The 47,509-nt window shown below is 65.4% G+C and carries 35 protein-coding genes; 8 read left to right on the plus strand and 27 right to left on the minus strand.

Annotated elements, in window-relative coordinates; translation table 11 throughout:
• The coding region (locus ACO1P8_RS05615) for a hypothetical protein (RefSeq protein WP_486294928.1) at positions 1 to 767 on the plus strand (767 nt) is incomplete at its 5' end.
• Positions 768 to 874: 107 nt separating this feature from the next.
• Here ACO1P8_RS05615 and ACO1P8_RS05620 read toward each other — a convergent pair.
• The 3 genes from ACO1P8_RS05620 to ACO1P8_RS05630 form a co-directional block, all read right to left on the minus strand.
• The gene (locus ACO1P8_RS05620) at positions 875 to 2,293 is read right to left on the minus strand and encodes a dihydrolipoyl dehydrogenase (RefSeq protein ID WP_486294929.1); all 1,419 of its coding nucleotides are present in this window, start codon (positions 2,291 to 2,293) and stop codon (positions 875 to 877) included.
• Positions 2,294 to 2,356: 63 nt separating this feature from the next.
• On the minus strand, positions 2,357 to 3,085 hold the full coding sequence (locus ACO1P8_RS05625) for a glutathione peroxidase (protein ID WP_486294930.1): 729 nt from the start codon (positions 3,083 to 3,085) through the stop codon (positions 2,357 to 2,359).
• Positions 3,086 to 3,213: 128 nt separating this feature from the next.
• A complete protein-coding gene (locus ACO1P8_RS05630; RefSeq protein ID WP_486294931.1) occupies positions 3,214 to 3,417 on the minus strand; it encodes a heavy-metal-associated domain-containing protein in 204 nt (67 codons plus the stop codon).
• Positions 3,418 to 3,600: 183 nt separating this feature from the next.
• Between ACO1P8_RS05630 and ACO1P8_RS05635 the strand changes: the two genes are divergently transcribed.
• Together ACO1P8_RS05635 and cueR are read left to right on the plus strand one after the other, a co-directional pair.
• Complete coding sequence (locus ACO1P8_RS05635; RefSeq protein WP_486294932.1) at positions 3,601 to 6,000, plus strand: heavy metal translocating P-type ATPase; 2,400 nt, start codon at positions 3,601 to 3,603, stop codon at positions 5,998 to 6,000.
• Entirely contained in the window at positions 5,997 to 6,386 is a 390-nt protein-coding gene (cueR, locus tag ACO1P8_RS05640) for a Cu(I)-responsive transcriptional regulator (RefSeq protein WP_486294933.1), read from the plus strand. The genes ACO1P8_RS05635 and cueR overlap by 4 nt, the downstream gene beginning before the upstream one ends.
• 12 nt (positions 6,387 to 6,398) lie before the next feature.
• Here the strand turns inward: cueR and ACO1P8_RS05645 are convergent, their stop codons facing one another.
• Positions 6,399 to 6,983: a nitroreductase family protein gene (locus ACO1P8_RS05645; RefSeq protein ID WP_486294934.1), complete on the minus strand. Its 585-nt coding sequence runs from the start codon at positions 6,981 to 6,983 to the stop codon at positions 6,399 to 6,401.
• 67 nt (positions 6,984 to 7,050) lie between these two features.
• Positions 7,051 to 7,485 carry a Cd(II)/Pb(II)-responsive transcriptional regulator gene (gene cadR / locus ACO1P8_RS05650; RefSeq protein WP_486294935.1) on the minus strand — a complete coding sequence of 145 codons (435 nt, stop codon included), beginning with the start codon at positions 7,483 to 7,485 and terminating at the stop codon, positions 7,051 to 7,053.
• A gap of 60 nt (positions 7,486 to 7,545) precedes the next feature.
• On the opposite strand from cadR, the gene ACO1P8_RS05655 reads away from it, so the two are divergent.
• A complete protein-coding gene (locus ACO1P8_RS05655; RefSeq protein WP_486294936.1) occupies positions 7,546 to 10,083 on the plus strand; it encodes a heavy metal translocating P-type ATPase in 2,538 nt (845 codons plus the stop codon).
• 226 nt (positions 10,084 to 10,309) lie between these two features.
• Positions 10,310 to 12,400: a hypothetical protein gene (locus tag ACO1P8_RS05660; protein WP_486294937.1), complete on the plus strand. Its 2,091-nt coding sequence runs from the start codon at positions 10,310 to 10,312 to the stop codon at positions 12,398 to 12,400.
• Here the strand turns inward: ACO1P8_RS05660 and ACO1P8_RS05665 are convergent.
• The 10 genes from ACO1P8_RS05665 to ACO1P8_RS05710 all read right to left on the minus strand — a co-directional run bounded on the left by ACO1P8_RS05665 (position 12,387) and on the right by ACO1P8_RS05710 (position 25,142).
• Entirely contained in the window at positions 12,387 to 13,811 is a 1,425-nt protein-coding gene (locus ACO1P8_RS05665; protein WP_486294938.1) for an MmgE/PrpD family protein, read from the minus strand. The genes ACO1P8_RS05660 and ACO1P8_RS05665 overlap by 14 nt on opposite strands.
• A gap of 77 nt (positions 13,812 to 13,888) precedes the next feature.
• Positions 13,889 to 14,872, minus strand: coding sequence for a Bug family tripartite tricarboxylate transporter substrate binding protein (locus ACO1P8_RS05670; RefSeq protein WP_486294939.1), 984 nt, complete (start codon positions 14,870 to 14,872; stop codon positions 13,889 to 13,891).
• Positions 14,873 to 14,981: 109 nt separating this feature from the next.
• Positions 14,982 to 16,331: an MmgE/PrpD family protein gene (locus tag ACO1P8_RS05675; protein ID WP_486294940.1), complete on the minus strand. Its 1,350-nt coding sequence runs from the start codon at positions 16,329 to 16,331 to the stop codon at positions 14,982 to 14,984.
• Between the two features lie 70 nt (positions 16,332 to 16,401).
• Positions 16,402 to 17,811: an MmgE/PrpD family protein gene (locus tag ACO1P8_RS05680; protein WP_486294941.1), complete on the minus strand. Its 1,410-nt coding sequence runs from the start codon at positions 17,809 to 17,811 to the stop codon at positions 16,402 to 16,404.
• 18 nt (positions 17,812 to 17,829) lie between these two features.
• Positions 17,830 to 18,795, minus strand: a complete 966-nt coding sequence (locus ACO1P8_RS05685; protein WP_486294942.1) for a Bug family tripartite tricarboxylate transporter substrate binding protein — start codon at positions 18,793 to 18,795, stop codon at positions 17,830 to 17,832.
• Between the two features lie 50 nt (positions 18,796 to 18,845).
• Positions 18,846 to 19,670, minus strand: a complete 825-nt coding sequence (locus ACO1P8_RS05690) for an N-acyl homoserine lactonase family protein (RefSeq protein WP_486294943.1) — start codon at positions 19,668 to 19,670, stop codon at positions 18,846 to 18,848.
• The gene (locus ACO1P8_RS05695; RefSeq protein ID WP_486294944.1) at positions 19,667 to 21,139 is read right to left on the minus strand and encodes an MmgE/PrpD family protein; all 1,473 of its coding nucleotides are present in this window, start codon (positions 21,137 to 21,139) and stop codon (positions 19,667 to 19,669) included. Before ACO1P8_RS05695 ends, ACO1P8_RS05690 begins: the two co-directional genes overlap by 4 nt.
• A gap of 10 nt (positions 21,140 to 21,149) precedes the next feature.
• Positions 21,150 to 22,178: a Bug family tripartite tricarboxylate transporter substrate binding protein gene (locus ACO1P8_RS05700; RefSeq protein ID WP_486294945.1), complete on the minus strand. Its 1,029-nt coding sequence runs from the start codon at positions 22,176 to 22,178 to the stop codon at positions 21,150 to 21,152.
• 53 nt (positions 22,179 to 22,231) lie between these two features.
• The gene (locus ACO1P8_RS05705; protein ID WP_486294946.1) at positions 22,232 to 24,247 is read right to left on the minus strand and encodes an oxidoreductase; all 2,016 of its coding nucleotides are present in this window, start codon (positions 24,245 to 24,247) and stop codon (positions 22,232 to 22,234) included.
• A gap of 34 nt (positions 24,248 to 24,281) precedes the next feature.
• Positions 24,282 to 25,142: an N-acyl homoserine lactonase family protein gene (locus ACO1P8_RS05710; RefSeq protein WP_486294947.1), complete on the minus strand. Its 861-nt coding sequence runs from the start codon at positions 25,140 to 25,142 to the stop codon at positions 24,282 to 24,284.
• Between the two features lie 162 nt (positions 25,143 to 25,304).
• Here ACO1P8_RS05710 and ACO1P8_RS05715 point away from each other — a divergent pair, with 162 nt between their 5' ends.
• Both ACO1P8_RS05715 and ACO1P8_RS05720 read left to right on the plus strand, forming a co-directional pair.
• A complete protein-coding gene (locus ACO1P8_RS05715; protein WP_486294948.1) occupies positions 25,305 to 26,246 on the plus strand; it encodes a LysR family transcriptional regulator in 942 nt (313 codons plus the stop codon).
• 41 nt (positions 26,247 to 26,287) lie between these two features.
• On the plus strand, positions 26,288 to 27,322 hold the full coding sequence (locus tag ACO1P8_RS05720) for a LacI family DNA-binding transcriptional regulator (protein WP_486294949.1): 1,035 nt from the start codon (positions 26,288 to 26,290) through the stop codon (positions 27,320 to 27,322).
• A gap of 2 nt (positions 27,323 to 27,324) precedes the next feature.
• On the opposite strand, the gene ACO1P8_RS05725 is transcribed toward ACO1P8_RS05720, so the two are convergent.
• From ACO1P8_RS05725 to ACO1P8_RS05750, 6 genes are all read right to left on the minus strand, one after another.
• Positions 27,325 to 28,224, minus strand: a complete 900-nt coding sequence (locus ACO1P8_RS05725) for an ABC transporter permease (RefSeq protein ID WP_486294950.1) — start codon at positions 28,222 to 28,224, stop codon at positions 27,325 to 27,327.
• Positions 28,214 to 29,161, minus strand: coding sequence for an ABC transporter permease (locus ACO1P8_RS05730; RefSeq protein ID WP_486294951.1), 948 nt, complete (start codon positions 29,159 to 29,161; stop codon positions 28,214 to 28,216). The genes ACO1P8_RS05725 and ACO1P8_RS05730 overlap by 11 nt, the downstream gene beginning before the upstream one ends.
• Positions 29,162 to 29,221: 60 nt before the next feature.
• Positions 29,222 to 30,775: an ABC transporter substrate-binding protein gene (locus tag ACO1P8_RS05735; protein WP_094841658.1), complete on the minus strand. Its 1,554-nt coding sequence runs from the start codon at positions 30,773 to 30,775 to the stop codon at positions 29,222 to 29,224.
• A gap of 134 nt (positions 30,776 to 30,909) precedes the next feature.
• Positions 30,910 to 31,680: a class II aldolase/adducin family protein gene (locus tag ACO1P8_RS05740; protein ID WP_486294952.1), complete on the minus strand. Its 771-nt coding sequence runs from the start codon at positions 31,678 to 31,680 to the stop codon at positions 30,910 to 30,912.
• A gap of 114 nt (positions 31,681 to 31,794) precedes the next feature.
• A complete protein-coding gene (locus ACO1P8_RS05745; RefSeq protein WP_486294953.1) occupies positions 31,795 to 32,592 on the minus strand; it encodes an alpha/beta fold hydrolase in 798 nt (265 codons plus the stop codon).
• Positions 32,593 to 32,764: 172 nt separating this feature from the next.
• Positions 32,765 to 33,628, minus strand: coding sequence for a LysR family transcriptional regulator (locus ACO1P8_RS05750; protein ID WP_486294954.1), 864 nt, complete (start codon positions 33,626 to 33,628; stop codon positions 32,765 to 32,767).
• Positions 33,629 to 33,757: 129 nt separating this feature from the next.
• Here ACO1P8_RS05750 and bla point away from each other — a divergent pair, with 129 nt between their 5' ends.
• Positions 33,758 to 34,678, plus strand: coding sequence for a class A beta-lactamase (gene bla, locus ACO1P8_RS05755; RefSeq protein WP_486294955.1), 921 nt, complete (start codon positions 33,758 to 33,760; stop codon positions 34,676 to 34,678).
• A 17-nt stretch (positions 34,679 to 34,695) separates the two neighbouring features.
• Here bla and ACO1P8_RS05760 read toward each other — a convergent pair whose 3' ends face one another.
• The 6 genes from ACO1P8_RS05760 to ACO1P8_RS05785 form a co-directional block, all read right to left on the minus strand.
• Positions 34,696 to 36,789 (minus strand): sialidase family protein, encoded by a 2,094-nt coding sequence (locus tag ACO1P8_RS05760; RefSeq protein WP_486294956.1) that lies wholly within the window; start codon positions 36,787 to 36,789, stop codon positions 34,696 to 34,698.
• A gap of 334 nt (positions 36,790 to 37,123) precedes the next feature.
• Positions 37,124 to 37,738, minus strand: coding sequence for a sialidase family protein (locus tag ACO1P8_RS05765; protein WP_486294957.1), 615 nt, complete (start codon positions 37,736 to 37,738; stop codon positions 37,124 to 37,126).
• A complete protein-coding gene (locus tag ACO1P8_RS05770; protein ID WP_486294958.1) occupies positions 37,717 to 39,201 on the minus strand; it encodes a beta propeller repeat protein in 1,485 nt (494 codons plus the stop codon). Before ACO1P8_RS05770 ends, ACO1P8_RS05765 begins: the two co-directional genes overlap by 22 nt.
• Before the next feature lie 170 nt (positions 39,202 to 39,371).
• Positions 39,372 to 41,345, minus strand: a complete 1,974-nt coding sequence (locus ACO1P8_RS05775; protein WP_486294959.1) for a bifunctional diguanylate cyclase/phosphodiesterase — start codon at positions 41,343 to 41,345, stop codon at positions 39,372 to 39,374.
• Positions 41,346 to 41,364: 19 nt separating this feature from the next.
• Positions 41,365 to 42,048 (minus strand): transglutaminase-like cysteine peptidase, encoded by a 684-nt coding sequence (locus tag ACO1P8_RS05780; protein WP_486294960.1) that lies wholly within the window; start codon positions 42,046 to 42,048, stop codon positions 41,365 to 41,367.
• A 72-nt stretch (positions 42,049 to 42,120) separates the two neighbouring features.
• Positions 42,121 to 47,509 (minus strand): VCBS domain-containing protein (locus ACO1P8_RS05785; RefSeq protein ID WP_486294961.1); only part of this gene is annotated, 5,389 nt, incomplete at its 5' end.

Below are 47,509 nucleotides of genomic sequence, written 5' to 3' on the forward strand. Positions count from 1 at the left end.
CATTGCTGGACATGCCACCGCCCGCCCGCCCCACCCTACGGGCGGTCGCGCTGGGGATCTGGCGCCGTATCTTTCCCGGCACTTCCCTGGAACGCGCGAAACGCCAGGTCGTCCAAGCCATCAAACGGCAAGCCGCCTCTGCCAGGCTGCTGACCAGATCGGAATGGCAAGCGGTCGAGAATGCCATGCGGGAACTCGCTCGCCTGCAGCGACCGCCCGCCCGGTATGCCGATGTCGTCCAAGCCTGCGTCGGCACGCTGACGCCGGGCGAATGCATCGCCCTGCACCACGTGGTCGAAAGCTATCCCTTCCTGAAGGTGGACGATCCCGAAGGCCGTCGCATCATGCCGGCCCCGCAAAAACAGCACCTCATGGCCCTGGATGCGGCACTGACCATGGAATCGGCGACGCGCCACGCCGTGCCCGTGGTGGCCCGTGCGGTAGAAGCGCTGCGAGGCGATCCCCGCTCGCCGCATTTCATGGACGCGCTTGAAGCCTTGTCGGACTGCCTGGACAAGCGCGCCGGCGACCTGCCGGAGGCCCGGGCCCTGTGCGAATCGGCGCTGCGACGTCTGGCCCTGCCATCCCGCGATGTCCACGCGGCGCTGGAACGGCTCGCAACACTGGCGGCGCAGAGGCGCTTGAAGGACGATATCAAGGCGGCGCAGATCAACCACCGCAAGGCCTCGAACCCGCGGATAGAAACGATCAGTCTGATGCCGGCACTACGTGCCCTGGGCGCGGCGCTCGAACACCGCGCCGCCTGACACCCTGCCACGGTGCCGCCTTTACCCGCGCGTGGCCGCTGAAAGACAAACGGCCTGCCGTGTTACCGGCAGGCCGCAAGCCCACGGGAGCGCTGCGAGCGGCATACCTATGCGGCGTTCGCCAGCGCCGGCTCTTGCGCCCGGACCTGGGCTTCGGCGTCGCGCAGCGCGGTGCGCAAGCCCTCTTCAACCACCGGGTGGTAGAACGGCATCTCGAGCATGCGGGCCACGGTCAGCTCCTGCTGCAGCGCCCAGGCCAGCAAATGGGCCAGGTGTTCGACGCTGGGACCCACCATCTCGGCACCCAGGAACCGCCCGGTGCCGCGTTCCGCGTACACGTGCAGCCGCCCCTTGTTCTTCAGCATGACGCGCGAACGCCCCTGGTTGCCGAAGTCCACCTCGCCGGTGACATAGTTCCCTTCGGGCAAGCGGTTGTAATGCGTGCCGACCACCGCGATCTGTGGATCCGAAAACACCACCGCCATGGGTGCGCGGCGCAAGCCCGCCCGGACCTCAGGAAAACTCGCGGCATTTTGTCCTGCGATACGTCCTTCGTCCGCTGCCTCGTGCAGCAGGGGCAGATCGCTGTTCGCATCGCCGGCGATGAAGATGGGCGACTTGCCCGCCTGCATCGTGTAGCGGTCGTATTCCGGGACACCCGCCGCATTCAACTTCAGGCTGGTGTTCTGCAGGGACAAATTGCCCACGTTGGGCCGGCGCCCGGTGGCGACGAGGACATAGTCGAAATGCTCGACACGCTCCGTATTGTCCAGCGCGACGTAGCGCACACGCGCCCGGTCGCCATCCCGCGCCGTTTCCAGTACGCGCGCATCGGGGTCCAGGTAGAACTCTTCCTGGAAAGCCTTCTTCGCGCTTTGCCGCACGACGGGATCGGTGATACCGCCCAGGCTGCCACTGACGCCGAAAACCCGGACACGCACACCCAGCCGCGCCAACGCCTGTCCCAGTTCCAGCCCGATGACACCGGGCCCGAAAACCGCGACGCTGCCCGGCAGGTCATCCCAATAGAAAACATCGTCGTTGACCACCAGCCTGTCGCCCAGCGCGTGGAAAGACGCGGGAACGGCCGGCGTCGAGCCGGTCGCGATCACCACGCTGCGCGCATGTACCTCGGTATGGTCATCGACGCGCAGCACCGTGTCCGTAACGAACCGCGCATAGCCCCGCAGCTTGTCCTCGGCAGGAATGTTTTCCACGCCTTCGAGGACAAAGCCCACGAAGCGGTCGCGTTCCCGCTTGACGCGGTCCATGACCTCGCGTCCATCGACACGCACCTTGCCGTCCACGTGCACGCCGAAGGGCGCGCCATGCGCGGCGGCATGTGCCGCCTCGGCGGCCGCGATCAACAGCTTGGAGGGCATGCAGCCGATCCGCGCGCAGGTGGTGCCGTATTGCCCGCCCTCTATGATCACGGCGCGCTTGCCCGCGGCCACCGCCGCGCGATAGGCGCCCAGGCCCGCAGTGCCGGCGCCGATAACGGCCACATCGGTGTGCAAGGTTTTCATGCGTAATCCTTATGATGCTCGGATGATGTTATTGCGAGTTCATGTCCGTCCGCAGCCGGAGGCTCAGGCGAAATGCGCCTTGAGTTCTTCCAGGCCGCCGATCAGCGCGCCATTGATGAAGACCTGCGGCGCGGTGGCCTTGCCCGACACGGCACCGATCACCCGGCCACGCACTTTGTTTTCGAGCGGGATGTCGATCGTCGCGTAACCCTTGCTATCCAACAGCGCCTTCGCTTCGATGCAGAACGGGCAGCCGGGCTTGGAAAACACCACGACCTGATCCGGCTTGCGGGCCTCCGGGGCAAGATAGTTCAGCATGGTGTCGGCGTCGGAAACTTCGAAAGGATCGCCGTCCTTTTCCGGTTCGATGAACATTTTCTCGACCACCCCGTCGCGCACCAGCATGGAATAGCGCCAGCTACGCTTGCCGAAGCCCAGGTTGCGCTTGTCGACCAGCATCCCCATGCCTTCGGTGAAGTCGCCATTACCGTCCGGCAGCAGTGTGATGTTCGACGATTCCTGGTCCTTCGCCCATTCGTTCATGACGAAGGTGTCGTTGACCGAAACGCACACGATGCTGTCGACACCGCTGGCGAAAAAGGCGGGCGCCAGTTCGTTGTAGCGCGGCAGGTGCGTGGACGAGCAGGTCGGCGTAAAGGCGCCGGGCAGCGAGAAGACGACGACAGTCTTGTTCTTGAAGACATCGTCGCTCGACACCTGCTTCCACGCATTGTCTTCGCGGACGGGGAAAGTGACGTTGGGAACACGTTGGCCTTCGCGGGCTTGCAGCATCGGTAAATCTCCGGATTCGGGTTGGGGCAAGGACGCCATGGATGAATAATAAATATCCTCTATCGAAACATCAAATATAATAATTCATATAAATCGATAGCTTGCTTCAATGACGCCCCGCCAGAGGGCTAGAACGGCGTGGGCGTGTAGCCCGCGCCGCGTATCGCGCGTTCCACAGTCGGTTTGTCTTCCGTGCCGGTTACCGTTACGCGGTGGTCGGACAGTTCCACCTTAACCGCTGCGCCAGGCAGGGCTTCGGTTACCGCCCGGGTAATTGCCTTGACACAGTGATCGCAGGACATGTCGGGGACTTGATATTGCAGGACCATCATGACTCCTTCAAGCAGATAGCGGCGACCTGCCGCCTTCACGCGGGGCCGAGACGCCCCAACGACGTTAACAGGCTACACCTTCCCATGATGGCAAGGTCAACCCCGCGCTGGCGCTGCCCGTGGCTTGACCTTACCATTATGGGAAGGATCAGACTGGGCAGCATTCTTTATCTGGAAACCGACATGAAACCCTCTCCCGAACCCGGCGCCGGCCTGGATCTGTCCATAGAAGGCATGACCTGCGCGTCCTGCGTCAAGCGTGTCGAAAATGCCTTGTCCGCGGTACCCGGCGTGCGCGCGGCCAGTGTCAACCTGGCCACGGAACGCGCGCACGTCGCTTTCCAATCCGCCGGCGACGTCACGACCGATGCCCTGGTCGCCGCGGTGGCCAAGGCGGGCTACGGCGCCAGGGCCCTGGTCCGCGACGAGGACGAAACGGCACGCCAGGCCCAGGCCCGCGAAGCGGAAGCCCGCCGGCTGGGCCGCCGGTTTGTCCTCGCCCTTCTGCTTACCCTGCCCGTCTTTCTCCTGGAGATGGGCGGGCATATCTTTCCCGGCCTGCATCACAGCCTGGATATGTACGTCGGTACGGCACGACTGTGGCTGCTGCAATGGGGCCTGACCACGCTGGTACTGGCCGGTCCCGGCCGCGATTTTTCCCTCAAGGGCGGCGCCGCCCTGGCGCGCGGCGGCCCCGACATGAACTCGCTGGTCGCGGTGGGCGCCGGCAGCGCCTGGCTGTATTCGACGGTTGCCACTTTCGCGCCCCAATGGCTGCCCGAGGATGCGCGCCACGTGTATTTCGAGGCTGCCGCGGTCATCGTCACGCTGATCCTTCTGGGACGCTTGCTGGAAGCCCGCGCCAAGGGTCGGACCGGGGCGGCAATCGCGCGGCTGGCATCGCTGCAACCGCGCCAGGCCAGGGTCCTGCGCGGACAGGACACGGTGGATGTACCCATAGAATCGGTGCGCGCAGGCGACGTGGTGCGGATACGCCCCGGCGAAAAAATCCCGGTCGACGGCAAGGTGCTGGACGGCACATCCTTCATCGATGAGTCCATGATCACCGGCGAACCCATACCCGTGGAAAAGCGCGCCGGCGACGCGGTCACCGGCGGCACCCTCAACACGCAGGGCACGCTGACCGTCCAGGTGACGCACACCGGCGCCGACACGGCGCTGGCGCGCATCGCCCGCATGGTGCAGGACGCCCAGGGCGCCAAGCTGCCCATCCAGAGCCTGGTGGACCGCATCACCTACCGTTTCGTGCCCGCCATCATGGCGGTGGCCGCCGTGACGTTCTTCGCCTGGCTGGCGTTCGGCCCGCATCCTGCCCTGCCGCAAGCGCTGGTGCATGCGGTCGCCGTGCTGATCGTCGCCTGCCCCTGCGCCATGGGACTGGCGACGCCCATGTCCATCATGGTGGGAACTGGCCGGGCCGCCGAGATGGGGGTGCTGTTCCGCCAGGGCGACGCGTTGCAAAGCCTGCGCGACGTCAAGACCGTCGCCTTCGACAAGACGGGCACGCTGACGCTGGGCAAGCCCGCAATGACCGATATCGCAGTGGCACCGGGATTCCGCCGCGAGGACGTGCTGGCGTGGACGGCATCGGTACAGGCCGCTTCGGAACACCCGATCGCCTCGGCAATCGTCGCCGCGGCCCGGACCGCCGGGCTGGCGACGTCGCCTGTCGGCGACTTCCTCGCCATCGCCGGCGCGGGCGTGCGCGGCGATGTGCGGGGACACCGCCTGCTTGTGGGCGGCGAACGGCTGATGCGTGAACACGGCATCGACGCCGGCACCCTGGCCGGCGCGGCGGACGATTGGGCGCGGGCCGGAAAAACCGCCATCTACGTGGCCGTCGACGGCACCGCCGCGGCCGTCATGGCCGTGGAAGACCCCATCCGCGAGACGTCGGCGGCGGCGATCGCCGCCCTGCGCGAGGCCGGCGTACGCACCGTGATGATTACCGGCGACAACCGCCACACTGCCCGGGCGGTCGCCACCGTGCTGGGAATCGACGACGTGCGCGCCGAAGTCCTGCCGGAAGGCAAGGTGGAAGCAGTGCGCGCGCTGCGCGAGCAAGCCGGCGGGCATGGCGGCGCGGCGGCGAAGTCCGGCGCAAAGGCGGACCGCCCCCTGCTGGCTTTCGTCGGCGACGGCATCAACGACGCTCCCGCGCTGGCGGCCGCCGATGTCGGGATTGCCATCGGGACGGGTACCGACGTCGCCATCGACGCCGCGTCCGTGGTGCTGATGGCGGGAGACCCGTCGGGCGTGCCGCGGGCCATGGCGATCAGCCGGGCGACGCTGGCCAACATCCGCCAGAATCTGTTCTGGGCCTTTATCTACAACGTTGCGCTGATCCCACTCGCCGCGGGGCTGCTGGCACTGTTCCATGGACCCTCGCTGTCGCCGGTTTTCGCGGCGGCGTCGATGGCCCTGTCCAGCCTTTTCGTCGTCGGCAATGCGCTGCGCCTGCGGGCCTTCGACGCCCGCGGCCAGGGAGCGCTCCCACGCGCTTCAGGCACACGCGCAGGCGATCGCGGCGCGGAGCTTCCATCCGGAGCGAGAACATCATGAATATCGGGCAAGCGGCGACGGCGTCCGGCATCACTGCCAAAATGATCCGCTACTACGAGAGCATCGGGCTGACACGCGCGCCGGAACGCACCGAAGCCGGCTATCGCATTTATGGCGACCGTGACGTGCATACGCTGCGGTTCATCAGGCGCGCACGCGACCTGGGATTTTCCGTCGAGCAGATGCGCGACCTGCTGGCCTTATGGCGCGACCGCAGCCGGGCCAGCGGCGATGTGAAACGGATCGCCATGGAACACGTGGCGGCGCTCGAGCGCAAGGCGTGCGAGCTGCAGCAGATGGCCGACACGTTGCATCACCTGGCGGACCATTGCCATGGCGATAGCCGCCCGGATTGTCCCATCATGGACGAACTGGCTGCCGGCTGAACCGGCCGGCGCTCAGGCCGGCAGCCCTGTCCAATCGGACACGAACTGGCGAAAATCCGGGCGATTGGCCGGCGGTACGGCGCAGGCCGGCGTGCCGATCGCCAGGAATCCCAGGAAGCGGTAGTCCAGGGAATCGAAGCCCAGGGCTTCCTGCACCGGCTCCAGGTAGGTTCCCAGGCCGGTGCTCCAGAATGCACCGTATCCCAGCATATGCGCGGCATTCAGGATGTTCATCACCGACGCGCCGGTGGCCAGCAGTTGCTCCTGCTCCGGGATCTTGACGTTGTCGTGGTCGACCTTCTGGGCCAGCGCGATTATCAAGGGCACGCCGGCCAGCCATTCGCGCACGGACTTTTCCTTTTCGGGCGTCATGCGCTTGTCGCCGCTGCGCTTGACGGCGTCCAGCGCCATATCCGCCAGCCTGCCGATGGCCTCGCCACGGATCAGCTTGAAGCGCCAGGGGCGCAAGGCGCCGTGGTCCGGCGCCGACATGGCGGCTTGCAGCATCTGGTCCAGCTCTTCGGGGCGCGGCGCCGGCGCGCGCAGGAACTTCATCGAACGTCGGGTATGCAGGGCGTGTATGGGTGCGGAAGTCATAGGGTGTCGATAGGGATTACGGTACGGAGGCAGCCCGGTCCGCGCGCGGCGCGGCGGGCGATAGAGATCAACCCAGATGGGTATGGCGTTCGGGGCGCTCCTCGACCTGCATTTCCGCGAGGCCGTGGAGGATTCCACAGTCCTCCGCGTGGGGCTGCGCCGACAGGCAGCGCTGGCGCAGCACCGACAATTGCCGCTTCAACTGCGTCAGCTCGGCGATACGTTCGTCGACGTGCCGGATGTGGTCTTCGAAAATTTCATTGATGGGGCCGCAGTCCGCCGCCTGGCTGTCGGCCAGCCTGAGGATCGCGCGGATCTCCTCCTGGGTCATATCCAGTGCGCGGCAGTTGCGGATCAGGCGCAGACGCTCGACATGCAGCGGACCATAGCTGCGGTAGTTATTCGCACCCCGTTCCGGAGCGGGCAGCAGGCCTTCCTTCTCGTAGTAGCGGACCGTCTCCACGGTGGTGCCGGCCGTCTTGGCCAGTTCTCCGATCTTCATGGAGCGCCTCCTGTTCGTTGACTTGACCCTATAGTAACCCCAGGGTGTCCAATTACCGTTATGGACAAGAAAACGATTCCCATCCTGGTGCGGACCTCCCAGCCGGCGGACGATTGCTGCCATGGGCATGAGCATGGACATGCCCACGGCCACCCGCACGACCATGGCCAAGACCATGGCCACGATCATGGCCACGATCATGGTCACGATCTGGCCCACGGCGACGCCGGGTCGTCCTGCCAGGACGATGCGGTGCATCGCCACACTGCGGGGTGCTGCCACGGCGATCACCCCGCCGATGGCTCGGCGCCGCCGGCGATGGAAATCCAGGCCGGCATGACGCTGACCCGGATACGCATCGGGCAAATGGACTGCCCGACCGAAGAGGCCTTGCTGCGCAAGAAACTCGGCGGGATGGCGGGCGTAGCCGATATGCACTTCGACCTGATGCGCCGAATCCTTTCCGTGGCGCATGAACCGGCCGCACGGGAGCAGGTGCTGGCCGGCATCCGCGCGGTCGGCATGACCCCCGAAGTACTGGCCGACCAGGCCCCCGCGGCGCCGCCGCCCGCCGAGCGGCCACGCTGGAAGCTGCTGGCCGCGGCCGGTGTCCTCGCGGCGCTGGCCGAGGCGGCGCATTTCACGGGCATGCCGGGCGTCGTCAGCGCCGTCCTGGCCGTAGCGTCCGTGCTGGCCTGCGGGCTCAACACGTATCGCAAGGGCTGGATCGCCGTGCGCAACGGCAATTTGAACATCAATGCCCTGATGAGCATCGCGGTCACCGGCGCGGCCGTCATCGGGCAATGGCCCGAGGCCGCCATGGTGATGTTCCTGTTCAATGTTGCCGAACAGATCGAAGCCCGTTCGCTGGATCGCGCGCGGCACGCGGTGCGCGGCCTGCTCGATCTGGCGCCCCCCACCGCCACCCGGCGGGAAAACGGCGCCTGGCGCGAGGTGCCGGCGGCCGAACTGGCGGTCGGCGATATCGTGCGCGTGCGGCCCGGCGAGCGTATCGGCGCCGATGGCGTCGTCGTGGCCGGACGGTCGGCCGTCGACCAGTCGGCCATCACCGGCGAAAGCCTGCCCGCGGACAAGACGGCCGGCGATCCCGTCTACGCGGCGACCGTCAACGCGGAAGGTTCGTTCGAATACCGCGTCACCGCGGCGGCGCAGGACACCACGCTGGCCCGCATCATCCACTCGGTCGAACAGGCGGCCGCCTCGCGCGCGCCCATGCAGCGCTTCATCGATCGCTTTTCCCGCATCTACACGCCCGCCGTGGTGGTGCTCGCCGTCCTGGCCGCCTGCGTGCCTCCGCTGCTGTGGGCGCAGCCCTGGGCCGAAGCGGTGTATCGCGCCCTGGCGCTGCTGATCATCGCCTGCCCTTGCGCGCTGGTGATCTCGACCCCGGTCAGCGTCGTCAGCGGCCTGACCGCTGCGTCGCGCCGCGGCATCCTGATCAAGGGCGGCGTTTACCTGGAGAACGGCCGTAAATTGCGCTGGCTGGCCTTCGACAAAACCGGCACGCTGACGCACGGCAAGCCGGCATTGACCGATCTGGTCGCGATCCCGCCCGCCGGCGTCCCCCTTGCCGGCGGCGCGCCGCGGTCCGCCCCGGACAAGGCATTGCCCGCCATCGCAGGCGAATCGCCTGCATCGCCCGAGACCGCGCGTCTGGCCGCCAGCCTGGCCGCCCGCTCGGATCATCCGGTTTCGCGGGCCATCGCGCGCGGTCATGGCGACGGACCGCTGCACGAGGTCGAGGATTTCGCCGCCCTGCCCGGCCGCGGCATACGCGGCCGCATCGGTGGCACCCGCTATCACCTTGGCAATCGCCGATTGATGAACGAACAGGGTTGGGAAACGCCGGTCTTGACGCAGGCGCTGGATGCCCTGGAAGCGCAGGGCAAGACCGCCGTCGCGCTGTGCAGCGACGATGGCGCGATCGCCGTAGCCGCGGTGGCCGATACCGTGCGTCCCGAAAGCCGCGCGGCCATCGGCATGCTGCATCGCCTGGGCGTGCGTACGCTGATGCTGAGCGGCGACAACACGGCCGCGGTGCGCGCCGTGGCCGGCCAGTTGAACATCGCCGACGCGCGTGGCGATCAGCTGCCCGAGGACAAGCTGGCCGCACTGGAATCGCGCATGCGCGACGGTCTGGTCGGCATGGCGGGCGACGGCATCAACGATGCGCCGGCGCTGGCGCGCGCGGACATCGGTTTCGCCATGGGCGCGGCCGGTACCGGCACAGCGATCGAGACCGCGGACGTGGCCCTGATGGACGACGACCCGCGCAAGGTCGCCGAATTCGTCGCCCTGTCCCGTGCCACGCATCGGGTACTGGTGCAGAACATTGTGCTCGCCCTGGGTATCAAGGCGGTGTTTCTGGTGCTGGCCCTGAGCGGCCTGGCGACCTTGTGGATGGCCGTCTTCGCCGATGTGGGAACCAGCCTGCTGGTGGTGGCCAACGGCCTGCGCCTGTTAAAGGCAGGAAAAGCGCCGCCGGCCGTGCGGGACGCGATGAGCGGCACCGCAGGCCATGCCTCGTCGCGGACGAATGAGAGCGAGTCGTTACTAACGCGCTCTCCATCGCAATAACCCACGCCGCGCCCGGGAACAGTAGCGCGGCACTTTCCCGGACACGATGACACTCTTCTCGCCTATGGGCGCGGCCATGTACCGCGGGCCCCAAGACACAGCGTTCTTTCCCATCCCCACCCCCGCGCGGCCGCCCGTTTACACCGATGCCGCTCTAGCGTTTGCCACACACGGGGCTAAGCAACCTGGCGCCGTCCGCGACGAGGCGCGTCACCGGCGCGGCGCCATGCCGGAGACCCTCGCGGCGGCGGCCGGCGCCGCGATAGAGCCGCCCCGTCCCGCCGGCGATCCCGCGACAGCTCCCCTGCCATCGGACCACTGCCTGGAGCCCGCGCTGCCGGCCAGGCCCGGCCGGGACTCCCTGCTGGGTGCCCGCATCGCCGGGGCACGCGCCATCCTGCAGGACGAGGCGGGAGACGACGACGATGTGCTGCTGGTCGCGGCCAACGATGTCCACCAGAAAGCGGTGGCGAACCCCGGGAACGCCGACGCGCAGGCGGCCTCGCTATTGCTGTGGCGCGCCGAGGCCGACGCCTGGGCCGCGGCCAACGGCGCCCCATCGTCGCTGGACGAAGAGACCCGGTTGCAGGCCTACCTGGATATGTGGTCGATGGCCTTGGACCCGCCGGAGCCGCCTGTCTTTCACACACGGCGCGATGTCGCACGGACTTATGTACTGGAGCGCGCCCGCACCGGCCAGTCCATCGCCATCGCGACGCAGCCGGCACAGGGGCCCGTCCCGCTCGACAGGCTGATCGATCGTTTCCTGGAAACCCCGGAGGTTCGCACCCGCTATTACCGGCAGTTCGCGGACTATGTGGATACCCACCTGGATCATTTCAGCAAGCTGGGCGCCATCGGCGACGCGCTCGCCGCGGGCATCCCAAGGCTGCGGCTGGAAGAGCGGCCCGCCCGCATGTGGCATATTGCAAGCCTGACCGCGTATCCGGCGGGCGCGCATCTACTGCCTTCCGGCTGGGTACTTACCGCGCTGGGCCGGTCCTTGGGGGAATCCTACATTGCGGAAATGCCGGACGGCGAATTCCTGCATATCGATGCCGCGGGCAGGACGGCAAAGCTGCCGCCCGACATGGTGGACCGCGCCGGACGGCTGAACGTGACGGCATTGCTGCAAAGCCTGGGCCTGCGAGCGCCGCAGCCTGCAGGCCGCGGGGAATCGTCCGGGAAGGAATATACCGTCTCCTATAGGTCGTGCGACCCGGTCCTCCTGCGCGGCCATATCGTGGCCCAGCGGCGCAAGGCCGTCCTCGCCGCGATCGCGCAATGGAAGGCGGACAACTATCTTCCTTCCCGCACCGAAAGCGTGCTGCGCGTGCTGATTCCCTTCTATGGGCTGCATCACAACCTGAAGTGGGATCCGGGCTACCGGTTGCAGGCCGGCGACGTCGCCTGGGACGCTGCCGCGCTGGCGATCACGGTGGCGGGCATCGCCCTGACAGCCGGCGGCGGCAGCGCCGGCGTCGTCGCGGCCCAGGCTTCGATGCGCACCGTGGCCTCCCAGGGCGTCAAGGCCATGATCAAGGTGGGCATGCAGTCCATCATGCGGCAGTTCCACGTCAGGGTGCTGATGCTGGGTGGCGCGCGCGAACTGGCCGATTTCGTCCTGCCCGTGTTCTCTGCGGCGCGGCTGCTGAAAAGCGCGGCGCGCGTCACGCCGCTGGCGGCGCAGGCCTTGAAAACCGCCACGCAGAACGCCGGCATCGCACTGCGCGCGGCCGACGCCAGGCTATTGATGAACGGCATCTACGAGGTGTTGGCGCGCACCGCCCCGGCGCGGCGGAACTTCACCGCGAACACGATCCGCCATACCCTGGAAGCGGCGTCCCGGCGGCCGGTCCCCATGCGCATCTATCGCAGCGAAAGCGGCGGATTGCAGCGCGGCGCGCTGCAATCCGCGATCGGCCCGGACGCGTCGATAGACGATATCCTGGTCGCGATCATCCGCCACACGGCCTGCAGCGGCAGTGAAACGGACCCGGTCATGTCCTTGACCGTCAACCGCGTCGTCCCGGCGCAATCCGCGCCAGACAGCCCCGACCCCTGCATCTACACGATCGATACGTCCACCGCGCCCCGCCAATTCCGCAACATCGAGGACATTCTGCTGAACGAGGGCCCGCGCCTCGTCCAGGCGGGCAAGATACACGGCGCCATGCTCGAGCGCGCCGTCATGCGCGCGCTGGAGCGGCAGGAAGAAAGGATTTTCTATATCGGCACCCGCATCCCGGATACCATGGTCGTCGGCCGCGAGCATCCGGCGCCAGACGAGACGCGGGACACGGCTACAGGTGGATGACGGGTTCGGCCGCGGCCAGGGCACGGCCCAGCGGCGCGGCCCCCTCCCCCTCGAAAAGCCCGTTCGCCAGTTCGAGTATCCACCCGGCCGACTCGCTGCCCACCGACGTCCGCGCCAGCGAAAGATACTTGCGCTCGATCTCCGCATGCGGCATCGGATTCTCCGGCATGCCCAGGGAATAATCCACGCGGCGCGTGTAACTGCGGCCACCGCGCACGACCACGGTAACGCGCCCGCCGTAGACTTCCGGATACGCGCGATCGATCTCCGGATCGATCTCGATATCGACGCGCCGCGACAACGCGACGACGCGCGGCTCGACGATGCGTTCGGGCGTGAACTGCTCCAGGTATGCCTGGCCATCCATCAGCGCCACGGCGATGTTGTAGCGCAGGCTCATCTGCGCGTTCAGCACCGAATCGGCGAGATAGTCGAAACCCGTCTGGGTATTCACGACCGAGGCAATTCCGGCCACGACCCGTTCGATGTCGTCGCTGGCGATGCGATGCTCCCGGACCAGCGCCAGCGCCGCGTCCACGCAGGCGTGGTTGCTGCCGCAGCAGGCATGCGGCTTGAAGCAGGTCGCATCGGTATGCCACGTCGCCCCCAGTTCCCGCACGATCATGCCGGGTCGCGGATCGTCCGACATGCCGAACAGGAAGCTGCCGTCCCCGGCCTCGAGGATGAAACGCGGCCCGGCGAACCCACGCGCGGCCAGCAGCGCCGCCGTCACCCCGGCTTCGGCGGAATGTCCCGGATGCATGCGCTTGCTCATGCCGCCGTCGGCCGTGAAGGCCCATAGGCCGGCCGACTGCGTGCCCGCCAGCCCCAGCGCGCTCGCCGTGGTGGCCGCATCCAGCCCCAGGATGACACTGGCCGCCGCGGCAGCGGCGAAAGTTCCCGTCGTTCCGGTAAGATGCCAGCCGCGCATGCGAGCGCGACTGGGGTTGGCGGCCTGGCTGACGCGGTTCATGGTCTCGTAGCCGGCCGCCATCGCCGTCATCAGGACGGCGCCGTCCACCTGCTCGCGCTCGCCCAGCGCCAGCACCACGGGCAGCACGACGGCACCCGGATGGATCTTCGCGCGACTGTGATCGTCGAAATCGAACCCGTGGATGGCGGTACCGGCCGCCAGCACGCTATTTCCCACGCCGACGCGCGCCTGCCCTCCCCATAGCGCGGCTTCGGCGGGCCCCTGGCGGTCCCGCGCATACTCGCGCATGATGCGGCCCCAGGGCGTGGCCAGACCGTACAGGCCGCAGCCCAGGCCATCCACTACGGCCTTGCGCAGGACCTCGCGTGTCGCCCGAGGAACCGCCGCCGGTTTCAGCCCGGCGATGAACTCGGCCAGCGCCATCGTGATCCCGCGATGCTCGCGCGACAACGCTTTCCATGATTGCAGGTCGTCCATGAAGTCCTCCGTCGCGATGTTCGCGTTTGCGTGACCCGGCCACGGACGCCGCGGCGGGGGGGGTACGCGGGGATGCCCTAATCGGCCTTCGCGCCGGACGCGCGCGCCACCTCGCCCCAGCGCACCAGTTCGGTCTTCATGAACTCGCCGAAGGCTGCGGGCGAAGGTTGGGTGAAGGGCTCGATGCCGAGTTTGGCCAGGCTGGCCTTTACATCGGGCGCCTGCACCGTCTGCACCAGCGCCCTGTACAGCTTGTCGACCACCGGCTTGGGCGTCTTCGCGGGCGCCATGACTGCGAACCAGTTGAACGCCAGCACGGTGGGCAGGCCGCCCTCGGCCGAGGTGGGCACGTCTTTCATGACGTCGGCACGATGGGTATTGGTCACGGCGATGGCGCGCAGCTTGCCCTCGTTCACCATCGTATAGAGCGCAGGCAGGTCGACGATGATGCCGTCCACGTGGCCGCCCACCGCATCCGTGATGGCGGGGCCCGCCCCCTTGTAGGGCACGTGGACGATGCGGCCCTTCGAGGCGATCTTGAGCAACTCGATCGCCAGGTGCGGCAGGCCGCCGTTGCCCGAGGACGAGAACGTCACGTCGCGCGTCTTGGACAGCGCGACCAGTTCGGGAAGCGTTTTCGCCGGCACCTTGGGATTGACCGCGATCAGTTCCGGCGTCTGCGCCACCGTGGTGATGCCTATCAGGTCCTTGAGCGGATCGAAGGGCATATTGCTGTACGTATGCGGGCTGATCGCCAGCGGACTGGCACTGCCCAGCGTAATGGTATAGCCGTCAGGGGCCGACCGCGCCACGTAGTCGGTGCCAATGATGGCATTGGCGCCGGGCCGGTTTTCGACGACCACGCTGGCGCCGATGAATTCGCTGAACTTGGGCGCGAGTATCCGCGCCACGATGTCGTTGGATCCGCCGGGCGGAAAGCCCACGACCAGATGGATGGGCCGCGAGGGGTAATCATCCTGCGCCGCGGCCGCGGCCGGAAGAATGGCGGCCACGGCCGCGACACCGGCCACGATGGCCAGAGGCTTGGACAAATTCAGCATGTGAGTCTCCTTGGGATGCGCTTCGCTTGTTCCGGCGTCACCGGCCTGGCAGGGCCGGTGACGCGCGGGCGTTCTTGTTGTCTTCGTACGTTTCGTACGCCGTGCGCGATCAGCGCGCCGGGGCGAGCAGGCGCATCAGCTCGCCCACGTCGCCGCAGGCCTCGATGTCGGCGACCCACTCGGCCACCTGGGCGGCGCGGGCCGCGCCCAGCACGGGCGTGGCCAAGCTGTCGAACTTGGCGCGCAATTCGTCGTCGGACATCGGATTCTGAATCGATCCCTTCGGGTAATCCACCTGGGAACGCCAGCTGGCACCGTCATCCATCTCCAGGGTCATCAGGCACGACACGCCGCGCGGCAGGCTTTCGTCGACCGTAATCTCGACCCTCTCCGCAAGCTTCTTCAAGATGGGTTCCTGCAGCCGGGCGTTGTTGTACTGCGGGAACAGCGCCTGGCCATCGGTCAACGCCACCGCCACCGAATACGGCAAGCTGACCTGCGCCTCGTGGTACGTCATGGGATGCGCGTTCTGGTGATACAGCGCCCAGTCTGGATGCCGGGCCATGCGGATGCGCCGGATGCGACCTGGCTCCGGCGCGTGCTTGCGGCGGATATCCAGCGCGCAGTCGATCGCGTTGTGAATAGGCCGCGCGCAGGAGTACGGCTTGAATTCGATGTCCAGCAAATAGGGCTTATCCAGGTCCTTCACAAGCTGGCCAGGATCGTTGCTGTCGGTAAAGGCATTCAGGAACCCGCGCTCCCCTTCGAAGATGGTGGCGGCGCCCGTGAATCCCAGCTGGGCCATCAGCGCGGCCGTCACGCCGCTGCGCGAGGCCGGGCCGGGATTGAAGCGCTTCTGCATGGACGGACCGTACATCTCCATCAGGCCGCCCGCCTGCGCGCCGGCCAGCCCGAGCGCCGATACGGTTTGCTCCGCCGGCAATCCCAGCAGTCGCGCCGAGGCGATCGTCGCGCCGAAGATGCCGCAGGTGGGCGTGGTGTGATAGCCGCGATTGCGCAGCGAATTGTTGGCCGCCTTGCTGACGCGCTCCATCATCTCGCAGCCGGCCGCAAGGGCCGCGAGCAGCGCCTTGCCGTCCGCCTTCTGCCGCTCGGCGGTGGCCAGCGCGGCAGAATACACCGGCGGGCTGAAATGAAAAAGTGCCAGCACGTCGATATCGTCGAGCTCGACGCTGTGCGACGAAATGGCATTGGCCAGGGCGGCCTGCATCGCCGGCACCCGTGTGCCCTCGCCGATCAGGGTGGCCTCGGCATGGCCGCCGCTGGACTGCGCGAAGCGGCGCGCGACCTCGCCGCTGCCGGTCTGGCTGCCCGCTACGGCCACTCCCAGATAGTCCAGCAGCAGCCGTTTCATCGCCTTGCGGTTGGCTTCTGGCAGCGGTTTTTCACCGAAGGCGGCGAAATGATCGGCGAGTTGTTCGGAAAGCGTCTTGGGCATGATGTTCCTGTCGAGACGTTGATGATTGGGTCTGTGTTGAAGATCGGTATCCGTATCGCGCGACGCGCGGTCATTCCGCCGCACGGCCTGGCATGGACAGCAGGCCGATCAGCGGGCGCGCATCCTCCAACGCTTCCAGCGTGTCGCACAGGCGCACCACCTCGTCGATATCGGCGGGCGCCAGGCAGGACTCCACCACGTTGCGGAACTTGTATTCCACGTCGGCCGGCTGCAGGGGGTTTTCCGGGCTGCCGCGCCGATTGAGGATACGCAGGGTAAAACTGCGGCCATCGCGCGTGTGCGCGGTGACGGTAGCGGCATGGCGGAAGGCCGGACCCATCGCGTTGATCTCGGGGTCCGAGTGGGCATGGACGCGGCGGATGAAATCCAGCAGGCGAGGATCGCCCAGCCGGTCCTGCCGGTACTGACTGACGAAGGCCACGCCGTCATGGGCGATGACCGCCAGCCCGTAGTACAGGTTCATCTGCGCCGCCGTCACGCCCTGCGCCTTGTAGTCCCAGGCGCAATGCACGAAGGTCATCTCGCTGACGCCCACGTCCAGCGATTCGATATCGTCCGGCCCCAGCCGGTTTTCCCGCATGATTTGCGCCAGCGCGTCCAGAGCGGAATGGATGCTCGTCACGCTGGCATGCGGCTTGTATCCCACCTTGGCGGTCTCCCATATTGTCCCCAGACCGTCGGTCAGCCGCGCGGCGTTGGGCGAATCCGAATACGCCACCAGGTAGCCGCCATAACTGGCTTCCAGCACATCGCCGATACCGGTGAAGTCGCGCGCCGCCAACTGCGCTGAATACACGCCACTCTGTGCCGCGCGTCCGGCGTGCAGGCGCTTGACCATAGCGCCTTCCTGCGCGGCCATCAGGCCGCCCGCCTGCGAGCCGGCGATGCCCAGCGCATGCCGCATGTGGCCGGCGTCCAGGGACAGACTCCTTCCGGCGCAGGCCGCGCCGACGAACACGCCCGACGAACCCTGCGGATGGAAGCCCCGGAAGAACAGCCCCATGGTGGCCGCATTACCCACCCGTATGCCGATTTCGTAGCCCGTGGCCATCGCGGCGATAACGTCGCGGCCACTCCAGCCACCGTCGCGTTCCGCGTACGCCAGCGCGATCGGCAGGGCAATGGAGCCCGGATGCAAGATGGATTCCTTGTGGATGTCGTCCAGCTCGAAGGCATGGCCCGCCGTGGCATTGACCAGCACGGCATTGGCGACCGAGGAGCGGCGGCCCGTTCCCATGATGGCGGCGACGGGCGCCGCGCCCTCTTCCTCCACCATATCGGCCACTTTGCGGGTCCACGGCAGCGTGGCGCCGTACAGGCAGCAGGCGATGCTATCCAGCGCGCTTGTCTTGATGCGCTGGATGACGTCCGGCGGCAAGTCTTCAAAGCGTATCGACGCCGCGAAGTCCGCCAGGTCGCGGGTTGCGTTCTCCAGCAACGGGGGCTTGGAACTGCTCATGGGAGAATCTCCTGTTTGCTACTCGATATGCGTACCGGAGGCCGCGATGGCCTTGGCCCAGCTGGCTGCCTGCCGGTCCAGGAAGGTCTGCGTCGCCTGCGGACCTTCGTTGATCACGCTGACGCCGGCATTGCGCAGCTTCAGCTGCAGATCGGGAGACTTGAGGGCCTGGTCGAGCTTCGCCGCCAATGTCCTGACGACCGCGTCCGGCAGCTTGGTCGGACCGAGCAGCATGTACCAAGTGGTCACCGAATAACCCGTGACACCCTCTTCCGCCAGCGTCGGAATGTCCGGTGCGATCGGCGAACGCGTGCCGCCGGTCTGCCCGAGCGCGCGCAACCGGTTGTCGCGGATATACGGCATGCTTTCGGAGATTGGCAGCATGGTCACATCCACGCGCTTGCCCAGCATGTCCGCCATCGCCGCGCCGCCGCCCTTGTAGGGAACGTGCAGGTATTGCAGTCCCGCCATCGATTTCAGCACTTCCATCGCCAAGTGCGAGGAGCTGCCGTTGCCCGAGCTGGCGAAACGAATCGCATCGGGCTTCTGGCGGCCGGCCGCCATCAGATCCTTGATGTTGTGGATAGGAAGATCCGGACGCACCATCAGCATCAGCGGCGCCTCGCCCACCAGCGCGATGGGCTTGAAATCGCTTAGCTTGTATTCCACCTTGCGGTACAGGCTGGGATTGATGGCGATGCCGGGCGTGCTGAACAGCAGCGTGTAGCCATCGGGCGGCGCCGACGCCGTCGCATCGAAGGCCAGGTTGCCGCCGGCGCCCGGCCGATTCTCCACCACGAAGTTGAACCCAGACATTTCGCCGACCTTCTGCGTCACGAGGCGGGCGACGATATCGGCGCTGCCCCCCGCCGGAAATGCAACCAGCGTGCGGATGGGGCGCGAAGGCCAGTTATCGGCCTGGGCGGCCTGGGCCAATGCACAGGTCAACAGCGCGCCGGCCAGCAGCGATCTTGTCGGTTTCATTGTCGTCTCCTTCCTCGGTTATGGAACGGATGGCGTGCGCGCGCCATCCCCTATTCGGACGGCGCGACGTCCAGCCGCACCGCGATATCGCGCAATTCGTCGGATACCGGGGGATAGCGCCGCATCACCAGGGGATCGTGTCCGGGCACGATGTGCGCCATGGTGTCGGCCAGACATTCCAGCGTGTCGTAGCCTTCGATGGCCTGCCCGACGTGGAACACCGTGGTGAATACCCGGCGCTTTTCGAGGTGCTCATAGAAATGGCTGGTATCGGAGGCCAGCACCACCCACCCGCGCCGCGTATGCACGCGCACACACTGCAGGCCATGCGTGTGGCCGCCGATGTGATGAACGCTCAGGCCCGGTGCGAGTTCGCTGTCGCCGGCATGGAACACCACCCTGTCCTTGTAGACCAGGCGCACCATCCCGGTGACCTCGTCCACCTCGTACCCATGGTTGAACTGGCGATGGCGCATATGGCGACCGGTGGCGTAGGCCATCTCCGCATCCTGCAAATGAAAGCGCGCGGAGGCGAACGTGTCGAAGGTGCCGACGTGGTCGTAGTGCAGGTGAGTAATGATGACGTCGCACACCTGCGCCGCGTCGACGCCCAGCAGCGCCAGGCCTTCACCCGGCGTGCGCAACAGCGTGCGCCCGCGTTTGCGCGCGATCTCCGGCCCGAAGCCGGTATCGACCACGAATTCGCGGCCGTCGCCCCGCACCAGCCAGACGTAATAGTCCATGGGCATCGGGGCATCGTGCGGATCGCCGCCGACAAAATGATTCTGGCGCCGTCCCTCGCGCGTGGCGTAGCGGATGGCATAGACCTCGTATTGCGGCAGGACCGCGGAGGAAGCGGGAAGGATCGTGGTCATGGGTGCGTGGCGGTGAACGTGGAAGAAACCGGTACGGCCGGGGTCGAGAGCAGCGCGTCCAGGGCGACGGGCACCGGCACGGTGTGCCGGGAAGATCCACGCGCCATTCCACCGGCCGGCGGGACATCGGTCCGCGGTGCGCCCGGCGGCCTGTCGGCGTCCAGATCCAATACGGCATCGCGGATGCGCGCGTGCTCCGCGCCGTAGATCGGAGCGGCCATGAGGTCGAATTTGCGGACGATGTCGTTGCGCGACAGCGGGTTCTCCGGTTCGCCCCGGGCATGGTCCAGCGCATGGCGCAACACGCGGCCATCCCGCAGCGTCACCGTCACAAGCGCCGGGCGGCGGTCGGGATAGCCAGCATCCAGCTCGGGGGCGGCGACGACGGACGTGCGCGACATCAGCGCGCGCACGCCTTCATCGTCCAGCATGGCTCGCGTATAGCGAGCGGGCGTGGCATCGCCCGCCACCAGCATCGCGGCGATTGAAAACGCGATGGAGAACTGCGCCTGGTCGGCATTGCGCGGCGGCTCGATAGCGGCGGCCCGTGTCACCGTATCGACCTTGACGTCGATATGCGCGATCGTGCCGGGATCCACGCCGCGCATCGCGGCAACGGCGGCATCGATGGGCGCGTGATTGCCACGGCAGCCGCCGTGCGTCTTCATATACGTTTCCGCGATGCTCCAGCGCTCGCCGAGTTGACGCGCGGCCTCCCGGTCCTTACCCACCTCATTGCCCGCGCCGCCGAAGGCGCGCAGGAAGCCGGTTTCAAAAATGTCCAGTGCGCCTGTCACCCCCTGCGCCGCGTACAGCGCCGCCAGCAGTCCACCTTCGCAACTGCGCCCGACCTGCAAGGGTTGACTTTCCGCGCTCTTGAGCGCGGCCTTCAGGCCCGCACCCTGGCTGCAGGCGATCGCCACCGCATGCGCGGCGCGGGCTGCCGGCAGGTCCAGCAAGGTGGCCGCCGCGGCCGCCGTCGCCGGCGCGGCCAGGATCGCCGTGCTCTGGAAACCTCGCCGCACCGTGGCGGGGTAAATGGCGCGGCCCAACCGCAGGAAGACTTCGTAGCCGTTGGCGATGGCAGCCACCAGCAGCCCGCCCTCGGCGCCCCGCGCGGCAGCCAGCACCATTGCGGCCGGGATCACGGCCGAGGACGGATGTCCGCCCGTATAGCGCGAGCCGTCCTCGAAATACGTGGAATGGGACACGGCGCTATTGACGATGACCGCATCGCGCAGGGACCGCCGCGCCCCGGTGCCCCAGATGCCGCGGGGTCCCTCGTCGGGCAGCAGGCGCAGTAGTCCTTCGTGATGGCCCGCCAGCACGCCGCTGCATGCGGCCGCCAGCACGTCCAGTACACGCAGCTTCACCGCATCCGCGACATCCGCGGGCAGGCCCTCGTGGCGCGAATGCGCGATGAAGCGGCCCAGCTGCACGGCAAGGGTGTCAACGTTGTCCTGGCTCATCGTGCGCCCCTTAGTCCATCGTCAAGCCGATGGACCGGATCACATCCCGCCACTTGCCCACCTCGGAACGCACTTTGGCGTTCGCGTCGGGCGTGCTGTCGCCGATCACCTCGGCGCCCTGCTCGGCGAAGAATGCCTGGATGTCCGGCAGTTTCAGTACCGCGACGACGTCGGCGTTCAGCTTCCGGACGACGTCAGGCGGCGTGCCGGCCGGCGCGAATAGGCCATACCAGGTATCGGCCTCGTAGCCCTTCAGGCCGCTTTCGGACAAGGTAGGGATATCGCGCAGCATCGCGGGCCGCGTGGCGCCGGTCGAGGCCAGCGCGACCAGCTTGCCCGACTTGATATAGGGCAGCACCACCGGCGCATTGGCGATCATCATCTGTACCTGGCCCCCCAACAGATCCGTCATCGCCGGCGCACTGCCCTTGTACGGCACATGCGTGATCGAAACGCCGACCATGTTTTTGAAGATTTCCGCGGCCAGGTGCGGCGGCGTGCCGTTGCCGGGAGAGGCGTAGTTGAGCGTTCCCGGCCTGGCCTTGGCCAGGGCAATCAACTCGGCCACCGAACGCGCCGGCACACCGGGATTCAGGACCAGGACGTTCGAGGTATTCGCCACCATCGTGATGGCGGTGAAATCTTTCGTCGCGTCATAGGAGAGATTGCGGTACAGGCTTTGGTTGATGGCATGGGTACCCACCGTGCCCAGGATGATGGTGTAGCCGTCGGCGGGTGCCCGCGCGGCGGCCTCGGTGCCGATATTGCCGCCGGCGCCCGCGCGGTTCTCGATGACGACAGGCTGCTTCCATCTTTCACCCAGCTTCTGGGCCAGCGGCCGCGCCAGGATGTCGGTACCGCCCCCCGGCGGAAACGGCACGATCAGTTTCACCGGCCGATCCGGAAAGCCGGCCGCACCGACCGGCGCCGCGGGCAGCGCGGCCACGACGGTAACGAATAGCACGCCCGCGATGGCGGCTCGGGCGCATGCGGCGATACGCCCCGCGCGATGGATGGTCTTCGTGCCTCGTATGCTCATATCCGCCCTTTCTATGTTCCACTCCATATCGCCCGATCGCCGACAATCCGCGTTCATGCCCGCGCTTCCTTCCGCATCGCGCCGGCGTGCTGCCGGCGTGTGCGCTCGTCCACGCTCAGCGCCACCATCCAGGCATCGCGCAGCGCGGCCAGGAAATCGCCGGGCACATTGCAATCGCCCACGCGCGCGTAGGGAACGCCGCTGGCTTCCACTGCCGGCAATAGGTCCAGGTTCGGCCGCGGACCCGTGGCGAACACCAGGATGTCGCCGACCGGAATGCGCCGCGGCGCCTCGTCGCGCACCTGGATCTCCAGGACCTCGCCTGCCGCTTTCAGGATGCGGCAGCGCGTCAGCAGCGTCACGCCGTCCGCGGCCAGCCGCTCGATCAATTCGAATTTGTTGTTGCGCGCCATGCCGTTGGCGATGCCGGCCTGCATCTCCAGCACGGAGACCTGGACCCCGCGCACGCGCAGTGCGTCGGCGGTCTCCGCTCCTACCATGCCGCCGCCCACGATCGTGACGCGCGCGCCTGCCGGCAACGCGTCAAGGTCGGCCAATAGCTCCCACGCATGCGCGACCCGCACCGTCGCCGCCAGCGCACCGAGGTCCAGCGGCGGAGCTGCCGGCCGCGAACCCGTCGCGACGACGATGTAGTCCGGCGCATACGCCTGGATGGTGCGTACGTCCGCGGTCACGCCCAGGCGCACGACGATGCCCATGCGCTGTACCGTCCGCCAGCGGTAGCTCCATACGGGCTCCACCTCCTGCTTGTCGGGGGAAGCCGTCGCCAGCGGTATTTGCCCGCCGGGCCGCTCCCGGCTCTCCCACACTTCCACCGCATGCCCGCGTCCCTTCAAAACCCGGGCGGCCTCGATCCCCGCAACACCGGCGCCCAGCACGAGCACCCGGGCGCGCGAACCGGCAGGAGCCGGGAAAAGCTGCGGTTCCGCGTATTCCAGGCGCTCGAATTCCGTGCCCATCATGGGGTTCTGCACACAGGCGACGTCCTTCTCCAGCGTCAACCGTTCGAAACACACATTGCACGCAATACAGGCGCGGATGGGCGCATCGATCTGCCCGAAGGCCTTCGCGGCCCAATGCGGATCGGCATACAGCGCACGCCCGATGGACACGAAGTCCGCGGCTCCGCTGGCCAGCACCTGCTCGGCATCCTCGGGCTGCACCATGCGGCCGGCGACGAACACGGGAATGCCGACGGACTGCTTGATGGGCCGCGCCGTATCGGCCAGGCAGCCGCGCGGAAACGACGGCGGCTGGATGCAGAACTTCGACAGCTGCGGACTCTCGTTGCTGCCGCCGGATAGGTCTATCGCGTCGGCGCCGGCGTGCTCCACGGCTTGCGCCAGCGCGATGATTTCGTCCTGTCCATAGCCGCCCGCGGCGAACTCGCTGGCGCTCAGGCGTATCACCAGCCGCAGGGATGGCAAGGCATCGCGCACGCGGTCTATGGTTTCCAGCAGGAAACGCATGCGATTGCCGATCGACCCACCGTAGTCATCGTCACGCCGGTTGATGCGCGGACTGAAGAACTGCTGGAACAGATAGCCATTGGCGGCATGGATCTCCACCCCGTCATAGCCGGCCAGCCACAGACGCCGCGCCGCCGCCACGAAGAGCATTTGGATATCGGCGATTTCCGCGGCGGACAGGGGGCGCACCGTGTCGCCCGTATTGGGATTGGCCCACGGCGACGGCCCGACCGGCTCCATGTTCAGCACGGAGCGGCGCAGCAGCGCGCCGCGATGATTGAGTTGGCCGAAAACCGCGCAGTCGTGGCGCTTGATGGCTTCCACGATGCTGGCCAGGCCGGGAATGAAGCGGTCGTGATAGCAGCACAGCGAATTGTTATGCGGCCGCGCCTGCTCGGTCACCACCATCGCTTCGGTCATGATCATGCCCACGCCGCCGCGCGCACGCTCTTCGTAGTACTGCTTGTCGCGTTCGGTCGACAGACCGTCGGTGGTGCTGTAGTTGGTGCCCATGGGGGCCATCACCACGCGATTCTTCAGGCGCAATCCGCCTACCAGCCCGGGCTGTTGCAGCAGCATCGGCTTGTCTCCTTATCGCTTCGAATGGATAGCCTCAAGGTCGCGGGGGGCGGTCCAGGCGGACGGCGATGTCGTCCAGGCCCGGTCCGGCGCCGGGATAGCGCTGCATGACCAGCGGATCGTGTCCCGGCACCACATGGGCCGGCGACGACGCCAACGCTTTCAGGCGCCGATAGCCTTGCAATACGTCGCCTACGCTGTACACCAGCGGAAATACGCGATCCTGTTCGAAGTGCTCGTAGTAATGGCTGGCGTCCGAGGCGAGCACGACCCAGCCCCGCGCCGTATGCACGCGCACCGCTTGCAGGCCGTCGGTATGGCCGCCGATCCGGTGCACGCTGATGCCGGGCGCGATCGTGGCGGCGCCATCATGGAAAACCACCCGGTCGCCATGGACCAGACGCACCATGCCGCAGACATGGTCGGGCTCGTAGGCGCGATTCAACATGCCGCAGCACATATGCCTGCCGGTGGCGAAGGCCATCTCGCCATCCTGCAGGTGGAAACGCGCGTTCGGATAGTCGCCCAGCGTACCGGCGTGATCGTTGTGCAAATGCGTGATGACGATGTCGCCCACGTCGCCGGCCCGCACACCCAGCCGTTCGAGCGCGTGCGCAGGGTGGTGCAGCAGGGTGCGGTGCCGCTTGTCCGCCATGTCCTGCCCGAAGCCGGTATCCACCAGTACGACGCGAGGCCCATCGCGAATGACCCACACGTAGTAGTCCATCGGCATGGGGGCATCGTGCGGATCGCCACCCAGGAAATTGGCGGCCCGCTGCGCCGGGCGCGTCGCGTACCGGACGGCCAGGACCTCGTAGTCGGGCAGGCTCGCGGCGTCCGCGGCCCGGAAGTCCCACGACGTCGAAGCGCCCGTGGCGGTCTTAGGCTGCTGCATCGGATCGTTGTCTCCATGCGATGCGCGCCTCCGTCCCGCCCCGGCTGACTGCCGGGCCGTAGTGGCGCGCTCTTGTGATGCAGAGCAGTCTAATTTCAGGTCTTTAACCAATCAATTGGATAGAATTACAAACACTAATGAACCTGATTCATTAATTTGACCATGGAAAACCTCAACGCATTGCACGTCTTCGTCAAGGTCGCCGAAACGCGCAGCTTCACCGATGCCGCCAAGCACCTGGGACTGACTTCCTCGGCGGTCAGCAAGGCCATCACCCGTCTCGAGCGCGAGCTGGGCCTGCGCCTTCTGCACCGGACCACGCGGTCCGTAGGACTGACCAACGACGGCGCCAGCTTTTTCGAGCGTTGCCAGCAAATCCTCAGCGACGTCCAGGATGCCGAGAATTCGCTGAATCGCTCGCGCGCCGCGCCGCACGGGCGCCTGAGGGTACACATGCCGGTGGGATTCGGCCGGCGCGTGATCGTGCCGCATCTGAGCGGCTTCATCGAACGCTATCCCGACCTGGTGCTGGACGCCGAATTGAGCGACCGCATGGTGGACCTGGCCTATGAAGGCATCGACGTCGCCGTGCAAATCGGCGAACTGGCGGATGCCCGCCTCATCGGCCGTCGCCTGTGCAACCTGCGCTTCGTCGCCTGCGCCGCGCCTGAATATCTGGCCCGCCATGGCGAACCGGCCACGCCGGACGACCTCGACCATCACCATTGCATTGCCTACGTGCTGATGCACACCGGGCGCTACCGCGAATGGCAGTTCATCAAGGATGGCCGCACCTTCGGCAAAACCGTCTCGGGCCGGCTGAACATCAACAACGCGGAATCGTTGCTGGAGGCTGCCACCGCGGGGCTCGGCGTGGCGATGATCAGCAACTTCATCGCGGCCGACGCACTGCGCGACGGCCGCCTGCGGGCCATCCTGACGGACTATGTCGCACTGGGCCCGCAGGTGTCGGCCGTCTATCTGCCAGGCAAGAACCTTTCGCCCAAGGTGCGCGCCTTCGTCGATTTCCTGACCGACCTCATCGAGCGCAATCCGCATTGGGACGAAGCGAGCGGCGGCCTGCCCTATCGGCAGGCAACGTAGCTCGCTATACTGCCGAACGGCCCGCCATCCACGGAATGCCCTTGTCCACGCAGCGACCCACCCCCACCCTGCCGAAGTCCCGCGCCACCCGCGGACAAAAGAACGGATACACACAAAAAGACGTCGCGCGCGAAGCCGGCGTATCGCAGAGCGCGGTTTCGCGCGTATTCGCCGGCCGCGGCTACGTGGCCGCGGAAGTGCGCCAGCAGATCGAGAAGGCCGCGCGCAAGCTGGGCTACCTGCCCGACATGGCGGCACGCTCGCTGGTCAAGGGACGGTCGAACATCGTGGCGGTGGTCACCAGCAATATCACCCACCCGTTCGTGCCCCAGATGCTGGAAAAAATGACGCTGGCGATCCAGCGGCGCGGGCAGGAAGTGCTGTTACTGAATTCGCCTCCCGGCCAGGACATCGACCGCCAATTGCCGCTGGCCCTGCGCTATCGCGTCAAGGGCATCCTGATCGCCAACGTCAGCATCGGCGCCCGCGTCGCCCGCCAGGTGCGGCAAAGCGGGACGCCGATCGTAATGGTCAACCGCTATGTCGAGGAAAAAGCGGTTCATGGGGTGTCCTGCGACAACGTACACGGCAGCCGGCTGGTGGCGCTGGACTTCATCGCGGCCGGCAAGCGGCGTATCGCCTATGTCGGGGGCCTGCCGGATTCGCCGACCAATGTCGTGCGGCGGGATGCGTTCCTCGACGTGCTGCGCGAACACGGCATCACGCCGGAAGTCGTGCTGGAGGGGGCGTTCTCGCATGCCTGGGGCTATGAAGCAGCCGGCATCCTGCACCGGCGGCATACAGCCGTGGATGCGGTGCTCTGCGGCGACGATATGATCGCGATCGGGATGCTGGACGGTTATCGGGGCTTGCCGGGAGGATTGGCCGCCGCGCCAGCCATCGTCGGCTTCGATGACATTCCCAACGCCAGCTGGCCGCCCTATATGCTTACCACCTACAGCAACCCGCTGGACCGCATGATCGATCGCGCGCTGGACCTGCTGGAGCAACCCGCGGATTGCGCGCCAGTGCGCGAGGTATTGCAGGGCGAACTGGTGCGGCGGACGTCGTTCTAGGCTTAGGACGGTATCGACCCGACCCGCGGATCCAGCACATCCCGCAGCCCGTCGCCGATCAGATTAAGCCCGAGCACCGTCATCGCCAGCACCATCCCGGGGAACAGGCAGATCCACGGCGCGTCCGGGATGAAGTCCCTGCCGTCCGCGATGATGTTGCCCCACGTGGGCGTCGGCGGCGGAGGCCCCACGCCGATGAAACTGAGCACGGCCTCGGCGAGTATCGATATTGCGAAGATAAAGGTCATCTGCACGATCAAGGGCGCCAGGCTGTTGGTGGCGATATGGCGCAGCAGGATACGGACGTGCCCCGCTCCCGCCACTTTCGCCGCCTGCACGAATTCCATCTGCGCCAACACCAGCGCCGCCGCCCGCATGATGCGCGCCGTGCGCGGCGTATAGGTGATGACGAGCGCGATCACCACGTTGGTCTCGGAAGGCCCCAGCACCGACGACAGCGCGATGGCCAGCAGGATGCCGGGAAACGCCATAAGGGCATCCATCACGCGCATGATGGGGTTTTCCAGGCGCCGGAAATACCCAGCGCACAGGCCGATGATCGTGCCGAGCAATCCCGTGAACAACGTCACGAAGAAGCCGATGCGCAGCGATACCCGGCTGCCGTACAGCATGCGGCTGAATACATCGCGGCCGAAGCTGTCCGTGCCCATCCAATGGGCGGCGTTGGGCGCGCCCAGGCGGTAGCGGTAGTCGTTGACCACGGGCGAGTACGGCGCCAGCCAGGCCGCCAGCAAGGACATCAGCACGATGACGGCAAGCAACACCAGTCCCGTCATGAACAGGCGATGTCCGCGCAGGCGCGCCACGATGCGGGACGAGGCCACGCGCCGCCACCATGAAGGCGTGGCCCCGGTCTTGCCTGCGGTCAACTCAACGGCCATAGCGCACCCGCGGATCGAAAACGGCATACAGCAGGTCCACGACCAGATTCACGATCACCATGGCGCAGGCGATCATCAGCAGACCGCCCTGTATCACCGGCAGGTCGCGCCGCTGGATCGCGCCGATGACCAGCCGCCCCACGCCGGGAATGGAAAAGACCGACTCGACGATTACCGCCCCGCCGATCAGGATGCCCACGTTCACGCCGATCACCGTCAGCGTCGGGACGGCGATGTTGACCAGTGCATGCCGGCCCACCACGGTGCGCGGCGGCACGCCCTTGGCCCGGGCGGTGCGGATGTAATCCTGGCCCAGCACTTCCAGCATGCTGGAGCGCGTCATACGAGCGAGCAGCCCGAGCTGCGTGGCGGCAAGCGCGGCCGCAGGCAGGAACAGGCTATGCAGCCAGCCCAGCGGGCTTTGCGCGAAGGGCACATAGCCGCCCGTGGGAAACCAGCCCAGTTGCACGGAAAACAGATAGATGCCGACCAGCCCCAGCCAGAAATCGGGCAGCGAGAGCCCGAGCAGCGCCAGCGACATGGCCAGCTGGTCCACCCAGGTATTGCGCCGCACGGCGGCCAGTATGCCCGCGCTCATGCCCACCGCCACGGTCATCAGCAAGGCCAGGAAAGTCAGCGATGCGGTCACCGGCAGGCGTTCGAGGATCGCTTCGGTCACGCCGCGGTTCAACAGCAGGGAGCGGCCGAGATCGCCATGCAGGACGTTGACGTACCAGCGCCACGCCTGCACATAGGCCGGTTGGTCCAGGCCCAGTTCGGTACGCAGGCGCGACAATTCCTGCGCGCTGGCGCCTGGGCCCGCCAGTTCCGCCGCCGCATCGCCGGGCACCAGCCAGATCAGGCTGAGCGTCAACAGCGAAACCAGCAGCAGCACCGGAACGGCGCTCAATAATCGACGCAAGAGATACATCAACATGCCTGCTCCCCGGCACGGCATCGCGGCGCGTCGACGCGCCGCGAGTGGCCGCGATCGCGCTTATTCGTACCAGACATCCCACATGCGCGGAACGCGATGCGGCACGAAGTTCTTCAGGTTGGACCGCGCGGCCTCGAGTACGCCGATGTCGCCGACCTTGATGGCATACACCTGCTCGTAGACGATCTGCTGGATGGTCGCGAAGGCTGCCTTGCGGTCGGCGAATTCCGGGGCGCTGTTCAGCTTGGCCACGGCGGCCTCCAGGCCGGCATCCTTGTGGTGCTGCCAGTTCTGGTCGCCCGTGAACAGTACGGCCACGCCGTTGGGCCCTTCGTAAGGCTCGATACCGACCATGATGGGAAACAGGTTCCAGCCCGTGGGCTTGTCGCGGGCGGCCAGCGTGGTGGGCCAGTCGGCGATGCGCAGCTTGACGTTCATGCCGATCGCCTGCAACTGCTGGGTGGCGATGACCGCCGTGTCGTTGTGGTTCTTGAAGCCGTTGTCGGCGATGAAGGTGATTTCCTCGCCCTTGTAGCCGGACTCCTTCAGCAGCTTCTTGGCCAGATCCAGGTTGTGCTGGTTGTACAGGCTCTTGCCCACATCGCCCGCGTAATAAGGCGTACCGGGATGCTGCCAGCCATGCGTCATGCGGTACAGGCCATCGGTGGAGATGGCCATGATCTCCTCGTCGTCCAGCGCCGCCTGGATCGCCTGGCGTACCTTCAGGTTATCGGTGGGAGGCGCGCCGGCATTCAGGATGATGGTCTGGAAGGCCCAGGGCATCATCTCGTAGATCTTGATACTGCTGTCGTTCTTCAGGCGCTTGGCGGCGGTGGGCGAAATAGCTTCCAGCACCTGGACTTCGTTGGTCTGCAAGGCCGACTCGCGGGCGCCGGCCTCCGGCATGAAACGGAAGGTCACCGTATCGAAGTACGCCGTCTTGCGGCCGCCCAGCCCATCGCGGCCCGGGTAGTTCGGATTCGCCGAATAGGAGTCGAAGCGCTTGAGCTTGACGTAGCTGTCAGGCTTGTACTCGACCAGTTGGAAGGGACCGGTGCCGATCACGTTGATCTGGTTCGGTCCCTTGGCGGCTTCCTCGGCCGGATAAATGGCCACGGGCGCGCGGGGCGAACCCAGGAATTCGATGAAACCCTGGAAGGGCTTCTTCATGAAAATCCTGATCGTGTAGTCGTCGACGATGTCGATATGGTCGACCAGCGACATATTCTGCGCGCTGCCGCCGTAGCGGGCGTAGCGTTCCAGCGAGGCCTTCACGTCCGCGGCCTTCATCTCCTTCATGTTATGGAACAGGACGCCCTTGCGCAGCTTGATTTCGTACGACAGGCTGTCCGGCGCGACGGAATAGCTTTGCGCCAGGTCCGGGATGGTCTCTCCCTTGTCGTTGCGGGCGAACAGCGCTTCGTAGATGTGCAGGTTGATATTGCGTGCCGCCTGCGCGAAGGTGATCTGTGCGTCCAGGCTGGGCGGCTGGGCCTGCTGCGCCACGACCACGTCGCCGCCGCGCTTCTGCGCCAGGGCCGGCGCGGCGGCCAGCACGAAGGCCGTCATGCATGTCGCCGCGAGCAAGCCGGCGGACGGAAAGAATCGCTTCATATTCACTTCCCCTTGACACTAGTCTGTGATGCCCGTTGCCGGCAGCGCGCTGCCCGCCGGGAATCCTTTGCCCCTGTGACGCCCGGCACGGCAAGGCGCCGGCAGCGTCGCGCGCACGGGCATGGCGCGCCGGATCAGGTCGCGTAGTCCGGTTCCTGCTTGTCCAGCATGCGTCGCCAGGCATCCAGGTGCAGGCGCGCGTCGAAGCGCTCGCCCCACGGGCCGTTGTAACGGTCGCGCAGGCTGTCGCCTATGCTCTTGAGCTTCATGCCGGTGTTCATCGCGGTCATCTGGTACATGCAGGTTCGCTCGGCGATGTAGAGCTCATCGAAGGCCTCGGCCACGCTGGGGCCGACAACCGTGACGCCGTGGTTCTTCATGATCAGGATGGTACGTTCGCCCAGCACGTCGGCAATGCGGTCGCCCTCTTCGTCCCACAGCACGACGCCGTTGTGGACCTCGTCGTAGGCCACCCGGTCGTACAGCATGGCGCTGTTCTGGTGCACCAGTTCCAGCCTGCCCTCTTCCAGCATGGAGAGCGCGGTAAGGTATTGCGGATGCACGTGCAGGATGCAGCGCGCCTGGGGATGCTTCAGGTGCAGCCGAGCGTGAATGTGAAAGGCGACCTTGCGCAGCTCGCCGTCGCCGCGCAGGACGTTGCCCTGAAGGTCGCAGACGATCAGGCTGCTGGCCGTGATCTCGCTGTAGTGGTAGCCACGCGCGTTGATCAGGAACAGGTTGTCGGTACCGGGCAGCATCATGCTGCAATGGTTGGCGATCTGTTCGTTCATCCCCAGGCGATTCATCGCCCGGAAGATCGCTGCCATATCGCAGCGGATTTCCCATTCGCCGTCGATCATGCCGGCCGCCTGCGGTGGCGGCGCGGACCGCGTCGTTGCGCTCATTTATCCCAATTCCTCTGCCGACGGCCGGAAGCGGCCTCGATGTGACTACGTATGCACATCATGGTAGAAGCCCCGGGATGGGGGCGTCAACGGGAAAGCGCGTGGCTGCGGGTTTTACCTAGGATGGGCGGCGAAGAAATCCTGCAGCGCCTTGCCCAGGGGTGCAGGCTCTTCGATGGGGGTCTGGTGCCCCCCCGCCAGCTCGGCATAGCCGGCGTCGAGGATGGTGGCAAGGGCCTTGCCCTCGGCGGGGGTGGTGATGATGTCTTCGGTGGCCGATATCACCAGCGAGGGCCGGATCCATGGCTTGGCGTCCGGCGCCGCCCTGAATGTTCCCAGCGCCTGCAGTTGCCGCTTCTGGTCGGCGAGCGACTGCGGCGCGGGATGGTCGCGCAGCGCCGCGGTGAACCCCGCGACGTTGGTCGGCGATGCCAGCCACGCCTTGCCCGCCAGCCAGGGCAGCGCCGTATCCACCAGCAGGTCCAGATCCGCGTCGGCCTCGCGCAACGCCAGCAAGGTTTTCAGCGCGAGCAAGGTCGTGGTACTGAACGAGCGCGTGGAATTCACGATGGCGCAGGGCCCGCAAACTTCGGGCACCGAGGCCATCATCGTCTGCACAATCGCGCCCCCCATGGACTGGCCGACCAGCCCGACACGGGTGTAACCCAGGTGGCGGATCAGGCCTGCCGTGTCCGCGGCCATGGTCTCGATCGAAAACGCCCTGCCGTCATCTTTCGTGCGGCCCACCGCGCGGTTATCGAAAGCGACCACGGTGTACCGTTCCGCCAGGGTCGGCACGACAGCATTCCAGAATGTCAGATCGCAGCCGTAGCCTGCGACGAGGACGATGGGATCGCCGGCGCCCTGGACCTCGTAGTGCATTTCCAGGTCGCCGATTCGGGCTGTCGACATTATGATTTCTCCGGATTCGTGTCGGGTTGGAATAAGAACAGAGCATTGGCACGAAAGGACACGGGCTTCGGCGTAATCTCCGGTATCCGAAATTATCGGCGCGCCAGGCCGAGCTCGCGGGTACGGCTCCGGCGCGGCATGCCGCAGCATTCAACGCCTGGTAAACGTACGATCAACGGGCCTCCGCGAGGGCCCAATCATGGAAGGCACGCATGCCGGGCGACATGCCCCGCGACCGCAACCATGTCAACCAATAGCCGCCGATGCTGACCTCGGTACCGAAGGGACGCACCAGCGCGCCGCGGTGCAGTTCGCGGGTAAACATGCTGGGCGGCGCCAGCGCCACACCGGCGCCTTGCACGGCGGCTTCGACCATCAGCCGGGACGAATCGAAAACCGGACCGCTCAGCGTCCAGGGCGCGAGACCGGCGGCCGCGAACCATATGTTCCATTCGTCCGCGCGATAGGAGCGCAATAGGGTTTCCCGGGTCAGGTCGGCCGGTGTGGCCAGGCGTTGCGCGACCGATGGCGCGCACAGGACGGCCAGGGGTGCATCCAGCAGCAGCGCGCCATCCGTACCGGGCCACCCGCCTTCGCCGAAGCGAATGGCGTAGTCCAGCCCCTCTGCCGCCATGTCCACCAGGTTGTTGTGGGTCAACAGGCGCAGCTCCACGAAGGGATGCGTATCGCGAAAGTCCTTGAGTCTGGGCAATAGCCACCCCACCGCGAAGGTGCCCACCACGCCGACGGTCAGCACTTCGCGCAGCCCGCCGCCCTCGAACTGCTTCACCACGGATTCGATGCGTCCGAACGCATCGCTCAGGACCGGCAGCAAGGCCCGCCCTTCATCGGTCAACGCCAGTCCGCGGGGCACGCGCTTGAACAGCGGCGTGCCCAGGCGATCTTCCAGTCCGCGTACCTGCTGGCTGACCGCGGCCTGGGTCACGTTCAATTCCTGCGCTGCCAGGGTAAAGCTCAAATGGCGCGCGGACGCCTCGAAAGCACGCAAGGCATTCAACGGAAGATAAGGACGCACGCAGCCTCCGGCACAAGTTTTTCTTTTAGGTTTCCCCAATTATCCTCGTTTGTTCGAGGGAACGAATCTCGCGATAGTTACGGCTCAATGCATATCCCCTGTTTTTTCCATCGCGAAGGAGACAACCTCATGCCCCCGAAGCCGGACCATCCCGCCATCTCGATAACCCGCCGGCAAGCGCTGTCATGGGCGGCGGCCGCGCCGCTGCTGATGCTGCGCCCCGCGCTCGCAGCCGGTGAAACCGCAGCCTCGCAGGACGGTGCGCCGCAGGCCGTCGAATATGCCCGCCTTGAACGCGCCCATCGGCGCCGCCTGGGGATCTACGCCATCGACACCGCCACGGGTCGCGAAGTCACATACCGCGCGCGCGAACGCTTCGCTTTCTGCAGCACCTTCAAGGCCGTGCTGGCCGGCGCCATTCTGGCCCAGGACTCCGTGCAGCCCGGACTGCTCGATCAGCGCATTCTCTACACCGCGCACGCGCTTGCTTCGTATTCGCCTGTCACCGAAAAGCACGTCCATGGCGGCATGACGATCGCGCAGCTGTGCGCCGCGGCCATACAGTACAGCGACAATACGGCGGCCAATCTACTGCTGCATCGCCTGGGCGGGCCGCGCGCCCTGACCGCCTACGCCCGTGGCCTCGGCAACCCGACCTTCCGCCTGGACCGCTTCGAAACCGCGCTGAATACGTCCATTCCCGGCGATGAGCGCGACACGTCCACGCCGGCGGACATGGCGCTCACGCTGGAAACCCTGGTACTGGGCGAAGCCCTGCCCCCGGGCGCGCGATCGCGGCTGAAAACATGGTTGCTGGCCAACAAGACGGGCGATCGCCGCATCCGCGCGGCCGTGCCGCCCGGTTGGCAAGTCGCCGACAAGACCGGCACGGGCGACTATGCCAGTGCGAACGACTTCGGCGTCATCTGGCCGGCGGGCCGGCCGCCCCTGGTCCTGGCGATCTACACCGCCAGCCGCGACCCGCATGCCAAGGCGGACGAAAGCCTGATTGCCGAAGCAGCGCGCATCGCGATAGCGGGACTGGCCTGATCGCCCCGAAACACCGGTTAGCGCCGATATCTGTCGTAAAAGGGCACGTACGCCAGATCGGATAGCCCGATCCCGGACGCGCCGTTGCCTTGATATATCCGGCCGGCGGCATCGACAAAAACCGCCCCGGCATTTCCTTGCCGCAGCCCTTGCTGCCAAAAAGCATAATTCCAGTCGTCCAGCGCCAGATTTACCAACGTTGTCGAATTAGGGACCGAAATATATATACCTCGCGTGTCGGAGGATATTTTCGGGCTGCCACCAGACGGGTTTGAGGGGTCGGTGCCGGGGATATATAGGTCCAGCGGATAGTCTAGGCGGTCCGGCTCCCAGGAGGCGCCGCCGTCGACCGATTTCGCCCACCAGATATCGTGGCCCTGTCTATTGCATATCAATCCGTACAGCGCGTCGCCAGGATAGCCAGGCGACCAGACATCAAACAATCTGTAAGGTTCGCCCAGCCGCCATGACAACGTTTTGAGTCCCGTCCATGTCACGCCCCCATCGTCCGAAAACGACAGAACGGCGGATTCCTCACCTGCCGAATTGCTGTCGTAGCCGCACGCGTATAGCCTTGTCCTTTCCTTATACCAACACGACCGGATACTGGTCACATAATTACCCGCCAGCCCGTTGCCCGTGTTCACGACACGCCACTTCCCGCCGTCGTACCAGGAAAGGCCTTCTCCGGCGTGCCCCAAATAAGCCTGCATCGATGCATGCATCCTGGTAAAGACACACACGACCCGGTCGCTCGCCAGTCCGTCGCGCATCGTGTAATGCGATACGAAAACGTCCTGCAGCAACGGGTTGCTGGAGAAGAAGAAGCCCGCGTCTTCGGTAGCGATGCCGTAGTACGGCGTCGTCGGGCCAGGGCTGTAGCACAGATCATTGATTTGCCGTCGACCCAGGTAGGTGGTGCCCAGCTTGTCCACGCTCGACCATCTTTTTCCGCCATCGATGCTGACGGCGAGCCCGGTGTTCGTCCCCGCCAGGACGGGCACCTCGGGTTGATGGGACGACCCCATAACGCATCGAACGGCGTCATCCGGAAGCCCCTCGGCGGTGGTCGCATACTGCCAAAGCGGCGGGTATGAGTCGATATCCGCCGTCGCGGCCGCCGCGATACCGACATCTGTCGGAATAAAGACCTGTCCGCCCTGGACGGTGAAACGGTCGACTGCATCTTCCGCTGTCTCCGCCCCGGCCCCCAAGTCCAGCCCATTGGCCAGGCCGAAAAGCCTCACGGACTCCTTTTCCCTATCCATAACCCGTAGGTTTCTATCGTCCAGGACGAATAGATTTCCTCCTGAAGCATGGAGGGTACGAAAAAAATCATAGCCAATGGTCAGGAGCATTTCCCACGACTGCCCATCGTCGACAGATTTCAACAGCCATGAAGACTGGTTCCATCGGCATAATATGTACCAGCTTCCGTCGGCATCGATATGAACATCATCGACCTCGTATGCATAGGCGCCGTCAAAACCCGGCAGTTTGGGGGGTGCACTGAATTCTGTCTTATAGGTCCAATGCTCTCCGCCATCGCTCGATATGGCCAGCCCGCCCTCCGTGCAAACGTAGACTTTCCCGCCAAAGTACCTGACGCGCCACGTGATGAAATTGTCGGGAAGTACCGACGTCCGCCAGGTCTTCGTCTCGACGTTGTATATCGATACGGTTCGATTGAAGATTTCCTCGCCAGGTGGCCATTCGGCCGCAAAGTACGTAACGGCGACCGGTCCGAGGATGTCATCCGTCAACATCGCCGCAGCCTGATCGATATCCACACTGCCTATACAGTTCGTCGCCAGGCCATCGTGCTCACGGGTAAGAATCCGCGGTTCGCTGTCCGGCGATGCTTGAACCCCGAGTCCGCCGCAGTCCGGGGCGGCAAACAACAGTGCGCCGGAGTGCTGATTCACGCAGATATCGCCCTCGCCCGTCTGCCCGGGAACTCGCGGAATCCACAACGTTCCAAGGTCGCTCGATGAGCAGATTGCCGGGCCCGCGGCTGCATATACGTCCTGGCCTTTCCCGGGCACGACAGCCGAAACGGCGTTGCTGGACAACCCATTGGCCTGGGTCTGATAGCGCCATATATTTCGCATTCGAGTCTCCACGCTGGATGAGTATGGCCGGACCTATCCGGATACGCCGAGCCCGAGGCTCCTGTGGCGGGTACGGGCACACGCACCGACGCTATCGAGAGCCTACTTAAGTCGCCGCCAGGGCGCTTTTAAATACGGTGGTTTATTGTTGAATTTCACCCCGAAGCGGCCCGGCGCCAGAAGCGACGCGTTCCGATACCGCGGTCGGCCGGGTCGGCGCGATGGGCCTGCAGGTCCGACGGCGAGGTTCCCGTATCTGACGCCAGCCGCTGCCCACCCGCCGAAGATAGGCGGCGATCGCGGCGGGCGCACGCCCGGAAAAGAGCTGGACGCTTCAGCCCTCCGGCTGGCCCGCCCAATAGTAGAAAGGCATATAAGCCACGTTGGATAAACCTACTCCAGACGACCCATTACCCTGATATATGTTCCCATCGGCATCGATAAATGCCGATCCGACATTTCCCTGCCGCAATCCATCTTGCCAATACACGCACTGCAGGAAATGCTGAGCCGGCACGGGAAAATAGATTGAGTTCGGCAGCGATATAAATTTCCCCCGCGTGTCCGAATAGATTTTCGGGCTGCTGCCCGGCGCCGAACCGGCGCTCTGCTGATAGATATCCAGCATGAAGGCGCCGGCAGTGTCCCATGAAGCGCCCCCGTCGACCGACTTGGCGAACCAAATATCATGGCCGGCCTTGTTGCAAATCAGGCCGTAGAGAACGTCGCTGGAATAATCCACAGAGCATACATCGAACAGCCTGTATGGCACGCCAACGGGCCATGACATCCGCCTGACGGCAACCCAGGTTTTACCGTTATCCTCGGAAAACGACAAAGCCGCCGATTCCTCGCCCGTAAAGGGATCTTTATCATAGCCACAGGCATAAAGACGCGGCTTTTCTTTGTACCACCCTGGCCGGATACTCAGGACGTGATTCCCGGCCAAGCCGCTATCCTTGTTTGCGATATGCCACTTTCCATCCAGGCAATAGGAAAGGCCTTCGCCGTCATGCCCAACCCAAGCTTGCATGGACGTATACATTCTGGCAAAGACACAGACGACGCGGTTGCTTGCCAGTCCATCCCGCGTTGTGTAATGCGCCGCCGACACACCGGGGAGGAGCGGATTATTGCAGAAGAAAAACCGTTGTCGGTGGCGATGCCGTAGAAAGGCGTTGTGGGCGTCGAGCAATAAAACAGATCGTTTATTCGCGTTCTTCCCAAGGGCGTGCTGCCCAGCCTCTCCAGGCCGGTCCATGATTGCCCGCCATCGATGCTGGCCGCCAAGCCACTTTGGGTCCCGGCCAGCACAGGCACGTCCGGCTTGCTGGACGACCCGGCAACACACAGCACGGCGTTATCCGGCAGGCCCCGGGCCGTCGTCGCGTACTGCCAAAGCGGAGGATACGCTGCGATATCGGCGGCTGCGGCCACCGCGACACCGACATCCGTCGGTATGAAAGCCCTGCCATCGTGCACAGTGAAACGATGGTTCGAGTCGACCGAGGCGCCGACGTTCAGACCATTCTCATCCCGGAATATCTTTACGGAACTGTCTCGGGTATTGAATACCGTCAGCCGACGATAGGAAAGAACGAACAGGTCGTCGCGGGATGCCTCGATCGTTTGGTAGGCGTCCTGCAGATTCGACAACAGTACTTCGCAGGTTCGTCCCCCATCGCTGGATTTCAATAGCCAGGATGACACTGTCGATTGGCACAGGATATACCAGGCCCCGTCGGCGCCTATGTAAATATCGTTGACCCGTGACCCGGACGCGGCCTGATCGGCCCAAGGCAACCTGGGCGGCGCGGAGAACCTGTCTATATAGCTCCAATGCTCGCCACCGTCAGCGGATATGGCGAGGCCATTGTCCGTACAGGCGTAGATTTTTCCGGAGAAAAACCTGACCCGCAAAATGTCGAAGCCGTCGGCGAGTTCCACCACCCGCCATTTCCGGGTTTCGACTTTATATACGGATAGCGTCCTCGCCAGGCGGTCGCCTACCCCGCTTCCGTCGTAGTGCGAAATGACCACCGGCCCCAGTTCATCGTTGGACGCCACCGCCGCTGCCTGATCGATATTTACCGATCTTATGCAATCCGAAGCCAGTCCGTCACGTTCGCGCGTGAGAAAATGCACGTCGCTGCCAAACGATCGTTGCACCCCAAGTCCCGTGCAGTCCACTGTGGTGAAGACCAGAACCCCGGAGGCCTGATTGACGCAGATGTCGAAGCTATTCGACTGGCGTAACACCCCCGGGTTCCACCATTCTCCCAGGGTATCCGACCCCGAGATCCCCCCGGTCGTCGCCACATATAAGTCTTCACCTTTGCCGGGCACCAGGGCGATGACCCTGTTGCTCAATAAACCGTTCGCCCCGGTTTGATAGGTCCAAATATTGCGCATCCGGCTCTCCGCTGAAACGCTCGTGGCGGCGGCCTATCCGGATGCGACCCGCTCCCCTCCTGGACGATTCGGACACCACGCCTGGAACCGGGACGATATGCAACTTCAGCGAAGCAGGCTTTTAAATCTCGACGAGCTGTTTTGACTTCCTGCCGAACCATTGGGTGGACTCACTCCGCGCCTTGCGCCGCCACGATGCCCGGCCCGCGCATCACATTCACGCCGAGCTTCGCCAGGATGCCGCGTGTCGCCTCGTCCGGCACATCTTCCGCATAGACCTGGATGCCCAGCGAGCGCGCGGTTTCCAGCACCGAGACCGCCAGTTGCTGGCTGCCCAGGCTGCGGGCCATGCCGGTGACGAAGCCTCCACCCAGTTTCACATAGGCCAGCGACAGGCTGTGCAGCAGGCTGACCGCGCTAAGCTGCTGCGCCAGGCGGCGCACGCCGACGTGGGCGCCGCAGTCGTTCGCGATACGGCACAACTCCGCCACGGCATCGCGCCGCTCCACTACCGCGTGCGCATCGACTTCCAGGTACAACCGCGTCGCCAATTGCTTGCGTTCGGCCAGCATCCGCTCGACCTGCAGCAGGAAATTGGGGTGCGACAGCGAAGGCATCGCGATACGCACCGTCACGTCGCCTTCGTTCATCATGAGCCAGCTGACCGCCAGGCGCACGGCCTGGATATCGCAGTCGGCGGTCAGATCCAGGCGTGTGGCCGCGGGAATGAACAGCTTGGCGGGAATCGGTTCCGGCGATCCCTGGCTGTGCAGCATCAGCGTGGCTTCCTGCCGCATGACGGAGCCGTCCAGCGCCAGCAGGGGTTCCAGCGCCAGCGTAAAGCGCTGGCGCTCGATGCCATCGGCGATCGCCCGGCGCCACGCCGATTCGCCGTGCGCGGACAAGGCCTGCGCATCGTCCGTCGCCAGTTGCACGTGATCGTCGCCCGCGCTTTCGCCGCGCATCAAGGCGAAATCCAGGCGTCCCAGCAGATCGCCGACCTTGTCGCCGCGCTGGTAATCCGTCATGCCCAAGGCCCAGCGGCAAAGCCCGCCCTCGCCGACCGGAATGCGCGCCTCGCGCAGCTCGTTGCGCAGGCGCTCGGCCACCAGCATGGCGGTCGGCGCGGCGCAGCCGGGCATCAGCAAGGCGAAGTCCGAGCCGTTCAGGCGCGCGACCAGCGTATTGTTGAGCTGGAACTGGTCGAGCAGGGCCGCCACCCTGCTACCCAGGCCAGCCAGCCATTGGTCGACGAAATCGCGGGGCATGTGGCGATTGATCGCCGCCAGGTCGCGCTGGCGGAACACCAGCACGTGGCCGTCCTGCGACCCCGTCCCGCCTGGCGCGTCCGGCCTGCCGGGACTCTTGTCGACGGCACGCAGGAATTCATTGATGAAGTACTTGCGGTTGGCCAGTCCGGTAACCGCGTCCTGGTTGACCTCGATTTCCAGGGACTCGATGCGCGCCGTCTGTTCCTCGGCCGTGGCGCGCAATTGATCGCGCGTCTCGTTCAGGGCCTCCGTGATGCCCGACAATTCCGGCACGCGCGCGGTCAGAGCCCCGCCGAACTGCCCGCGGCCGATCGCGCGCATATGTTCGCCTACCTCGGCCAGCAGGCGCTTTTCAATCCACCGCACCAGGGCAAAAGCGAACAAGGCCCAGACCAGGCCCGCCGCGACAATGACCACGATCATCTGCAGGCTGCTCGCCCACAGCGTCTCCCAGGCATAGGCGTCATTGGCCGTCAGCGTGACCTCGCCGATCTGGCGCCAACCGTCCGTCACCACGTGGCTGGCGGATTTGGCGGACAAGGAAACCAGCCGCTGGAACCAGCCGGGCACCGCCGTCGCCGCGCTCTGGCCGCTGCGTTCGATGATGATCTGGCCCTGGGGATCGGTCAGCCGCACCAGCGAAAAATGCCCGCCGTCATACAGCGCGGACACCAGCAGTTCCTGCGTCACGCGCGAACTGTTCGCGGGCTGCGAGAGCGAGAGCGCCAGGGATACGGCCGCATCGCTGCTCTGTACCTGCAATTGGCCGGCCAGATAATCGCGCGCCGCGGTCACGCTCAGCGCCAGGGTGCCGAGCAGGATGATCGCGATGGCGATGGTGATACTGAGCAGTAGTTGTCGAAGTATGGACATGGATGAATTCCTGCAACGCCTATTGCCGGATGCCTTCACGCGCCATGCGCTGAAGCAGGTCGCGCCAGCGGCCGATACGATCGACCGGGGCGGCATGTTTGCCGTCGACGTACACGCCGTCGGCATTGAAACTGAATACGGGTGTCAGATCCCTGCGCTGGCTGGCGGGCAGAATATCGGATATCAGGCTATCCAGCACCAGCGGCACCGAATTGGCGGTCGGATAGTAAGCCAGCACCATGTGGGCGATCTGCTCGCTGCTTTCCGGCCCACCGATCCGCGCGCGCACGTACACGAAACGGAGCTTGCTGATCGGCACACCCAATTTGATCAACGAAAAATACTTGCCGATGACGAAGTCTTCGCAGTCTCCGGCGCCCTTGCCCAGCGCCTCCAGCGGCGTGGCCCAGTAGTCGGCCTGTCCCCATATCGTCTGGTCTTCGGCCTGCAACAGCCTCCGGTTCCAGAACGTATTCACGCTGGTCAGTTTGTCGGACTCGTCCAGCGCGCTGTCGTCTTGCAGCAATTGCAGCCAGGCCGCGACCGCGTGCGCCCCCTTGCTGCCATAGCGGCTGGCCGCGACCTGCTCCAGCCGTGCAGTGTCTAGCTCCAGCGCGCCGCTGATTCCCCACCCGAACAGCAGGCAGAAGAAAGCCGCCCTGGCCCAGGCCAGGACGGCGCGCGAAGAGGTGGGCTTAAGCATGAAACATATTGTAAGACCAACCCGAAGGACCCCGTCGCCGGGGCCCTCCGGGCCCGCGGCCCCGGCTAGCGATCAGTTGTGGCCATGCAGCTTACCCTTCTGGATCAGATCGTTGATGATGGCCTGGTCGTTCTGCAGGCTGCCACCGTTGGTCAGATCCACGCCGTGCAGCACGATCTTCTGGTCGAAGGCCTGTTGCGCCGCACCGCCCGTGGTGCTGACGTTGATGACCGTGTCCGTACCGCTCTTCGAGAAATGCAGGTACTTGGACAGGTCGCCGTCGGCCGGGTTGTTCAGCAGCTCGTGCAGGTCCAGGACATCGCCGCCGGCGGAAGCGGCGCGGGTGTCGAAGTCCATGATGGTATCGACAGCGGGGTTGGCCGTCGTGCCGCCGTCGTGCAGCGACCACTTGAAGGTGTCGCTGCCATCGCCGCCGTACAACGTGTCGTTGCCCGCGCCGCCCACCAGGGTATCGTTGCCCGCATCGCCGTACAGGGTATCGTTGCCGCCCTGGCCGTAGATGGTGTCGTTGCCGTTGCCGCCGTGGATCGTATCGTTCCCGCCGCGTGTGTCGCCGCCCACGTTCAGAGTATCGCTATGCTGGCTGACGTAGTTGTAGACATCGCTCGACGTGGGGGCATGGCCCAGCGTATCGGTCAGGTAATCCAACAGGCCTTGCAGGCCCTGGCCGTTGTGCGTGCCGGCCGGATGCTGCGTCGAGTTCAGTGCGTCCGTATTGATCGTATCGCCGAAGATGATGTCGTTGCCATCACCGCCATTGATCGTATCGGCGCCGACCGTGTTGGGGTCGGAATGCGATCCGCCGCCGTTCAGGGCCGTGCTGAGGTCGCCCGGCTGCAACACGATGTCCACTTCGCCGGTGGGACCGGTGACGTAGAGGTGATCGACCAGCGTGAAGTTGTCCACAGTGATGGACGCGTTCGAGTTGTTGTTGGTGTTGTCCAGCACATCGAAGTCCAGGCGATACTCGCCCGCGCCGTGATCGCCGGTCGTGATATGGCCGGTGCTGGTGCCGGACTCGATCGTCGTCCAGCTATTGCCGTTCTTGACCTGCAGGTACCAGGTGACCGCATCGCCGGCCTTGAAGCTCGAGCTGGTGCTCAGGTCGAACTCGAAGTGCGCGGTATGGCCGCTGGAGACCGTCACGCCGTCGGTCGCGTACTGCGTGGAATTGGCGTTGTTGCCCCTCGAACCGTACTTGTCCGAGATCTGGATCGATGAGTTGTTGCCTTCGCTGATGGACCCGCCGCCGTTCTGGACCGAGTTCCAGCTACTGGTGCTGTCGAAGTTGTAGTACCACGACGTGCTCAGGTTGGTGGTACCGTCGCCGAAGTCGACCTGGCCCGTACCGGTGGAATCGGTGTTGTCGAAGAACTTCAGGTAGTTCTCGTTCACACCGTCGCCGATACCGATGCCGTGCACGGTGCTCATCGCGGCCAGGGCGGCAAAAGCGTCGATCGAGTGCTGGAACGTGGTCTGGTCCGTTGAGCTGCCGTTGCCGCTCGTGCCGCCCCAGCTGTTGTTGTATACGGTCGGGTCCCCATCGGTCAGGAAGAAGCTCAGGTTGTCGTAACCGTTCGCCGTGCCCTTGCCGGCAGACGCTTGCGCATTGAACCAGTCCACCGCGGAATCGAAGGCATCCTCGTAGTTGGTCGAACCGGAAGCATCCAGATTGTTGATGGCCTTGATCAGCTTGTCGGTCGCTTGATCGACATCGCTCAGGTCCAGGTTCTGCACGGTGATGGCGGTATCGGCCGAGCTGCCGAAGCCGATCAGCGTGACGTTGACAATGCCGTCGTGGCCGGCCAGCTGCTTGACGAACTGCGTCAGCGCGTCCTTCACCAGTTCCATGCGGGTCTGGTTGCCGGCAATGTCATTGTCCATGCTGCCCGAGTGGTCGACGATCAGCGCGATGTTGTAGTTCTGGCCCGGCGTGGTCGTGGTGACCGTGCCGCCCGTATCGCCCATGATGATGTCGTCGCCCGAACCGCCATTCAGCGGCGGCGTGGTACCGCCATGGCCGTTGTTGTCGCCGGTGCTGGTGTTGTCGCCCTGGATCAGGTTGTTGGTGGCCAGGCCGAAGTTGTGTTCGGTGGATGTGTCCTGGCCGCCGTGCGCCGTGCCGCCGTTATCCTGCACTTTGAAGCCGAAGGATGTGTCCTTGCCGTCGGCACCCGGGGTGTATACCAGTTTGCCCGCCGCGATATCGCTGGCGGAAATCACCTGGCCCGCCGTGACGGCCTGGCCGTTCAGCGTCAACGTGCCGCTGTCCGGGGTGCGGGTGATGATGACGTCCTGCAGCGTGTTGTGCTCGCCGTTGCTATCGGCGAAGTTGAACTCCGCGGTCGTGAAGGTGTGCGATCCGCCCACGTTGACGGTCGTGGCATTGTCGCTGGCGGTCGGCGCATCGTTGGTGCCGTTGATGGTCACCTGTACCTGATGCGTGTTCGTGCCGTCGGCCGAGACCACGGTGTAGACACGCGTGCCCAGGCTGTCGCCGCCGGACAGCGCCTGCACCGCCGGATTGCTGTTGTCCAGCGTGTAGGTCCAGTTGCCATTGGCATCGACCGTGAACGTGCCGTACTGGTCGTGGATGGTATTGGCCTGGAAGCTGCTTTCGCCCGCGTCCTTGTCCTGGATCGTCAGGGTCCCGGTCAGCGCGGCGCCGTCTTCGTAGACGGTGCCGTGATCGGAACTGCCCTGGCCCACCGTGATGACCGGGATGTCATTGGTGCCGGTGAGGGTGATGGTTACCGTCTGCGTGTCGGTGCCGCCGTGGCCGTCATCGACCTTCACCGTAAAGGTGTCGGTCTTGTGCTCGTCCTTGGCCAGCGCCTGGGTCGCTTGCTGGTCCACCGTGTAGGTCCACTTGCCGGTGCTATCCAGCGTGAGGGTGCCGTAGGTGCCCTTGGCTGGCGAATCGATGGTCCAGGTATGGCCGTCGTGATAGTCCTTGTCCGCGACGGTCAGTTGGCCGGATACCGAGGTTTCGACATCCTCGGTCACCGAGGCCGCGGCCTTGCCGCTGATGACCGGGTCATCGTTCGTGCCGACGATCGTAACCGTCACGGTGTGTTCGCCGCTGCCGTCCAGCGACTTCACCGTGAACTGCTCGGTCATGGTTTCGTCCTTGCCCAGGCCCTGCACAGCCGGATCGCTGTTGTTCAGCGCATAGGTCCAGTTGCCGTTGGCATCGATGGAGAACGAACCGTGCGCGCCGGGCGTACCGGTCTGCACCTGGAACTGCGATTCGCCCGGATTCGGGTCGACCACGTCCAGCTTGCCGCCAGTGGTGTTCGGGACCGCGTCCTCGACCACCGTGCCCGCATCGCTGCCCGGGCTGTGCGGCGTGATCGTCGCGCCATCGTCGGTACCGTTGATGGTGATCGTGATGGTGCTGGTCTTCGAACCGTCCTGGCTGGTCACCGTGTAGGTCTCGACGATGCTCTGCCCGGCGTTCAGGCCCTGCACCACCGCATTGCCGTTGTCCACCGTGTAGGTGTACGAACCGTCGGTGTTGAACACCAGCTGGCCCAGCGGCGTATTGCCGTTGCCCGTGCTGCCATCAAACTGCGCGCCCGCCTGGAAGTGGCTTTCGCCCGCGTCCGTGTCGGTGATCGTCAGTTGGCCCGTGGCCACCAGGTTGCCATCGTTGTTGACGTTCTGGTCTTCGGTCACCGCGCCCGTGCCGGCGCTGACCACCGGCACGTCGTTCGTGCCCACGATCGTCACCGTCACTTCGTGCGTGGCGCTGCCGTCGGCCGAGGACACCGTGAACTGCTCGGTCATCGTCTGGCCCGCGCCCAGCGCCTGCACCGCCGGATCGCCGTTGTTCAGTTTGTACGTCCAGTTGCCGTTCTCGTCGATCGCGAACGTGCCATGTTCGCCAACATGGTTGGTCTGTGCCACGAACTTGTTCTGGCCCGCGTCGGCATCCTGGATGTCCAGCTTGCCGCCCGTCGTGTCCGGCGTGGCGTCTTCCACCACCGTGCCGTGATCGCTGGCCGTGCCCGGCTGGCCCGGCGTACCCGGGTCGTGCGGGGTAATGATTGCCGTGTCGTTGGTACCCGTGATCGTCACGGTCACCGTCTGGGTGTCCGTGCCACCGTGGCCGTCGTCCACCTTGATGGTGAAGGTATCGGTCTGCTTCTCGCCTTCCTTCAGCGACTGCACGGCCTGCGGGTCGACGGTATAGGTCCACTTGCCCGTGGCGTCCACGCTGATCGAACCGTAATCGCCCTTGGAACCGTTGGCCACCGTCCACGTATGCGCGTCGTGCGCGTCCACGTCGGAAACCGTCAACTGACCGGTCACCGAAGGCGCGCCGTCCTCGGTCAAGGCGCCGCTGTGCACGCCGGCGATGACCGGGTTGTCGTTGGTGCCATCGATGGTGATCGTCACTGTCGCGGGCGTACCGTCGGCGCTCTTCACCGTGAAGGTTTCGGTCAGGTGTTCGCCCGCGCCCAGCGCCTGCACACGGGGATCGCTGTTGTTCAACTGGTACGTCCAGGTGCCTTGCGAATTGACGGAGAAGTTGCCGTACTCGCCGGGCGTCTTGCTTTGGGTCTGGAAGGTCGCTTCGCCCTTGTCCGCGTCCTGCACATCCAGGTTGCCGGATACCGCCTGCACGCGATCTTCCTGCACCGTACCGCGGTCGTCGCCGGGGTGATGCGGGGTGATTACCGCCACGTCGTTGGTGCCGGTGACGTTCACCACCACTGTTTGCAGGTCGAAGCCGCCATGGCCGTCGCTGACCTGCACCAGGAACTTCTCTTGAACCGTCTCGCCTTCGCGCAGCGACTGCACGTTCTGGTTCACGGTGTACGTCCACTTGCCGGTCTGGTCGACCGTCAGGTTGCCGTAGTCGCCCTTGTTGCTGCCCAGGATGGACCAGCTGTGGGTGTCATGCGCATCCACGTCGCTGACGTTCAGCTGGCCGCTGACCGCGGTCGCGGCGTCTTCCTTGATCGCACCGCTGCTGACGCCGCTGATGTGCGGCGCATCGTTGGTGCCGAGGATGGTGACCGTCACCGTTTCAGGCGTGCCGTCGGCGGTCTTGACGGTGAACGTCTCGACCAGTTTTTCACCCGCGCCCAGCGCCTGGACTTCGGGGTTGCTGTTGTTCAGCGTGAACAGCCAGCCACCATTGGTGCCGACCAGGAAGGTACCGTGGGGCGTGGTGATGACATTGGCCTGGAAGTAATTCTGGCCGGCGTCGGCATCCTTGATATCCAGGTCGCCGCCCGTCCAAAGCTGCAAGGGGGAATCCTCCCGCACCGTGCCGGAGTCGTCACCCGTGACGACCGGCACGTCATTGGTGCCCGTCACGGTAACCGTCACGGTCTGCACCGCCGTGCCGCCGTGGCCGTCGTCCACCACGACGTGGAAGGTCTCGACCTTCTCCTGGCCTTCGGCCAGCGATTGAATCGCCTTGCTGTCG

The organism is Bordetella sp. (genome assembly GCF_057362025.1).

Bases quoted from the DNA above. Each gene is read 5' to 3' on its own strand.
- ACO1P8_RS05620 (WP_486294929.1), bottom strand. From the start codon at position 2,293: ATGAAAACCTTGCACACCGATGTGGCCGTTATCGGCGCCGGCACTGCG.
- ACO1P8_RS05625 (WP_486294930.1), bottom strand. From the start codon at position 3,085: ATGCTGCAAGCCCGCGAAGGCCAACGTGTTCCCAACGTCACTTTCCCC.
- ACO1P8_RS05630 (WP_486294931.1), bottom strand. From the start codon at position 3,417: ATGATGGTCCTGCAATATCAAGTCCCCGACATGTCCTGCGATCACTGT.
- ACO1P8_RS05635 (WP_486294932.1), top strand. From the start codon at position 3,601: ATGAAACCCTCTCCCGAACCCGGCGCCGGCCTGGATCTGTCCATAGAA.
- cueR (WP_486294933.1), top strand. From the start codon at position 5,997: ATGAATATCGGGCAAGCGGCGACGGCGTCCGGCATCACTGCCAAAATG.
- ACO1P8_RS05645 (WP_486294934.1), bottom strand. From the start codon at position 6,983: ATGACTTCCGCACCCATACACGCCCTGCATACCCGACGTTCGATGAAG.
- cadR (WP_486294935.1), bottom strand. From the start codon at position 7,485: ATGAAGATCGGAGAACTGGCCAAGACGGCCGGCACCACCGTGGAGACG.
- ACO1P8_RS05655 (WP_486294936.1), top strand. From the start codon at position 7,546: ATGGACAAGAAAACGATTCCCATCCTGGTGCGGACCTCCCAGCCGGCG.
- ACO1P8_RS05660 (WP_486294937.1), top strand. From the start codon at position 10,310: ATGCCGGAGACCCTCGCGGCGGCGGCCGGCGCCGCGATAGAGCCGCCC.
- ACO1P8_RS05665 (WP_486294938.1), bottom strand. From the start codon at position 13,811: ATGGACGACCTGCAATCATGGAAAGCGTTGTCGCGCGAGCATCGCGGG.
- ACO1P8_RS05670 (WP_486294939.1), bottom strand. From the start codon at position 14,872: ATGCTGAATTTGTCCAAGCCTCTGGCCATCGTGGCCGGTGTCGCGGCC.
- ACO1P8_RS05675 (WP_486294940.1), bottom strand. From the start codon at position 16,331: ATGCCCAAGACGCTTTCCGAACAACTCGCCGATCATTTCGCCGCCTTC.
- ACO1P8_RS05680 (WP_486294941.1), bottom strand. From the start codon at position 17,811: ATGAGCAGTTCCAAGCCCCCGTTGCTGGAGAACGCAACCCGCGACCTG.
- ACO1P8_RS05685 (WP_486294942.1), bottom strand. From the start codon at position 18,795: ATGAAACCGACAAGATCGCTGCTGGCCGGCGCGCTGTTGACCTGTGCA.
- ACO1P8_RS05690 (WP_486294943.1), bottom strand. From the start codon at position 19,670: ATGACCACGATCCTTCCCGCTTCCTCCGCGGTCCTGCCGCAATACGAG.
- ACO1P8_RS05695 (WP_486294944.1), bottom strand. From the start codon at position 21,139: ATGAGCCAGGACAACGTTGACACCCTTGCCGTGCAGCTGGGCCGCTTC.
- ACO1P8_RS05700 (WP_486294945.1), bottom strand. From the start codon at position 22,178: ATGAGCATACGAGGCACGAAGACCATCCATCGCGCGGGGCGTATCGCC.
- ACO1P8_RS05705 (WP_486294946.1), bottom strand. From the start codon at position 24,247: ATGCTGCTGCAACAGCCCGGGCTGGTAGGCGGATTGCGCCTGAAGAAT.
- ACO1P8_RS05710 (WP_486294947.1), bottom strand. From the start codon at position 25,142: ATGCAGCAGCCTAAGACCGCCACGGGCGCTTCGACGTCGTGGGACTTC.
- ACO1P8_RS05715 (WP_486294948.1), top strand. From the start codon at position 25,305: ATGGAAAACCTCAACGCATTGCACGTCTTCGTCAAGGTCGCCGAAACG.
- ACO1P8_RS05725 (WP_486294950.1), bottom strand. From the start codon at position 28,224: ATGGCCGTTGAGTTGACCGCAGGCAAGACCGGGGCCACGCCTTCATGG.
- ACO1P8_RS05730 (WP_486294951.1), bottom strand. From the start codon at position 29,161: ATGTTGATGTATCTCTTGCGTCGATTATTGAGCGCCGTTCCGGTGCTG.
- ACO1P8_RS05735 (WP_094841658.1), bottom strand. From the start codon at position 30,775: ATGAAGCGATTCTTTCCGTCCGCCGGCTTGCTCGCGGCGACATGCATG.
- ACO1P8_RS05740 (WP_486294952.1), bottom strand. From the start codon at position 31,680: ATGAGCGCAACGACGCGGTCCGCGCCGCCACCGCAGGCGGCCGGCATG.
- ACO1P8_RS05745 (WP_486294953.1), bottom strand. From the start codon at position 32,592: ATGTCGACAGCCCGAATCGGCGACCTGGAAATGCACTACGAGGTCCAG.
- bla (WP_486294955.1), top strand. From the start codon at position 33,758: ATGCCCCCGAAGCCGGACCATCCCGCCATCTCGATAACCCGCCGGCAA.
- ACO1P8_RS05760 (WP_486294956.1), bottom strand. From the start codon at position 36,789: ATGCGAAATATATGGCGCTATCAGACCCAGGCCAATGGGTTGTCCAGC.
- ACO1P8_RS05770 (WP_486294958.1), bottom strand. From the start codon at position 39,201: ATGCGCAATATTTGGACCTATCAAACCGGGGCGAACGGTTTATTGAGC.
- ACO1P8_RS05775 (WP_486294959.1), bottom strand. From the start codon at position 41,345: ATGTCCATACTTCGACAACTACTGCTCAGTATCACCATCGCCATCGCG.
- ACO1P8_RS05780 (WP_486294960.1), bottom strand. From the start codon at position 42,048: ATGCTTAAGCCCACCTCTTCGCGCGCCGTCCTGGCCTGGGCCAGGGCG.